46 protein-coding genes, 5 tRNA genes and 1 pseudogene (1 of these 52 running past the window's edge) are annotated in these 51798 nt (G+C 39.0%); 25 read left to right on the top strand and 27 right to left on the bottom strand.

Features of this window, described 5'->3' with window-relative positions:
* Positions 1-431 precede the first annotated feature (431 nt).
* Together sodB and AC07WY_RS16725 are read right to left on the bottom strand one after the other, a co-directional pair.
* Entirely contained in the window at positions 432-1058 is a 627-nt protein-coding gene (gene sodB / locus AC07WY_RS16730; RefSeq protein ID WP_494736773.1) for a superoxide dismutase SodB, read from the bottom strand.
* Positions 1059-1278: 220 nt separating this feature from the next.
* The gene (locus AC07WY_RS16725; RefSeq protein ID WP_494736772.1) at positions 1279-2037 is read right to left on the bottom strand and encodes a Nif3-like dinuclear metal center hexameric protein; all 759 of its coding nucleotides are present in this window, start codon (positions 2035-2037) and stop codon (positions 1279-1281) included.
* Between the two features lie 171 nt (positions 2038-2208).
* Between AC07WY_RS16725 and AC07WY_RS16720 the strand changes: the two genes are divergently transcribed.
* Complete coding sequence (locus AC07WY_RS16720) at positions 2209-3384, top strand: S1C family serine protease (RefSeq protein ID WP_004722420.1); 1176 nt, start codon at positions 2209-2211, stop codon at positions 3382-3384.
* Between the two features lie 194 nt (positions 3385-3578).
* Here AC07WY_RS16720 and AC07WY_RS16715 read toward each other — a convergent pair whose 3' ends face one another.
* The 3 genes from AC07WY_RS16715 to radA form a co-directional block, all read right to left on the bottom strand.
* The gene (locus AC07WY_RS16715) at positions 3579-3926 is read right to left on the bottom strand and encodes an EF-hand domain-containing protein (protein ID WP_494736771.1); all 348 of its coding nucleotides are present in this window, start codon (positions 3924-3926) and stop codon (positions 3579-3581) included.
* Positions 3927-4109: 183 nt separating this feature from the next.
* Positions 4110-5111, bottom strand: coding sequence for a Tim44 domain-containing protein (locus tag AC07WY_RS16710; RefSeq protein ID WP_494736770.1), 1002 nt, complete (start codon positions 5109-5111; stop codon positions 4110-4112).
* A gap of 553 nt (positions 5112-5664) precedes the next feature.
* Positions 5665-7050, bottom strand: a complete 1386-nt coding sequence (gene radA / locus AC07WY_RS16705) for a DNA repair protein RadA (protein WP_004722416.1) — start codon at positions 7048-7050, stop codon at positions 5665-5667.
* A 279-nt stretch (positions 7051-7329) separates the two neighbouring features.
* Here radA and AC07WY_RS16700 point away from each other — a divergent pair, with 279 nt between their 5' ends.
* The 5 genes from AC07WY_RS16700 to AC07WY_RS16680 all read left to right on the top strand — a co-directional run bounded on the left by AC07WY_RS16700 (position 7330) and on the right by AC07WY_RS16680 (position 11831).
* Entirely contained in the window at positions 7330-8730 is a 1401-nt protein-coding gene (locus AC07WY_RS16700) for an amino acid permease (RefSeq protein ID WP_004819689.1), read from the top strand.
* A gap of 155 nt (positions 8731-8885) precedes the next feature.
* On the top strand, positions 8886-9116 hold the full coding sequence (locus AC07WY_RS16695; RefSeq protein ID WP_262085301.1) for a hypothetical protein: 231 nt from the start codon (positions 8886-8888) through the stop codon (positions 9114-9116).
* Positions 9117-9149: 33 nt separating this feature from the next.
* A complete protein-coding gene (gene lysA, locus AC07WY_RS16690; RefSeq protein WP_419334777.1) occupies positions 9150-10394 on the top strand; it encodes a diaminopimelate decarboxylase in 1245 nt (414 codons plus the stop codon).
* 13 nt (positions 10395-10407) lie between these two features.
* Positions 10408-11253, top strand: coding sequence for a diaminopimelate epimerase (gene dapF / locus AC07WY_RS16685; RefSeq protein WP_004722412.1), 846 nt, complete (start codon positions 10408-10410; stop codon positions 11251-11253).
* Positions 11254-11402: 149 nt separating this feature from the next.
* Positions 11403-11831: a DUF7832 domain-containing protein gene (locus AC07WY_RS16680; protein ID WP_419334776.1), complete on the top strand. Its 429-nt coding sequence runs from the start codon at positions 11403-11405 to the stop codon at positions 11829-11831.
* Between the two features lie 259 nt (positions 11832-12090).
* On the opposite strand, the gene AC07WY_RS16675 is transcribed toward AC07WY_RS16680, so the two are convergent.
* From AC07WY_RS16675 to AC07WY_RS16665, 3 genes are all read right to left on the bottom strand, one after another.
* Positions 12091-12468, bottom strand: a complete 378-nt coding sequence (locus tag AC07WY_RS16675) for a VOC family protein (protein WP_419334775.1) — start codon at positions 12466-12468, stop codon at positions 12091-12093.
* Positions 12469-13050: 582 nt separating this feature from the next.
* A complete protein-coding gene (gene lon, locus AC07WY_RS16670) occupies positions 13051-15480 on the bottom strand; it encodes an endopeptidase La (protein ID WP_004722406.1) in 2430 nt (809 codons plus the stop codon).
* A 147-nt stretch (positions 15481-15627) separates the two neighbouring features.
* The gene (locus AC07WY_RS16665) at positions 15628-16212 is read right to left on the bottom strand and encodes a 5-formyltetrahydrofolate cyclo-ligase (RefSeq protein WP_096733461.1); all 585 of its coding nucleotides are present in this window, start codon (positions 16210-16212) and stop codon (positions 15628-15630) included.
* A gap of 378 nt (positions 16213-16590) precedes the next feature.
* Between AC07WY_RS16665 and AC07WY_RS16660 the strand changes: the two genes are divergently transcribed.
* Both AC07WY_RS16660 and AC07WY_RS16655 read left to right on the top strand, forming a co-directional pair.
* On the top strand, positions 16591-17781 hold the full coding sequence (locus AC07WY_RS16660; protein ID WP_224965497.1) for a putative solute-binding protein: 1191 nt from the start codon (positions 16591-16593) through the stop codon (positions 17779-17781).
* Between the two features lie 201 nt (positions 17782-17982).
* Positions 17983-18597: a YiiX family permuted papain-like enzyme gene (locus tag AC07WY_RS16655; protein WP_419280126.1), complete on the top strand. Its 615-nt coding sequence runs from the start codon at positions 17983-17985 to the stop codon at positions 18595-18597.
* Positions 18598-18682: 85 nt separating this feature from the next.
* Here the strand turns inward: AC07WY_RS16655 and AC07WY_RS16650 are convergent.
* The 9 genes from AC07WY_RS16650 to pyrC all read right to left on the bottom strand — a co-directional run bounded on the left by AC07WY_RS16650 (position 18683) and on the right by pyrC (position 25513).
* Positions 18683-18758: transfer RNA gene (locus AC07WY_RS16650), tRNA-Glu, on the bottom strand.
* Positions 18759-18800: 42 nt separating this feature from the next.
* A tRNA-Glu gene (locus tag AC07WY_RS16645) sits at positions 18801-18876 on the bottom strand.
* 133 nt (positions 18877-19009) lie between these two features.
* Entirely contained in the window at positions 19010-19909 is a 900-nt protein-coding gene (locus tag AC07WY_RS16640) for a lipase family protein (RefSeq protein WP_494736769.1), read from the bottom strand.
* 131 nt (positions 19910-20040) lie between these two features.
* Entirely contained in the window at positions 20041-21465 is a 1425-nt protein-coding gene (locus tag AC07WY_RS16635) for an amino acid permease (protein WP_034618380.1), read from the bottom strand.
* 335 nt (positions 21466-21800) lie between these two features.
* Positions 21801-21876: transfer RNA gene (locus AC07WY_RS16630), tRNA-Glu, on the bottom strand.
* 271 nt (positions 21877-22147) lie between these two features.
* Entirely contained in the window at positions 22148-23575 is a 1428-nt protein-coding gene (locus AC07WY_RS16625) for an amino acid permease (protein WP_105713078.1), read from the bottom strand.
* A 163-nt stretch (positions 23576-23738) separates the two neighbouring features.
* Positions 23739-23814: transfer RNA gene (locus AC07WY_RS16620), tRNA-Glu, on the bottom strand.
* Between the two features lie 20 nt (positions 23815-23834).
* Positions 23835-24494, bottom strand: coding sequence for a ribonuclease T (gene rnt, locus AC07WY_RS16615; protein WP_004722393.1), 660 nt, complete (start codon positions 24492-24494; stop codon positions 23835-23837).
* A complete protein-coding gene (gene pyrC / locus AC07WY_RS16610) occupies positions 24479-25513 on the bottom strand; it encodes a dihydroorotase (protein ID WP_096733465.1) in 1035 nt (344 codons plus the stop codon). Before pyrC ends, rnt begins: the two co-directional genes overlap by 16 nt.
* A gap of 524 nt (positions 25514-26037) precedes the next feature.
* Here pyrC and AC07WY_RS16605 point away from each other — a divergent pair.
* The 3 genes from AC07WY_RS16605 to AC07WY_RS16595 all read left to right on the top strand — a co-directional run bounded on the left by AC07WY_RS16605 (position 26038) and on the right by AC07WY_RS16595 (position 28222).
* A complete protein-coding gene (locus AC07WY_RS16605) occupies positions 26038-27069 on the top strand; it encodes a L,D-transpeptidase family protein (RefSeq protein ID WP_494736768.1) in 1032 nt (343 codons plus the stop codon).
* Between the two features lie 164 nt (positions 27070-27233).
* On the top strand, positions 27234-27815 hold the full coding sequence (locus AC07WY_RS16600) for a DUF4112 domain-containing protein (RefSeq protein WP_494736767.1): 582 nt from the start codon (positions 27234-27236) through the stop codon (positions 27813-27815).
* 53 nt (positions 27816-27868) lie between these two features.
* A complete protein-coding gene (locus AC07WY_RS16595; RefSeq protein ID WP_004819718.1) occupies positions 27869-28222 on the top strand; it encodes a bleomycin resistance protein in 354 nt (117 codons plus the stop codon).
* A 183-nt stretch (positions 28223-28405) separates the two neighbouring features.
* Here AC07WY_RS16595 and htpX read toward each other — a convergent pair whose 3' ends face one another.
* Together htpX and AC07WY_RS16585 are read right to left on the bottom strand one after the other, a co-directional pair.
* Entirely contained in the window at positions 28406-29311 is a 906-nt protein-coding gene (gene htpX / locus AC07WY_RS16590; RefSeq protein WP_004819720.1) for a protease HtpX, read from the bottom strand.
* A 312-nt stretch (positions 29312-29623) separates the two neighbouring features.
* Positions 29624-30475 carry a lytic transglycosylase domain-containing protein gene (locus AC07WY_RS16585; protein ID WP_494736778.1) on the bottom strand — a complete coding sequence of 284 codons (852 nt, stop codon included), beginning with the start codon at positions 30473-30475 and terminating at the stop codon, positions 29624-29626.
* A 538-nt stretch (positions 30476-31013) separates the two neighbouring features.
* Here AC07WY_RS16585 and ttcA point away from each other — a divergent pair.
* Positions 31014-31922, top strand: a complete 909-nt coding sequence (ttcA, locus tag AC07WY_RS16580) for a tRNA 2-thiocytidine(32) synthetase TtcA (RefSeq protein ID WP_004722379.1) — start codon at positions 31014-31016, stop codon at positions 31920-31922.
* A 225-nt stretch (positions 31923-32147) separates the two neighbouring features.
* Entirely contained in the window at positions 32148-32531 is a 384-nt protein-coding gene (locus AC07WY_RS16575; protein ID WP_004722377.1) for an SCP2 sterol-binding domain-containing protein, read from the top strand.
* A gap of 83 nt (positions 32532-32614) precedes the next feature.
* Here the strand turns inward: AC07WY_RS16575 and AC07WY_RS16570 are convergent, their stop codons facing one another.
* Positions 32615-33724, bottom strand: coding sequence for an MltF family protein (locus tag AC07WY_RS16570; protein ID WP_004722376.1), 1110 nt, complete (start codon positions 33722-33724; stop codon positions 32615-32617).
* Positions 33725-34278: 554 nt separating this feature from the next.
* Between AC07WY_RS16570 and greB the strand changes: the two genes are divergently transcribed.
* Entirely contained in the window at positions 34279-34752 is a 474-nt protein-coding gene (gene greB, locus AC07WY_RS16565; RefSeq protein WP_004722375.1) for a transcription elongation factor GreB, read from the top strand.
* Between the two features lie 111 nt (positions 34753-34863).
* A tRNA-Ser gene (locus AC07WY_RS16560) sits at positions 34864-34953 on the top strand.
* Between the two features lie 16 nt (positions 34954-34969).
* On the opposite strand, the pseudogene AC07WY_RS16555 reads toward AC07WY_RS16560, so the two are convergent.
* The 4 genes and pseudogenes from AC07WY_RS16555 to AC07WY_RS16540 all read right to left on the bottom strand — a co-directional run.
* A pseudogene (locus AC07WY_RS16555) lies at positions 34970-35189 on the bottom strand (hypothetical protein); the annotation flags it as partial.
* A gap of 67 nt (positions 35190-35256) precedes the next feature.
* On the bottom strand, positions 35257-35694 hold the full coding sequence (locus tag AC07WY_RS16550; RefSeq protein ID WP_494736766.1) for a DUF2147 domain-containing protein: 438 nt from the start codon (positions 35692-35694) through the stop codon (positions 35257-35259).
* A 17-nt stretch (positions 35695-35711) separates the two neighbouring features.
* Positions 35712-36665 (bottom strand): fumarylacetoacetate hydrolase family protein, encoded by a 954-nt coding sequence (locus AC07WY_RS16545; protein WP_494736765.1) that lies wholly within the window; start codon positions 36663-36665, stop codon positions 35712-35714.
* A gap of 19 nt (positions 36666-36684) precedes the next feature.
* On the bottom strand, positions 36685-37764 hold the full coding sequence (locus AC07WY_RS16540) for an amidohydrolase family protein (protein WP_494736764.1): 1080 nt from the start codon (positions 37762-37764) through the stop codon (positions 36685-36687).
* A gap of 188 nt (positions 37765-37952) precedes the next feature.
* Between AC07WY_RS16540 and AC07WY_RS16535 the strand changes: the two genes are divergently transcribed.
* Positions 37953-38417, top strand: a complete 465-nt coding sequence (locus AC07WY_RS16535; protein WP_494736763.1) for a DUF2147 domain-containing protein — start codon at positions 37953-37955, stop codon at positions 38415-38417.
* A gap of 53 nt (positions 38418-38470) precedes the next feature.
* On the opposite strand, the gene AC07WY_RS16530 is transcribed toward AC07WY_RS16535, so the two are convergent.
* Positions 38471-39757, bottom strand: coding sequence for an OmpP1/FadL family transporter (locus AC07WY_RS16530; protein WP_494736762.1), 1287 nt, complete (start codon positions 39755-39757; stop codon positions 38471-38473).
* A gap of 220 nt (positions 39758-39977) precedes the next feature.
* Here AC07WY_RS16530 and AC07WY_RS16525 point away from each other — a divergent pair, with 220 nt between their 5' ends.
* From AC07WY_RS16525 to AC07WY_RS16490, 8 genes are all read left to right on the top strand, one after another.
* Entirely contained in the window at positions 39978-40838 is an 861-nt protein-coding gene (locus AC07WY_RS16525; protein ID WP_494736761.1) for an alpha/beta fold hydrolase, read from the top strand.
* 12 nt (positions 40839-40850) lie between these two features.
* Positions 40851-41855, top strand: a complete 1005-nt coding sequence (locus AC07WY_RS16520; RefSeq protein ID WP_494736760.1) for a VOC family protein — start codon at positions 40851-40853, stop codon at positions 41853-41855.
* A gap of 17 nt (positions 41856-41872) precedes the next feature.
* Positions 41873-43609: a bifunctional 3-(3-hydroxy-phenyl)propionate/3-hydroxycinnamic acid hydroxylase MhpA gene (gene mhpA, locus AC07WY_RS16515; RefSeq protein WP_494736759.1), complete on the top strand. Its 1737-nt coding sequence runs from the start codon at positions 41873-41875 to the stop codon at positions 43607-43609.
* Positions 43606-44385: a 2-keto-4-pentenoate hydratase gene (locus AC07WY_RS16510; RefSeq protein WP_494736758.1), complete on the top strand. Its 780-nt coding sequence runs from the start codon at positions 43606-43608 to the stop codon at positions 44383-44385. The genes mhpA and AC07WY_RS16510 overlap by 4 nt, the downstream gene beginning before the upstream one ends.
* Before the next feature lie 9 nt (positions 44386-44394).
* On the top strand, positions 44395-45363 hold the full coding sequence (locus tag AC07WY_RS16505; RefSeq protein WP_494736757.1) for an acetaldehyde dehydrogenase (acetylating): 969 nt from the start codon (positions 44395-44397) through the stop codon (positions 45361-45363).
* Between the two features lie 3 nt (positions 45364-45366).
* Entirely contained in the window at positions 45367-46395 is a 1029-nt protein-coding gene (dmpG, locus tag AC07WY_RS16500; protein WP_494736756.1) for a 4-hydroxy-2-oxovalerate aldolase, read from the top strand.
* Positions 46396-46399: 4 nt separating this feature from the next.
* The gene (locus AC07WY_RS16495; RefSeq protein ID WP_494736755.1) at positions 46400-47248 is read left to right on the top strand and encodes an SDR family oxidoreductase; all 849 of its coding nucleotides are present in this window, start codon (positions 46400-46402) and stop codon (positions 47246-47248) included.
* A gap of 407 nt (positions 47249-47655) precedes the next feature.
* A complete protein-coding gene (locus AC07WY_RS16490) occupies positions 47656-48270 on the top strand; it encodes a TetR/AcrR family transcriptional regulator (protein WP_494736754.1) in 615 nt (204 codons plus the stop codon).
* Between the two features lie 565 nt (positions 48271-48835).
* Here AC07WY_RS16490 and AC07WY_RS16485 read toward each other — a convergent pair.
* Positions 48836-50080 (bottom strand): transposase, encoded by a 1245-nt coding sequence (locus AC07WY_RS16485; RefSeq protein WP_494736753.1) that lies wholly within the window; start codon positions 50078-50080, stop codon positions 48836-48838.
* 295 nt (positions 50081-50375) lie between these two features.
* On the bottom strand, positions 50376-51278 hold the full coding sequence (locus AC07WY_RS16480; protein ID WP_494736752.1) for a LysR substrate-binding domain-containing protein: 903 nt from the start codon (positions 51276-51278) through the stop codon (positions 50376-50378).
* Between the two features lie 156 nt (positions 51279-51434).
* Between AC07WY_RS16480 and AC07WY_RS16475 the strand changes: the two genes are divergently transcribed.
* Positions 51435-51798 carry the 5' end (the start) of an aldo/keto reductase gene (locus tag AC07WY_RS16475; protein ID WP_494736751.1) on the top strand. Its footprint extends 647 nt past the window's final position, so only the first 364 of its 1011 coding nucleotides appear in the window; its start codon is at positions 51435-51437; its stop codon lies beyond the right edge, outside the window.

Here is a 51798-nt window from a genome sequence, read left to right as displayed (position 1 = left end):
CTCCAACCTGGGCTCGAACCAGGGACCTGCGGATTAACAGTCCGTCGCTCTACCGACTGAGCTATTGGAGAATCTGATGCGCATTTTATGGATGAAAGCCAAAGTGGTCAAGTGAAATGATAAGAAAAAAGTCTTAAATGTTTTTTTATTGTCCGAATTTAAAGAGTTTGTATATATATTGATTATTTTTAAAGTTTTCCAGCTCTTTAATCGAGATCAAATGATTATAAGTGGTTAAATTTTATTGCAGTTGCAGAAGAGTGCATAGGATCTGAATGGCGCTAAGCATCGCATAACTATAAAAGATTTTTATTGGATCTGCTTTTACTGTGTAATTAGGATTGATCATATTTGAATTGAAAAAATTGAATCGCATAAAAAAGCCATTCTAATCAGAATGGCCTTTTATACAAAAATAAAATGCTTAGATCTTATTTTTCAACACCAGCTTCTTGACCGGCATATTTCGCGTTTGCATAGTCCCAGTTTACAAGGCTTTCTAAGAAAGTCGAAATGTATTTAGGACGAGCATTACGGAAGTCGATGTAATAAGCATGTTCCCAAACGTCAATTGTAAGTACCGCTACTTTGCCATGTGCAAGTGGAGTATCTGCATTTGAAGTTTTAAGAATAGAAAGCTCGCCATCTACTTTATCAGCAACTAACCAAGCCCAACCTGAACCGAATTGAGTTGTTGCAGCAGCAGCGAATTCTTCAGCGAATTTTTCGTAAGAACCAAAAGCTTCATCAATTTTAGCAGCTAAAGCGCCAGTTGCTTTACCGCCGCCGTTTTTAGCCATACAGTTCCAGTAGAATGTGTGGTTCCAAACTTGTGCAGCGTTGTTGAATACACCTGCTTTAGAAGCATCGCCAGCAACAGCAACAATGATCTCTTCTAAAGTTTTACCTTCAAGATCAGTACCCTTGATTAAGTTGTTTAAGTTTACAACATAAGTATTGTGGTGCTTGTCATGATGGAATTCTAAAGTTTCTTTGCTGATGTGCGGCGCAAGATCTTCATAGCCGTATGGTAAAGCAGGTAAAGTAATGGTTGTCATGTTTTAAATTCCTTGCATTTAGCTGGGTTTTAACATTAAGTGGCTTTATTGTAATGGATTCTTTCAACAATTGTGCAAGATGTTAAATAACAATACACAATTTATTTCGATTTAATACGTATATAGAAAATCTAAAAAGTACATCGCATTTTTATGGAAAAGTGTCTAATCGGCAGAGCAATATTTGCCAAAAAATACGCTACTTTTTTTAAGATAGCGCTTAAATCGGGTTGTTGAGTTCGAAATAAATAGCATCAATATTGAACTGTTCAGCGATCGCTTGAGCAAGTTGTTGAACACCATAGCGCTCTGTTGCATGGTGACCACATGCATAGTAATGCACATCTAACTCTTTGGCTTCATAAAAAGTACGCTCGCTGACTTCACCTGAAATATAGGCATCACAATTCATCGCTGCCGCTTTGCCAATAAAATCCTGTGCTCCACCTGTACAGAAGCCGACTTTTTGAATCAATGATTTTTCTGCATTGAGATGAATAGTATCAAAGCCTAATTTTTCAGTAAGAATGTGTTTAAAATCTTCTGGTGAGATCGGGTTTTTTAAATAACCAATATTACCAATCGGATTGCGTTCGCTTGGGTCTAAAGCTTCAGTGTTTTCCAGCCCAAGGATTTTGGCAATCATTGCATTATTCCCCAGTGTTGGATGCGAATCCAAGGGGAGGTGGTATCCAACAAGTGAAATATCATTTTGGATTAATGCTTTGATTCGTTTGCCACGCATGCCTGTGATTGGATAGGGTTCACCTTTCCAGAAATAGCCATGATGAACCAAGAGCAGATCTGCTTGTTGTGCAATCGCTGCATCAATCGCATCCTGTGATGCGGTGACTGCACACAGGATTTTTTTTACTTCAGATCGTCCTTCGATTTGTAATCCATTGGGTGCGTAATCTTTAAATTCATGTGATTTTAAGGTTTGATCACACCACTGGATGATATCTTTGAGTAAAGCCATGAATAACCTTTATTTAAATGAAGTGTGTTAAGAACATCAAAACATATTTTAAATTGTAACTAAAGCTGAACAAAACTCTTTGTGTTTTTTATGTTTCTTGATTGATTTGCTTTACAATATACAAATTGCTTTTGCATCAACGAATTAAAAAATTCTTAGAGGAATAAAAACGTGCGGCGTTCATTTACTTGGCTCCCTTGGGTTTTACTGATACTGGTTATTATTTGTTTTGTGGTTTGGCAAAAACTTCAACAGCCCAAAGCACCGATTGCTGCTGATGGTGTGAAGATGCCTGCTGAGAAAGTTGAGCCTTTGGTCAATACATCTCGAACGGGTGGTGTAGTGTCCTATAGTGCTGCTGTTAAGGTTGCAGCACCAGCAGTGGTCAATATTTTTACCACTCAAAAAGTAAAACAAAATCATCCATTGCTCAATGATCCTGCGTTTAGAGAGTTCTTTGGAAATCAGATCCCTGAACAAAATCAAAACCAGAATGAAAACAGTTTAGGTTCTGGAGTGATTGTGCGTCCAGATGGTTATATTTTGACAAATAACCATGTGATTGCTCAAGCAGATCAAATCGTTGTTGCCTTGCAAGATGGTCGCCGTGCAGAAGCCACTGTAATCGGAACGGATCCTGATACAGATTTGGCTGTGATCAAAATTGAATTGAAAGAATTACCTGTCTTGCCATTTAAATTGAGTGGCAATGAAGTCGGTGATGTTGTGTTGGCAATAGGAAACCCCTTTGGTGTCGGGCAAACGGTAACGCAGGGGATTATCTCTGCGACAGGTCGTTCTGATCTCGGTATCAATACTTACGAAGACTTTATTCAGACCGATGCAGCCATTAACCCAGGTAATTCGGGTGGTGCATTGATTGATGTGGCTGGGAATTTGATTGGTGTTAATACTGCGATCTTCTCACAGTCAGGTGGTTCGTTGGGGATTGGCTTTGCCATTCCTGCCAAAATCTGTCAGCAAATTTTAAATTCGATTTTAAAAGATGGTCGTGTGATTCGTGGATGGATGGGCATTAGCTTAGTTCCCCCAACGCAAGCGGATGTATTACAACCGCGTCAACCAGGTGTTGTGGTTGCTGATGTATTGAAAAAAGGTCCTGCGGCGGAAGCGGGGATTAAAGTGGGCGATCGTATTGTTAAAGTGAATAATGAAGATATTACTTCAACCTCACATTTAATTAATTATGTTGCGCTCCAAGCACCAAATACCGATATTCAAGTTGAAGTCATCCGTGGCGAACAAACCGTCAATCTCACGGTTAAAGTGGGTGAGCGTAAAGTTCAAAGTGCTGACTCACAATTTATCCCTTTACCACGACGTTAAGTCTTACCAAAATTTTAGCCCTGATGAATCAGGGCTTTTTTATTTGAGATTACGTATTTGAATGACTTTATCAATGTTGGCGAATAGAGCGTTCGTAGTTGTTGATTCATATCGGCATGCGATAACGACTGCATGTATGATTAAATGAATTAAAAAAGCAAAAACAGTTTAGGGTATATATGTTGAATGTTCACTTACCAAAATTTCCACCAAGCTTTATCAGGCCAATTGGCACAGGGATTAGGTAATAGACTATGGATTGCACCAACTTCTTCATCTGAGAGCTTTGCATCTTTATTTTTATCTAAGAATTTAAATAATTTAATGTTTTTATCTTTGCCTTGAAACTGTCTGTCATCTGGCCATGGGAGTGGATCAAAGTCTTTGACTTTTAAGAACTCATTGAGTTCAAAGGTATCATTCTTATTTAAATCATAGGTCTTATGAAAATTTTCCCAGTCTAAAGAAGCTGGCTCACAGGCAAAGCTAAAGCTTGAAAGTGCACTGCAACTGAGAATTAGACTATAGATTATTTTATTCATTTGTTTTATTCCATTTTTTTAATTAGCTTTGATTATAAAGACAAAGTAATTTTAAACGAATGGCTGCATCTCAACAAAACTATTTCCGTCTCGATTTAATTTATTCGATAGAAAATACTATATTTTTAAAACAAAAAACAGTGCCGAAGCACTGTTTCTTAATTGCAATAAAACGCTATTCAATTAACTTTCTTGTTGAATTCCAGCAACTAACCAATCTTGAGTAGACCCTGCTGGTTTAACAAAGTGCCATACTTCTGAGAACGGTACAGGTTGACTATTTAAGTCTTCGCTGACAGTTCCTGTAAAACGAACACTCACCACGTATTGTCCATTTTCTGTTGCACTATCCAATACCAATGCATTTAAGTTTGAAAACTCAGCCACATCTTGATCTTGGTTTGCCATGATATCGCTGTACATTGACTGATAAAGATCAGCTGTTAAATAGCGTTGAATTTCAGCAATATTGCTCACTGAGTTCATTGACTGAATATGGTTAAAGCGTTGACGAGCAATACGTAAGAAAGCAGCAGGTTCAGTTCCATCTGGAAGTTGATTGCCGCTTTGCATTGACGCTGCGCCAAACGGTGCTTGTGTTGCAGTACCACCATTGACAGACTGACCAAAAATATTGGTCGCGTCGTTTGAACTACGTGCCGTATTGTTTTGCCCAAATGGCGCAGATGTTGGACCTGTGCTATTTGGTGCATATGGATTATTGCTGGCTAATTTTTTTTTTGCGCCGAATTTACGGAACAAGAAGAATGCAGCACCTGCGATCAGGATTAACCAGATCCAGCTTGGAATTCCACCTTTTTTCTCTTCTTGTTGAGCAGCTGCTTGTTGTTTCGCTAATTCAGCATCATTGGTTTGTGCTTGGGCATTACCATTATGATCATCAGCCATTGCATTTGCCGCAATCGCACCTACTGCTGCACCTGCAACACCAGCAGCAACCATTTTACCTACACCAGAACCTGATTTTTGTTGACCAGGTTGAGCAGGCGTTGGTTGTTGAGCAGGCGTAACTTGTCGAGGTTGAGAATAAGACTGACTTGAACTCGAAGAACGGCTCATGCCATGGCTTTTACCACCACCTGCACGTTTTGCTTCAGCCAAAGGTGCTACAGCCAAAGTTGCCATTAAAATACCTGCGACCAAGCCGCGCTGTCGAACTTCCATTGAATCTACCTATATTAAAAAATATGTTGATGAATATGAGTGCAAGCACATTACTGTAATTGCTTTTCATAGTTCTCTTTATGCAGTCTTTTTAAGAGAATTTCAATGTTTTTAAGATTTATTTGCACATATATTCACATAAACATAACGAATATATTGCTGGGTTTTTAAAGTCCAATACGGATTTTCTAATCTATTGAAATAATTAAAACTATCAATTTAAAAAGGCTTTTATCATATCGGTGGAATTGTGCTGTGATATATAAATTTAGTGTGGCAATTTATATTAAAAATTCTCATGATTTAATGGATAATTTATAGCGTGTAGTACCCAGCCTTTACCTTTAAATTATTTGAATAAATATTGATCGATCAATCCGTTATAAAAATGATTAAAGCAAAACTGTTGTTTCAACTTTAGTCAGACATTTAATTTTTATTGAATCTGTGAGGGTTCATTTAATGAGGGAGGAGAGGCAAATTTTATTTAAGCCATCTATCAAAGCAAGCTTACTTCCTTGTAAAGCTTGGTCCTATTTTATAAATGGGATGCTTAGACTTCATCACTCAATTGCATGGCTTCTGTTAATGCTTCATGCAGTCGAGCCACTGCAATAATTTGTACACCTGCAATAGGCTTTTGTGGTGCATTGCCTCTAGGTACGATGATGTATTTAAAACCATGTTTTATGGCTTCTTTTAAGCGTTCTTGTCCATTGGGAACAGGGCGTATTTCACCCGATAATCCCACTTCACCAAACACAGCCAATTGTTGTGGTAAAGCTTTAGAGCGTAAACTTGAAGCACAGGCCAAAAGTACCGCAAGATCAGAGCCTGTTTCGGTAATTTTTAAGCCACCCACGACATTGACATAAACGTCCTGTCCAGAGGTCTGTACACCACCATGACGATGCATGACCGCAAGCAACATATTTAAGCGGTTTTGTTCTAAACCCAGTGCGACCCGTCGCGGTTGTCCATGTGCGTCATCAACCAGTGCTTGAACTTCAACCAATAATGGACGTGTACCTTCACGACTGATCATCACCACTGAACCGGGAATCGCTTCATCATAACGACTTAAAAAGATGGCAGACGGATTGGCGACTTCTTTTAAGCCCTTATCTGTCATGCCAAATACACCAAGTTCATTGACCGCACCAAAACGGTTTTTGACAGCACGAATCATACGGTAACGGGAGTCAGATTGCCCTTCAAAATACAGTACGCAATCGACCATATGTTCAAGTACACGTGGACCTGCCAAGGCACCTTCTTTGGTGACATGACCAACAAGAAATAACGCTGTACCACTATTTTTTGCAAATCGAGTCAATAGTGCTGCTGACTCACGAATTTGCGAAACACCGCCGGGAGCAGATTGTAAGGTTTCGGTATATAAGGTTTGGATTGAATCTAGGATGGCAACAGCAGGGCGCAATTGTGCGAGGGTATCACAAATTCGTTCTACACACGTCTCTGCCATGACTTGTAATTTATCGGTAGCTAAGTCAAGGCGATTGGCACGTAAAGCCACTTGTGAAAGTGATTCTTCCCCTGTGACATAGAGCGCTGAATTCTTCGCAGCAGCCATATGTGTTGCGGTTTGCAACAGAATCGTTGATTTACCAATACCGGGGTCACCCCCGATCAAGACAACAGAACCTGTGACTAAACCACCACCAAGTACTCGGTCAAACTCGCCTATACCCGTAGCTAAACGTGTTTCATTGGACACGGTAATCTGGTTAAGCAAGGTGACATTGGCTGCTTGTCCAGCATACCCACCGCCCATAGGTTTGGCACGATGTGATACGACAGGTTCAATTCGCACTTCAGTCAGAGAATTCCATTCACCACAGTCTGAACATTGACCTGCCCATTTTGGATGGTCTGTACCACATTGTTCACAACGATAAACAGTTTTGACTTTGCCCATTTTGAGTGCGTTCACCTTTTGAATGATGTGCTGAATGTACCAATAGCGCCATTGAAATACAATTTTTTGCTTAACATCTCGCCAAAAACTATTTTGGCACGTAAACTGCAAATCGAAGGAACGGTAAAAATAAGAAAGGTAAGGGATAGTCGTTTGACTATTAAATAAGCTAAAAGATGAAAAAACTTAGATATTTTAAGTATTCATTGAAAAAGGCTTTTTTATTTTTTTTGTTTTAAGCTACTTTTGTACAACGAAATCTGAGAGAAGAATATAACAATGTCAAATGAAAACCTCAGTTCTTCTGCGGAAACAGGTGAACTAGCTAGAAGTTTATCGAATCGTCATCTACAATTAATTGCAATTGGTGGTGCGATTGGTACAGGCTTATTTATGGGTTCAGGGAAGACGATCAGTCTTGCGGGACCATCCATATTATTTATTTACATGATCATTGGTTTGATGGTTTTTTTCGTCATGCGTGCGCTTGGTGAACTGCTACTTTCAAACTTGCAATACAAGTCATTTATTGATTTTTCAACAGATTTGATCGGACCATGGGCCGGCTATTTTGTCGGATGGACTTATTGGCTGTGCTGGATCACTATTGGTATCGCAGATCTATCTGCAATTATCTATTACTTACAGTTCTTCAATAATGGGGTGCCCTTTACCCCAACTGAAGGGGCAATGATCAGTGTTGCCGCAATCTTCTTTATTTTAGGGTTGAACTTAGTCACAGTAAAACTGTTTGGTGAATTGGAATTCTGGTTTGCACTGATCAAAATTATTGCCATTGTGGTGTTAATTTTGGTGGGTTTCTGGATGATTTTTACTGGCTTTACTTCGGCGGCAACAGGTCAAGTGGCGTCATTTACTCATCTTTGGGATCATGGGGGAATGTTCCCGAAAGGCTTTGAGGGATTCTTAGCAGGCTTCCAAATTGCCATATTTGCTTTTGTCGGTGTTGAACTTGTTGGTACCACCGCAGCAGAAACCAAAGATCCAGAGAAGAACTTACCTAAAGCAGTTAACTCAATTCCAATCCGTATTATTTTCTTCTATGTATTGGCGTTAGTGATTGTTATGTCAGTTACACCATGGAATATGATTGATCCTAAAGTTAGCCCATTTGTGAACTTGTTTAGTCAAGCGGGAATTGCTGCGGCTGCAATCATTATGAACTTGGTGGTCCTTTCTTCTGTAATGTCTTCAATGAACAGTGGTGTATTCTCAACAAGTCGTATGCTGTTTGGTCTTTCTCGCGAAGACCAAGGTCCTAAAGCATTTGGTCTGTTAAATAAACGTGCAGTTCCAGCGAATGCTTTGTATTTCTCTGGTGTATGTCTATTGGGTGGTGCGGCATTACAATATTTCGTTCCAAACACAGTCGAAGCATTTACTTTAGCAACTACGCTGTCCACGATCTTGTTTATCTTGGTATGGATCATTATTTTGTGGAGTTACTTGGTGTACTACAAAACACGCCCAGAACTTCATGCAAAATCAGTGTTTAAATTACCTGGTGGACCGATTACTTGTTATATCGTGATCATTTTCTTTGTTGGTACGATTGGTATTCTTGCATTAGAACCAGATACAATGAAATCATTGATGGTCAGTCCGATCTGGCTCATTATCCTTGCGATTGGTTATTTCTGTTTTTATAAGAAAAAATAGTCATTAACGATTTCAATGATATTGATAAGAAAACGTCAGTAATTTACTGGCGTTTTTTTTATTCTCATTTTAAGCTTTAAGGCTTCCGCTTTGGTCTATATTTTAGATTCAAGGTATAAGGTATACTGACGAAAATTTTGGAAATAGGTGAACAAATGCGTTTTGCAATTTGTGGCATCGGTTTAGTTTTAGCAAGTGTGGTGTTGGTGGGTTGTGGTCAATCAGGCAATTTGCAGTTGGCAAACAGTCAAGACTATGACAAACGTGCCAAATATTTGCTCTATTCAAAAGATGCCAATAAAGCTGCCCAAAGCAAGGCAAAAGTGCAAGATCAGACAGCCATTGCAGATCAATCTGTGCCAGCGTCTCAAGCCACTTCAAACTAAACCTAATTACACTTTCATTGAAAGGATAGATTCATGAGTTTCTCCCGCATTCATGGGGTATTGCATGCAGAGCAATGTTCTTTAGATCAACTCGCGCAGCAATATGGCACACCGCTTTATGTTTATTCAAAGGCAACTTTTGAAAAGCATTATTTGGATATGGATCAGGCATTTAGCTTTATCGATCATCAAATTTGTTTTGCGGTGAAGTCAAACTCAAATCTTGCGGTATTGAATGTATTGGCAAAATTAGGCTCAGGCTTTGATATTGTCACAGGTGGTGAGCTTGCGCGAGTCCTTGCCGCAGGTGGAGATGCTACAAAAATCGTATTCTCAGGTTTAGGCAAACAAGAAGCAGATATTCAAAAAGCACTAGAAGTGGGGATTGCATGCTTCAATGTGGAATCTCATGCTGAGCTTGATCGTATCCAGAAAGTTGCGGCAGGTTTAGGTAAAAAAGCTCCGATTTCGTTACGGGTAAACCCAGATGTAGATGCGAAAACCCATCCTTATATTTCGACAGGTCTAAAAGAAAATAAATTTGGTATTCCATCAGATTCAGTTTTTGAAACCTATCAATATGCGGCGTCTTTACCCAACCTTGATGTGATTGGGATCGATTGTCACATTGGTTCGCAATTAACAGAAACACAACCTTTCGTAGATGCGCTTGACCGCGTCATTATGATGATTGCAAAATTAAAAGAATTGGGCATCCAGCTGAAACACATCGATATTGGTGGCGGTTTAGGGGTGACCTATAAAGATGAAACACCGCCAAGTGTTGCAGAATATGCCAACGCAATGCGTCCAGCTTTAGAGAAATTAGGCTTAAAAGTCTATATGGAACCGGGGCGGAGTATTTCAGCAAATGCTGGAGTATTGGTGACGAAAGTTGATTTGTTAAAACCAACCAATCATCGTAATTTCGCAATTATTGATGCTGCAATGAATGACTTGATTCGTCCATCACTTTACCAAGCGTGGATGGACATTCAAGCTGTGGTATCGCGTACAGATATTGAAGCGAAAACTTGGGATATCGTGGGTGCCATTTGTGAAACAGGAGATTTTCTCGGTAAAGAACGTGAACTTGCCATTCAGGAAAATGACAATCTTGCTGTTTTAGGCGCAGGTGCGTATGGTTTTGTTATGAGTTCAAATTATAACAGCCGTGGTCGTGCTGCTGAAGTCATGGTCGATGCTGACCAATCGTATGTGATTCGTAAGCGAGAAACCATTGAATCACTTTGGGAAAATGAAAGCTTATTGCCTTAAGGAGCCATTTTAAATGTTATTAGAATTTACCAAAATGCATGGTCTGGGCAATGACTTTATGGTGGTTGATTTAATCAGCCAGCGTGCATTTTTCGATGCAATGACCATTCGCCGTTTGGCTGATCGTCATTTCGGGATTGGTTTTGATCAACTGTTAATTGTTGAACCACCAGATTTTCCCAATGTTGATTTTAAATACCGTATTTTCAATGCTGATGGTTCAGAAGTAGAGCAATGCGGCAATGGCGTACGTTGTTTTGCACGGTTTGTTTATGAACGTCAGTTGACCAATAAAAAACGTTTTAAAGTTCAAACCAGCGCTGGTATTGTTGAACCTGAGTTGGGTGAAAATGGTTGGGTGCGTGTCAACATGGGCTATCCAAAATTTTTACCCAATGAGATTCCATTTCTTGCAGAAGAACCAGATGCATTGTATGACATTGCATTGCAAGATAATGAATTGCTGACCATTGATGTGGTCAATATGGGCAATCCACATGCAGTGACAATCGTTCCCGATGTTTTAACTGCAGATGTTGCCAAAATTGGTCCTCAAGTGGAAGCACATGCACGTTTTCCGCAACGAGTAAATGCAGGCTTTATGCAAATTGTTGATGAAAAGCATGCGCGCTTACGTGTATTCGAACGTGGTGTGGGCGAAACGATGGCATGTGGTACAGGCGCTTGTGCAGCCGCAGTCTCTGGAATGCGTCGTGGCTTACTTGCCAATAATGTAGAAATTGAGTTGGCTGGTGGTAAATTACAAATTGAATGGAAAGAAGGCGATGTGGTTTGGATGACAGGGCCGACTGCAACCGTTTATGAAGGTCGTTTAGATTTACGTTATTTCCAAGGTTGATCTGCTTTATTTTACAGTTTAGCGCAAAGCCCTGAATTAATTTCAGGGCTTTTTTATCTCTAACGGCTTAGTTTTTGGATTAAAAAATATAAAATAAGTGTTTATACTGTTTAAAGATCTCAATAAATAATCACAAGGAAAAATAAATAATGGCAATAGATCGTATTGATTGGCATGGCGAATCCGCAGAGCAAGCAGGCTTTCCATATGAAAATGGTGGGACACATATTGGAATTTATTTAGCTTGGATTATCAATAACCAATTGGAAGGTGAGTTTCACCAAGAAGAAAGTGCCGATGAATTAGAACAAGTACGTACACGTCAAATGACTGGACGACAGTTTTTGATCAATATGTGTGATGAAAAATTTTGGGAAGAAGATTTAAATGAACAAGGCTTTGAATTTACCCAAGCCTATTATGAGAGCCATCAATATTTTAAAGATTATGATGAAATCTTAGTTGATGCTAAAGGTTTGACAGATACCTATGCTGTGGATGATACATGGGAGAATTATGATTTGATGGCAGTCGTGATTAGTCAAAAATATGCACAATGGCAGCAGAACCGATCATAAGTCTAGGCGCTTTAAGTCAATAAATCGTTTTTCTGGGATAAGCTTTTGTAATCAGCTCTAAGTTACCCATAAAAAAACACAGTCCAAAATGGGTAGGACTGTGTTTTAACGTTGATCTGTCTGGAGACCAAATCGACGTTAAGTAACCACACTTACAGCGCGTATACTTGTATAATTTATATATGAGGATGTTCGTATATTTTTCAACCAGCTTAGTTGCCAATTTTAAATTACCAGCAGTCGTTGAGTTCACTTACTACTAATTCATTGAATGAATACCAAAGATATTGCCTTCAGTATCAATGGCTAAAACAATATGCCCATGAGGCCCAATCGACATTTTTGTTTGATGAACTTGACCACCAGCGGCTGCAACTCGGGCTTCTTCAATGGCACAATTCTCACTACTAAAATAGACAATTGTACTGTTTCCACCAGCAGAAATGCCTTCCATTTTAACCAATGAGCCTGTTGCGCCGTATTGGTTCATATCCGATGGAAATGTCCACATTTCCACCGATGAATCGTTTGGATCACTAAGTAAACTCAGCTCAACACCAATCACCGTTTGATAAAATAATTTTGCCCGTGCCATATCATTGACATAGATTTCGAACCAACATACTGGATTTGACATAAACGTGTCCTTTTATTTTGCTGTTATCAGTTTTATAACCATACATGGCTGTATTTATAAGCTTAAGGGCAGTTGAGCCTTTAAACTCTATTTTTAGACTTTATTGTGATTAGCTTATGACAAACTTAACTCAAGAGCAGCTGTATTTTGTAAATAAGTTTATTTTTTAATCAATATTCCAAGAAAAACTTAAAGAAATAATAGGGTCTGTTGACAATTCGTCTATGTTTGCGACGACGTGTGTTTTTTAGGCGATACTAGGCGCGAAATACGAAATTTAGTCATTCTAAATGAGTAATTCGTAACGACGTAGCGGCAAAAAACACTCTAGTCCCCCGCTGCGCCTTGCGCTGCAAACAAAGCAGTGCTTTGTTCTTGCTCAGGGTTGTGGCTAAAATTATCTCAGCCTACGTTATGAAACTCGAAAATAGTCTCGCTATTCTCTTCGTTTCCTGCTTTACGACGTATACGTCTCATGCTCAATTTTAACCTACAACGCAAGCCATTTATGAAATGTCAACAGACCCTTGATTATAAACATAAAAAAAGAACGCCGAAGCGTTCTCTTTTTCGATCATTGGATCAATGACGTGCAGCTTTTTTGCCTTCATCAACCGCTTTAACGATTGGTGCTTTGACCAATGGCGTAGGTTGTTCAACCAAAGCAAGTGGAAGAATCTCATCGATGCTTTTCACTGCTTTAATTTCCAAACCATCTTTCACGTTCTGAGGAATTTCAGCTAAGTCACGAACGTTTTCTTGTGGGATAAACACCAGTTTAACGCCACCACGATGTGCTGCTAAAAGTTTCTCTTTTAAGCCACCAATACGCATTGCTCGGCCACCTAAGCTGGTTTCACCTGTCATTGCAATATCAGGACGAATTGCAATCCCTGTGAATGCTGAAACCAGAGCAGTGGTTAATGCTAAACCTGCAGATGGTCCATCTTTCGGTGTCGCACCTTCAGGTAAGTGAACGTGTACGTCAGTTTCTTCAAAACGAGAAGCTTCAATACCCAATTCATCAGCACGTGTACGAACTACAGTCATTGCCGCAGTAATCGATTCTTTCATTACATCACCGAGTGAACCCGTGGTAATAAATTTACCTTTACCTTTTACAGCTGCAACTTCGATGGTCAGTAACTCACCACCGACAGAAGTCCATGCCAAGCCATTTACACGACCCACTTGAGCTTCTTCTTCCGCCATACCATAATCAAATTTATGCACACCTAAATATTCAGGTAAGTTTTCAGCAGTGACATCAATATGTAAGTTTTTCGCTTTCTTACTGACTGATTCTTTCACCACTTTACGTGCAATCTTCGATACTTCACGTTCAAGGCTACGTACACCAGCTTCACGGGTATAACGACGGACAATGTCACGAATCGCTTCTTCATGAACAGTCAGTTCTTTGCCACGTAAACCATTGTTCTTGATTGCTTTTGGAACAAGATAACGATCGGCAATATTGACTTTTTCGTCTTCGGTATAACCCGGCAAACGAATTACTTCCATACGGTCTAATAAAGCCTCAGGAATATTCATGCTGTTTGCAGTACAGATAAACATCACTTCAGACAAATCAAGATCAAGATCTAAGTAGTGATCGTTAAACTTGTTGTTCTGTGATGGATCAAGTACTTCAAGCAGGGCAGAAGCTGGATCACCACGATAATCCTGTGCCATTTTGTCCACTTCGTCGAGCAAGAACAGTGGGTTCTTAACGCCAACTTTGGTCAATGACTGCACAATTTTACCCGGCATCGCACCAATATAGGTACGACGATGACCACGAATTTCTGCTTCGTCACGGACACCACCGAGTGCCATACGAACGAATTCACGACCAGTTGCTTTGGCAATTGATTCCCCGAGTGAGGTTTTACCGACACCAGGAGGACCAACTAAACAAAGGATTGGACCTCGAAGTTTTTTCACGCGTGATTGAACTGCTAAGTATTCAACAATACGTTCTTTGACTTCATCCAAACCATAGTGGTCTGTATCTAAAATTTCCTGAGCTTTTGCTAAGTTAATGCTGACTTTGCTGGCTTTATTCCAAGGCGTATCTAAAATAGCCTCAATATAGTTGCGCACAACAGCAGCTTCACTTGACGCAGGTTGCATTGCTTTGAGTTTACGGAATTCATTTTCAGCTTTTTTACGCACATGTTCAGGTAAATCAGCTTCCGCTAAACGTTTTTCAATTTCAGCAACATCATCTTCCGCACCACCATTCATATCGGAAAGTTCACGCTGAATGACTTTCATCTTCTCATTGAGGAAGTATTCGCGTTGGTTCTTTTCCATTTGGCGTTTTACAGAGTCATGCAATGTTTGCTCAATCTGTTGTTCTTCAGATTGTTGCAATAAATAAGTCATCAGCTCTTGTAAGTGTGCTTCAAACTCATCGTGCTCTAGGAATTTTTGTTTTACATCGATATTTAAAGGTACACGGGTTGCAACAAAGAACAACAATTGTAATAAATCGTCGATTTTATTTGCTGCTGCAATCAATTCACGTGCATTACGTAATTTGGCTTCTGCATACTGTGAAAACAGTGCACGTAATTCTTCTACACGTGTTGCTTGAGTATCTTTATCTACAGATATTGTCATTGGGCTTAATGCATGTTCAGCCGATAAGTATTCATCATTGTCGATGATTTCAACCAACTTAGAACGATGTAAGCCTTCAATCAGTACCTTGATACAGTTTTCATCATTTTCATGATTCACAACTTGTACAATCTTTGCGACGGTACCATATTGATATAAGTTGTCGTGATCAATTTCTTCTGTAAGCGAATCTTTTTGCGCAACTACAAATACTAAATTGTCACTGTTACGAGCCACATCAACTGCATTGATCGATTTTTCACGACCCACAAATAGCGCAATTTGCATATGTGGGTACACAACCACGTCACGCAACGCTAAAAGCGGTAATACACTTGGAACCTGTGGCTCTAAGTTTTCTTGATTCATAATAATCTCAGACATGGGCACTCCTAATGAGTGACAACGGTGTTGCCATGTTTTTTATAGTGATGTGTATTTCAAAAATTACAAGGGCTTTGCCAAATAAAAAGTTTAAAAAATCGCAACTATTTGATTAACAAATAAACCAATTTGCATTTATTGGTCAATTTAGCGGCGAAAATAATAGGTTTTTGCTGGGGTAATTAAACTATCTAAGGGCTGATCCCACGGATTTCTTTTAAGCTCGTGGGTGAGCAACTGGAAATCATGGGCTAAACCAAGCCGATGTGGGCGGTGTGTAGCTGATGCAAGCGTTCGATCATAGAAACCGCCTCCCATACCCATACGACTACCTTTTAAATCACAAGCCAATAAAGGCATGATCACCAGATCGAGTATTGAAATATGTTTAGCACGACTTGCCATAGGTTCTAACATCCCAAGACGATGTAAAGAAAAGCGTCGATTGCGAAACTGCCGATTTGATATTTTGACCCAAACCAGTTTTTTGTTCATATTGCAGATCATGGGCAAATACACGGTTTTTCCAATCGCACAGCAATATTCGATAAGCAATTTGGTTTGAATTTCACCAAAAGCATCTAAATATAATCCGATTTTCTGCGCATTGAAAAAATGGCGATGGCGTAGCATCTGTTTAAAGCATTGCAATTCAATGACCATTTGTTGATTGCGGGTCAGCTTTTGTCGTTGTTGTCTTAAAGATCTACGCAGTTGTGAATTTTGATCCATGTTCTGAATGCTAAAACTAAACTGTTGCCAGTATACAATGAATTGATAAACAGCATTTATAAGGAAATGATTAAGATGTTATTTTGATTATCTTTTATTCAACAGAGTTTGCGATAAATGGGCAGTTTTAAGCTATTATTCTAATCGTTTGATAAAACAAGATTAAATATTGATGTTCTACATTTTAATTCCAGAGTATCTATTCTGACAAATGTAGGATTTTGCTCAGTCAATTGCAAATGGAAGCACTTCAATTAGGCTGAGAAGAAATTCACGTGAGTGATGATTATGGATAAGCACGAAAATAAACAGGAAAACACCATGCAAAGTCAGCTAAAACAACAATCTCATACCTTGTCACGACGGTTTGTTATCTCAATGCTTGCATTGGCAAGCAGTTTACCGCTAATGAGCTATGCCGCTCCAGCAGCGCCAAAACTGGATCTTGAGTTATCTGCACATTCAAAGAATAAAATTAAAACCTTAATGAATGATCCAAAAGTTTGGCAACAGATTCCCAAAACAGTCACGCTGTGTGTGTATTCTCCTGATGGCGCCAATAGTGAAGCTTTTGAACAAGCGACCAGTTATATCAGTGAATTGCCACGAATTACACAGATTGCTAAGGAATTTGGGGTGGATATGAAAATTACCCGTCCAACCAAATTGTCGATGCATATTGATTTAAATTATCCAAAATTAAAGAAAACCGCATCTACGGATATTAATTTAAGAGTTTATACCGATGAGCGTGTATTGACTGAGGATTTCCGCAGTAAACGCTGTGATGGTGCTGGAATCAGTAACATTCGTGCACGTCAGTTTAATCCGTTTGTTGGCAGTATTGATGCCATTGGGGCAGTACAAAACTATAAGCAATTAACCACTGTGATCCAGTTACTTGCACGGCCTGAGTACGATGCAAAAATGGTCAATCGTGATTATGAAGTGGTGGGGATTGTTCCTTTAGGTGCTGCGTATATTATGGTCAATGATCGCCGTATTGATACCTTATCAAAAGCAGCAGGGAAAAAAGTGGCGGTCATGAACTTTGACGGTACTCAAAAGAAGTTGGTGCAAAATGTTGGTGCACAACCTGTTTCTGTTGATCTATTAACTGTGGGGGGAAAGTTTAATAACAAAGAAGTCGATATTATGGCGGGGCCTGCTTTGTTATTTAAGCCTTTAGAATTGAAAAAGGGTATGACTGATAAAAATGGCAATGTGGTCGGTGGTATTATTCGCTTTCCTTTGATACAGGTCACAGGCACATTAATCATGCATCGGAATAAGTTCCCTGCAGGTATGGGACCAATCGCACGGGAAATGATTTCTAAACAACTCAGCCCAGCATTTCAGTTTGTCGATAAACTAGAGCGAGAAGTTCCAGATAAATATTGGTTTGATATTCGTGAAGCAGATAAACCGGGCTATATCAAGATTATGCGTGAAGCACGTATTCAGATGACCAAAGAAGGCTTCTATGACCCAACAATGATGAAAATTTTGAAAAAGGTTCGATGTGGTCAAACCCCAAGTAGTTTTGAATGTGCTTTAAATGATGAATGATTGGGTTTTGCTCTTGTCTTGATGAGGTATATAAGTCAAAAGCAAAATCACAAACAGCTGATGTTTTTGATTTGAATTAAAAGCTAAAGGAGCAAAATGAAAGTTTATTTTGCTCCTTTTTTATTGCAAAGTTTAGGCAATGCTTTACTACTCTGTTAGATTAAATCCAAGATAAAGAAGATCAAAATTAAGATTTAAATGATGTTAAGAAAACCGTTCAAACTCTTGTTGCTGACAGTGTTGTTTTACGTTAACTCGATATATGCCGCACAGTATCAGACAGGGGATATTATTTTTCATACTTCTAAATCTGCACAAAGTCTTGTGATTCAAAAAGCCACCCATTCGCCATATAGCCACATGGGAATGATCGTGATGAAACAAGGTCAAGCTTTGGTTTTGGAGGCGATTCAGCCTGTGAAATATACACCGCTTCAACAATGGATCAATCGCGGTGTAAATAAAGCCTATGTCGTAAAGCGTTATCAACCTCAATTGACTGCAGAGCAACAACACAAGTTAGTCAAACAGGCCGAGACTTATTTAAATAAACCCTATGATGTTTATTTTGAATGGAATGATGACGCAATTTATTGCTCTGAAATTGTATGGAAAGCTTATCAATACGCTTTAGGAATAGAATTGGCGCCCTTGGAAAAATTACAAAGTTTTGATCTCACAGATCGAAGTGTTAAAGCACTTATGCAACAACGCTATGGACAGCATATTCCATTGCAAGAAACTGTGATTGCGCCAAGTGCAATTTTTAATTCAAAGAAATTGAAAATGGTTGACTCGGTTGCTGGTTTGAATTGATTGGAAATATAGTGGGCATAAAAAAACCTGAGTCATGATGCTCAGGCTTTTTATAAGAAGCGGTATATACATACATTCTTGAATGTGGCGACCCTACGGGGATTCGAACCCCGGTTACCGCCGTGAAAGGGCGATGTCCTAGGCCTCTAGACGATAGGGTCAATAAATTGAGGCAGACACTTGAAACTAAACCATTAAATTAATGGCGACCCTACGGGGATTCGAACCCCGGTTACCGCCGTGAAAGGGCGATGTCCTAGGCCTCTAGACGATAGGGTCGTTTCAGAGGTGGGCGTATATTAGGGCGAATACAGGCAGGTGTCAAACTTTTTTCCACAATAAAAACTGAAATTGCGTTTATGTGGATAAAAACAAAGCAATATGAGCAAAGTGGTTAAAATTAAGACCATTATTACGGCTTGGGGTACACAATGGGATCTAAAATATTTTGAATCACCGCAGGATGTTGTAAATAGCCCGCGATTTGATGAGGAGTATGAATAAATGTTGAAATCGCGGTATTTAAAATTGCGGGTTGAAAGTCAAAGGGTGCATTGATCAAAGGGAAAGCGGTTAAAAAATCATCTGGAGAATAGAAATTATGCCAATCACCATTTAGACAATTTGGTCTTTTGATTGGTGGCGTTAGTTTAGACTGAATCACTTTAAAGGCGAGTGGTGAGCCTAAGGTAATAAAGCGTTGTATCTGATAGTTTGCTTGTAGTTGTTGTAACAGATTATAGGCAATCACGGTTCCTAAAGAATGCGCAACAATAATATGCGGTTGATCGGGTTCTAAGCTGGCCAATATCCGTTGATGGACTTCATCCATAAACTGAGGATTGGCGAGGTATAAATAAGTTTCGATCAGAAATTTATGAATCAAACTTTCATGAAGTTTTGGAAAATTATTTAAAATTAAAGAGAACTCTTTAAGCGCCTTATCTTTTAACAATTGCGAAGCCAAATACAAGCGTTTAGACAGTTTTAAGTCATGCTCAGGCATGAAGTAGGGCAGTATTGGAATTGCGGGAGCGACATTTAAAGTTGTCGTGGCTGGCGTTGTTGTATGTTTATGAAAGTGAAAGTTTACCCATGATTTAGGCAGAAAGCTTTCTAAGTCAAAGCGATTGCTTAATTGGTGTTTACTGATTAAATCGCCATAAAAAGCCAAGCGAATATCTAATTGTGCTGTTGAAATAGGCAGTTTAAGTTCATCGATTCCCTGCTGAAGAATATCAATCCAATGCTGTTTTAAACTCTCAGCATTATAATTCTGTTGGTTCATACCATGAATAAAAATAATCTTCATTGGGGTTTTTATAGATTGTTATGTTTAGCTATTAAATTACGAGTTTAAACTGATTTTGACTATCTATGAATGTACAAAAAGTGTAGCCAATGGCTACACTTTTTGTTTAGGCATGATCAGTTAGATGTTGTTTAGGGTTGTGATTGATCTTTATATAAAAATGCGTAGCTGATATAGCAAATGGCAATAAAGATTAAACAACAAATAAAGCCCACCACCATCTCAGGGTCAAATACCATACTGATACAGGTAATTAAACAGAAGATAAAACCTAAGATCGGCACAATTGGAAACAATGGTGCAGCAAAGCCTAATTCAGCTTTGGTATGACCTTGTTTGTACCATTGACGTCTAAAATTAAACTGGCTCAGACAAATACTCATCCACACTACAACCATGGTAAACGCAGCCACACCTAACAAGTTTTTAAAAATAGTCTCAGGTGCAAATTGCTCTGAAAGCAGACCAGGTAACGCACCGAACATGGTGACAATCACCGCAATATATGGAATACCACGTGCATTGACCCTAGAAAACAATGCTGGAAGCTGTTTCTTGGCTGAGAGCGACCACATCATACGTGATGCAGCAAATAGCCCTGAGTTGGCAGCAGACAACAACGCAGTGATGATCACAAAACGGATAATGTCTTCTGCGTATGGAATACCAATATGATCAAATACGGTGACAAATGGGCTGCTACTGACCCCTTCAGCATGTAATCCTGCCATTTGGTGAGGGAGTAGTGCACTAATGACAATGATCGTACCGACAAAGAAAATCAATAAACGCCAAATAGCAGTATTGATGGCTTTAGGCACATTTTTCGCAGGATCTTCAGTTTCACCCGCAGCAACGCCAATCAACTCAGTACCAGAGAAGGCAAAGTTCACGATTAACATGGTGGTGAAGATTGGGAATAGACCTTGTGGGAACCAGCCTTCATCGGTCAAATTACTAAATAACGGTGCTGAAGTATGCCCCTGATAATTTAAAATCCCAAAAATTGCCAAGAGACCAAAAAGAATAAAGGCAATTACCGTGATGACTTTAACCAAAGAGAGCCAGAACTCAGATTCGGCAAACCATTTGGTTGAGCTCATATTTAAGCCAAACACGATTGCTGCAAAAATCAGCGTCCATAACCACATCGAGATATGCGGAAACCATTCTTGCATTAACAAAGCCGCAGCAGTAAATTCAGTGCCTAGTGTTGCTGACCATGTTAGCCAATACAGCCAAGTAACGGTGTATCCTGTACCTGGACCAATGTATCGTTGTGCATAAGTACCAAACGAACCAGACTCAGGCATATGAACCGCAAGTTCACCTAAGCACAGCATCACCATATAGGCAATTACACCGCCGAGGATGTAAGAGATAATGGCACCAATCGGACCGGTTTGTGAGATTACTTCACCAGAACCTAAAAAAAGCCCTGTACCGATTGCACCACCAAGCGAAATCATCACCAAGTGACGAGTACTCATTGCTCGTTTGAGTGGTGAAGAATTAGATGATACCTGAGCATCATTTTGATTTGGTGATGACTGCATAAGCTTCAGATGGAAATAAAACAAGAAGCGCGCTATTTTAGCCCAATTCATAAATAGTGCAATGATTGAGTGTTGCTAATGCTCAATAAGCAATACTATAAATCACCGTGATTTTATGGTTTTTATAAATAAATATTTAAATCAATTGTTTATATTTAACTCTGCACTGATTATTTTAAATTAAAAATTCAGATTATTGATGAAAAAACAATCTTTTAAATATGAGCGGATGGTGGTTTTTAACTGCTTTAAAATACGATAGATATAAAAAAGCCTGAGTCGTATTGCTCAGGCTTTTTTACGAGAAAGTTTTATGTTAGAAACAATCTCAAATATGGCGACCCTACGGGGATTCGAACCCCGGTTACCGCCGTGAAAGGGCGATGTCCTAGGCCTCTAGACGATAGGGTCGTAATGAGGTGATGCGTATATTAAGGATAAAAGATATTTTTGTCAAAATGGATTTATCGAAAAAGCGTCTAACTGATGAATCTATAAGCGAATCATCATGTATTTGTTTTTAATTTAGCCATAAAGCTATTTTTTGTTTTTTAGAAGAATCCAAATCAAATAAAAACGGCTTGATTCATATATGGATCACTGAAAAATGATGCTATTGGTTAAAAGTCCAAAATAGAAAAGCCCGTATGAATACGGGCTGATCAGTGATTTACAATGCGACTTAATTTTTCTGATGATAAAGCCAGTAATAAGTTGCATAACATGCTGCCATAAACACTAAACAACCAATAAAGCCAGAAAGCATTTCCGGATCTGCTGCCATACTTAAACCGGTTGCGGTACAGGTAATAAAGCCAAGAATTGGTACAACGGGATACCATGGCGTTTTAAATTTTAAATCAGCTAGTGTTTTACCGCTGGCCAGCCATTTACGACGGAAATTAAACTGACTCCAGCAAATACTCATCCACACGATAACCATGGTAAATGCTGCTACACCGAGTAAGTTTTTAAAGATCACATCTGCGCCAAATTGCTCCGACAGTAAACCGGGTAAACCCCCAATCATGGTCACAAAAATTGCAACAACAGGGGTACCTGATTTGGTCAGTTTGGAAAAAACTCGAGGTAATTGTTTTTGAATTGAAAGCGCCCACATCATACGAGATGCCGCATATAGGCCTGAATTTGCAGTGGACAAAAGCGCTGTAATGATCACAAAACGCATGATGTCTTCTGCGTAAGGAATTCCAATCAAGTTAAAAACAGAAACAAAGGGACTATTACTGATCCCTTCACCATGCGCGGCTAGGCCAGCATCTTGATAGGGCAATAATGAACTGATGACAATAATGGTGCCGACAAAGAAAATCATTAACCGCCAAACCGCAGCATGAATTGCTTTTGGGACATTTTTTTCAGGATTTTCAGTTTCACCAGCCGCAATCCCAATCATCTCAGTACCATTAAAGGCAAAATTTACAATCAGCATGGTGGCAAAAATAGGAAATAAACCATTGGGTAACCAACCATGTGCGGTTAAATTACTGAATAAGGGTGCAGTTTCATGACCATGAAAGGGGATTAACCCAAATATTGCGGTTAGGCCGAGTAAGATAAATACCAATACCGTTGCAACTTTAACAAAAGACAACCAAAACTCTGACTCTGCAAAAAAGCGTGTTGAGGTTAGATTGGAAATCAAGACGGCAACAATAAAGACCAAGGTCCATAACCAGATGGAGGTTGTTGGAAACCATTCCTGCATCAGCATGGCTGCCGCTGTAAATTCAGTCCCCAAGGTGGCAGACCAGCCAAGCCAGTACATCCACGACACCATGTAACCTGTACCCGGTCCAATATTTTTAGCTGCAAAAGCACCAAAAGATCCAGTCACAGGTTGATTGACCGCAAGTTCGCCTAAGCACAGCATTACCATATAGGCAATTAAACCACCGATAATATAGGCAATCACTGCACCAATCGGCCCAGCTTGTGCAATCACTTCACCTGAACTTAAAAATAAGCCAGTACCAATCGCACCGCCTAATGACAACATGATCAGGTGGCGTTTGGTCATGGATCTTTTTAAGACAATAGTTTGCCCATCAGCGACAGTGTGCTGATTCGATTGATCAGGTGATTGCATATTTGATGTCATTGAACTTTAAAGAGATATTTTAGATTAAAATGCCAAAATTGACAAAATAAAATAAGCCATCAGCTTCTAAAGTCTAAAGAAAAGGGATGGAATAAAATAATTGAATCAAGAAGATCAAAAAAGAGAGAAAGAAATTATAAAAATAATTAGATGGCGACCCTACGGGGATTCGAACCCCGGTTACCGCCGTGAAAGGGCGATGTCCTAGGCCTCTAGACGATAGGGTCGTTTAGAAGATGGCGATATCTTATTGATCCGCCACCAAATTGTCAAGTAAGTGAGGTGCGAGTTTGTTCAAAATATAGCAAAACAGTTCAGCCGTCTTTTGAGTATCGTACAAGGCCGAGTGAGCCTCTTTACCATCGAACTCGATTCCAGCTTGAATACATGATTTAGCCAAAACAGTTTGACCAAACATGACCGCACTTAAAGTCACAGTATCAAATACAGAAAAACTATGAAAAGGGTTTTGATTTTTACTGCCAGTTCGCGCAATTGCAGCTCTTAGGAAGCCTAAATCAAAATGGGCATTGTGTCCGACCAAGACCGCATGGGTACAATGTTGCTGACGACGCACTTCATTAACCGCCTTAAAAATACGCTTTAATGCTGTTTTCTCATCTTCAGCCATTGCCATACGCATTGGATTAAATGGATCTACACCAATAAAATCCAAAGAACGACGATCTAAATTTGCACCTTCAAAAGGATTGATGTGTGCATGATGTGCTTCACCTGGAACAAATTTTCCTTCAGCATCATACACAATGGGGATGCATGCGATTTCAAGCAATGCATCGGTATCTGCATTAAAACCTGCTGTTTCAACGTCAACCACAACGGGTAAAAAACCACGAAAGCGTTGTCCAATCACAGGTAATGTTTCAGTTGTCACACCTTTCTCCATTGGATGGTTTTTCCAGCATAAAGTGGAATAATGTGTTCACCATCCAAATAATCTAAACTTTCAGGGATTACCTGATCTTCTTTCACAAGGGTAATCTTATTTGTGTTGCGAGGCAAACCATAGAAGTCTGCACCAAACATACTAGCAAAACCTTCTAGGCGTTCGATTTTGTTGACTTGATCAAAAGCCTGAGCATAAAGCTCAATTGCTGTAGGTGCACTATAGCAACCTGCACAACCACATGCATTTTCTTTGGCATTTTTAGAATGTGGCGCACTGTCAGTACCCAAGAAAAACTTAGGGCTACCGCTTGTGGCAACTTCAAGTAGAGTTTGTTGATGAGTTTGACGCTTTAAAATCGGTAAACAATAAAAGTGCGGTTTTATACCACCGACCAACATATCATTACGGTTAAACAGTAAATGTTGTGGTGTGATCGTCGCAGCAACATTGCGATCTTGTTCAAGCACAAAATGCGCGGCTTCACTGGTGGTAATATGTTCTAACACCAATTTTAATTGCGGAAATTGTTTAAGTAACGGTGAAAGTACTTCGTCTAAAAAGCGTTTTTCACGGTCAAAAATATCCACATGTTGATGGGTAACTTCACCATGTAATAGTAATGGCACTTGATGTTCTTCAAGCTGTTCAATCACTGCATAAACTTTACGAATGTCACTGACACCATTATCCGAGTTGGTTGTTGCACCAGCAGGATAGAGTTTAATTGCATTGACGAATTGAGACTCTTTGATTTTGCGAACTTCATCTGGAGAAGTATGGTCGGTAAAATACAGTACCATACGTGGGTCAAAATCAACCCCTTCAGGGACATGTGCCATAATACGGTCACGATAAGCATTCGCTTCATCTACAGTTTTCACAGGTGGAACGAGGTTCGGCATACAAATCGCACGGGCAAATTGTTTGGCTAGATCTGGAACTGTACGTTTTAAGGCAAGACCATCACGCAGGTGGGCATGCCAGTCATCTGGCTGAAGCAAAGTGATCGTATTCAAGGCAATTCTTACTGACAAAATAAATGAGATGATAATCTATAACACTTTAAAATGATAACAGCTATTTCTAATCAATAATTCAAATTAAATGATTAAAAACAAATCTAAAGCTTATATTTTGTTCGGATTGGTCATGTGTGTGTCATGATTGAGTGCTAATGCTGAATAGAAAATCTACAACTGTATAACATAGCAATGATTTTCAATTGCTTAATTTGAATTTATTTTAAAATTACCGTTTTTAAATGATTAAATAGTCAAAATGTACTATTGCATATTTTTCTTAAAAAATGATAATAAAGTCATACAAAGATAAACTTCCAGCATACATAATTTTCATTTTATGAATAAACACGCTATTGATCTTATACAATTGTGTTTAAAGCCTTGAGAATATAAATGATCGTTCAAGGTGTGTGTGACGTCGCTTTTATTGTTTGAGATCAGTATACTATGTGTCTGTAATACAATAGTTTATTAGATAAGTACATCAATTATAATATTGAGTTAATAGAGAGCTTTATATGGGCAAGTTTCTGCCAAACCTGATTTGCATCATGTGTCTTGTGGGTTTAAATATTCAAAGTCAAATTTTTGCCAAACAAAATGTAAAAGCTGATAAAAGTCAAGAAGCGATAAAAGCGGACTTAAAACAAGATTGGTCAGTGAACAGCATCAATACCGCCAATTGGACAGAAAATATTGGCAGAGGGCAATTCCCCGTTTATGCCCGTGCACAAGTGATGCTCAATAATTTACATGCTTCGCCTGGGCCAATCGACGGTAAAAGTGGCAAGAACTTTTTAAAAGCACTTGCTGCGTATCAACAGATTAAAAGTTTACCGATTAGTGGTGAACTGGATAAACCGACTTGGGACAGTTTGTTAAAAAATCAAAAATCTGCAGCGTTTGGAACTTATCAAATTACTGCAGCGGATATTAAAGGGCCTTATGCCAAATCAATTCCGCGAAATTATGCCCAACAAGCAAAAATGCCAGGTCTGTATTACACCCGTGTGACTGAAATGTTAGGTGAAAAGTTTCATATTGATGAAGACTTTCTTAAACAACTCAATCCAAAAGCTAACTTTAAAAAAGTAGGCGAAACCATCAATGTACCGATTGTACGCAATGATTTGCCTGAAGGTGTGGCCTTAATTATTGCGCATAAGCCTGCGCGACAACTTTATTTATACAATAGTGCAAATCAAATGATTGCATCTTTTCCTGCCACAATTGGGGGTTCTGGTACACCATCCCCGAAAGGGACGCATAAGGTCATTAAAGTTGCCGCAAACCCTGTCTATGGTTATAACCCGAAAAACTTTGTTCAAGGGAGCAACCGTCAAAAGCTGGCATTACCGCCTGGTCCAAATGGTCCTGTTGGCAATATGTGGATTGCTTTAAGTAAACCGACATTTGGTATTCATGGTACGCCGAATCCTTCATTAATTTCAAAGACCGCTTCTCATGGTTGTATTCGTTTGACCAATTGGGATGCCAATGATTTAGGTCGTAAGGTTCAACCGGGGACTGTGGTTAAGTTCTTAGATTAATCCCGTTGTATATCCGAAAAGGCTGAGTAGTTTAAAAGAGCGCTCAGCCTTTTTTATGGTATTGATAAGATTTTGCTACTGTAAATATTAAACTTATACACAACATACTGAATTTATTGGGTATGATCAATTTAACTTCACCATGTCAAAAAATTGAAATCTTTATGGGTACAGAAAAAAAATTATCTACTCAAGAAGTCATTAAACTTGAACGAGATTTGGCTAAATTTGCCAATATGATGGATTCAGTGGTACGTATTCCATTTACCAAACAAGGGGTAGGGGCAGATGCAGCACTCAGTACCATACCGATTGCTGGTGATGTCGCGGGTTTTGTATTGACTTGTTATGCGGTTTATAAAGCTAAACAGATTGGCGTGCCTCAAGCAAAGCTCAACGGGGTATTAAAATTGGCTGTGATTGACGGCGTTGTGGGGTGTATACCGATTGCTGGAACTTTATTTGATATTTTTATTCGGCCCAGTCGTAGAGCTTTAGACGTTGTACATGACCATATTCAAGAAGAATATCAGATTTATAGTGATGATCATGTGGTTCATCCATTTTTACATGAGAAGCTAGAACAAAAGCAACAGCAATCTGCATTTTGGCGTAATCCTGTTATTGCTTGGATTTGGATTCATATTCCCGATATTTTAGGCTTGATTGTTTTGATCCTGATTGGACTTGCAATGTGGTTTGGCGTAAATATGTTATGGGATTGGTATCAAAGCTATCGTACATAGATTCCAACATTGAATTGATTTGAAAATGTAGATATTAAAATACAGAGGTGATCATGCAAGATTATATTTCGGCAAACCTTCCTGCTATTGATTTTGATCATACTCGTAAATTTTACGCATTCTTAGGTTTTCAGTGTGATTATCAGTCCGCAGAATGGATGATCTTAAGTAAGGACAGTTTGCTGGTTGAGTTTTTCCATCACCCCAATTTAAATCCAAAAGAATCATGGTTTAGTGCCTGCTTAAGAACACATGTCTTGCAAGATCTTTTTCATTTTTGGCAAGGCTTAGATTGGGCACAATTCCCAGAAGCACGAATAACAGAAATCCAGTATCTCGAAGAAATTGATATGTTTTGTGTGATTGATCCGAATGGAAGTTTAATCCGTTGTATCCAATTAGATTAATTCCTCAAATTGGTATTGGTATTGGTATTGGTATTGGTATTGAAAGTAAGAAAGTAAGATAGCAATTGCACGTTAAATATCGAACAAGCAAAAATTAAAAATATGATGTACCCATAAACAAAGCCCCCATATTGGAGGCTTTGTTTTTCTAATGATCACTGCGATTGAGCGAGCGTGTATAGATTAAGGTAAATTAAGTTGACGTAAAGCGGCAACACGTTGCTCGATGCTCGGGTGAGTTTGGAATAAAGCAGCCAAACTAAAACCTTGCTCTTTACCTTCTGCGATCGCAAAAGCTTTCATTTCTTTCGGCATTTGATCTGGCATTTCAGATTCAGCCTGTAGACGCAATAATGCGGAAATCATGGCTTCTTTACCTGCAAGTTGAGCACCAGCTTCATCTGCACGGTATTCACGATAGCGAGAGAACCACATTACGATTGCCGAAGCCAATATACCGAAGACGATATCAAGCACGATGGTAATTGCAAAATAAGCCAATCCAGGCGCTTCACCATCTTGACGACCAAAGACATTACGGTCAATAAAATCACCAACCACACGGGCAAAGAACATTACAAAGGCGTTCACTACACCTTGAATAAGGGATAATGTGACCATATCACCATTGGCAACGTGACCAATCTCATGCGCAAGCACGGCACGCAATTCATCTTTGTTCATGCGTTCGAGCAAACCTGTTGAAACCGATACCAGCGCATCGTTTTTGTTCCAACCTGTAGCAAATGCATTGGATTGATAAGATGGGAAAATACCAACATCTGGCATTTGAATACCAGCACGTTGTGAAAGTTGAGCAACCTCTTGTAATAACCAAACTTCGGCTTGGTTACGAGGAGCATTCGGGTCGATTAATTCAGTACCTGTGGTTTTTAGCGCCATCCATTTGGACATAAATAGGGAGATTAAAGAACCTACCATACCAAACACTAAACAGATGACCATCAGGTTGCCTAATTTAAGACCGCCAGCGCCGTAGTAACTACCAACACCTAATAATGATAGGATAATGCCAGCTACAACCAGTACCGCGAGGTTGGTTAGCAAAAACAAACCAATCCGCATCATGGAGAGAATCCTCTTATAAATAATAAATAATATGACGTATTAAATAAATCATGAAATTCAATATGAGGTTTAGATGATTAAAATTCAAGAATAATGGGAAAAATCTAGCGGGCAAAAAATAACAAATTCAAATGAAATGGATAGTGGATAAGCAATTTATTTAAAAAAATAGACAAGTTAAAAAAAGATTCTCTGTATTAGAGAAAACATTATTTTTTTCAGCAATTTGTTGAAAATATGTAATTGCACAAATTAAGTGCATTATTTACTATTTTAGCAACATAATTTTGGGGATATTAAGCGCTTAAGTAATTAGTTGCCAATGGTGATTTGTGCTGTCGCACTGGCATGTGCTGTTGAATAAGAACCCGCAGGTGCATCTGTGTAAGTCCCATCAGAAGCAATAATAATTGGTCGAGAACTATATTTTACGGGTTGAATATTTGAACTGTTGCTGATTTGTGGTGTCGGCTCGACTTGATTGGAGAAATCATTTTGATTTGATTGGGCAATGATTTGTCCAGTACTGGTTGAAGTGCCAATATTATTTGCAGATAAATTTAAACCACCAGCATAGAGGTTGTTTAAACGACTGGTTACACGTTTGACATAGTCTTGGGTTTCACGGAAGGGAGGAATACCGCCGTATTTGTCCACATTCCCTTCACCAGCATTATAAGCCGCTAAAGCTAAACTGGTATTGCCATTAAAGCGTTTCATTAACCAACTGAGATATTTGGCACCACCAAAAATATTCTGCTGTGGATCATAAGAGTTAGACACATTGAAGCGACGAGCCGTTGCAGGCATCAGTTGCATTAAGCCTTGTGCACCGACAGGAGAACGGGCATTGCTATTAAAGCCAGACTCGGTATGCATCACTGCTTTGATTAAGCCTTCAGACACACCATGGGTCTGCGCAGCTTGGCGGATAATACTGTCAAAAGAGTTTTTACTTTTACTATAACTTGGCAGTACTGCGGATTCTGAGCTGCCCCAGTTGCTATAACTGTGAATATTACTGTCTTTATAATAAGTTACTTTGACTTTTTGCAGTGAACGATCCGAATTTTTGCGATTGGTCAGCAAGGTTGTCCCATTTTGGTCTTTGTAGAAATAAATTTGACCTGCAAATGTTTGCGATGTAAATGAAGCAAAGCTCATACACCCTAAAATAGACACTAGCGAACCCGTAATTAATTTTTTCATTTTGTAGTAATTAAAATATTTCCCCAATTTTTGGGAGTTTAACAAAGTTATTGAACAAGAAAAACTATGAATTGAGTTTTAACAATACAATCGCGAAAAAGCAAGTGCTATTTGTTGGCATATTAATCAAAAAAAATTTTATATTTTTTTTAAAATATATTTATTGACTATGCTAAACAATTGAAAAATATATATAAAATATAATGGTTAAAAAATGATCAATCTAAAGAGAATGCCCATCATTGCGTGAGAAAACTTTGTCAAGCCCCAAACAATCCACAATTTTATCCACAGGTTTTGTGGAAAACTGTGGAAAAGTCCAAAAGATAAGCACTTCGGCTAAAAAATGAACTGAGCCGTCTATTTTAAATGTGGAAATACGACAGGAAGATGACCAGATAAAAATTGATGCAAAATAAAAAAATCTTTAGATGCGGTTAACGTTCAAATCAGATAAAATTGCCCAGTATTTTTTTATGGGTTTATCTCGTCTATGTACTCGCCAGTTGAGTCCGAACAAGGATTTAATTTTAAACCAGAGCTTCCAACAAGTTCAGCTTATTATCGTCTTTTGAAAAAACTTCGTCGTCAAGTCGGCCATGCAATTCGTGACTTTAAAATGATTGAGGAAGGCGATAAGGTAATGGTCTGTGTTTCTGGTGGGAAAGACAGTTACACCTTGCTTGATATTTTGTTGCAATTTAAACGTATTGCACCGATCAACTTTGATGTTGTCGCAGTGAACTTGGATCAAAAGCAACCTGGTTTTCCTGAAGATGTGTTACCGAAATATTTGGAAGAAAATAATATTCCTTATTATATTTTGGAAAAAGACACCTATAGCATCACCAAGCGTTTGACACCTGAAGGGAAAACTTACTGTGCAGTGTGTTCACGTTTACGCCGTGGTTCACTCTACGGTTTTGCGCAAGAGATTGGTGCGACCAAAGTGGCATTGGGTCATCATCGCGATGATATCATTGCAACGTTCTTCTTAAATCTATTCCATGGTGGTAGCTTAAAAGCGATGCCGCCAAAATTATTGTCTTCGGATAAAAAGAACATTTTGATTCGCCCTTTGGCTTATGTCGAAGAAAAAGACATCATCAAATATGCTGAAATTCGTAAATTCCCGATTATTCCATGTAACTTATGTGGTTCTCAGGAAAACTTACAACGCGCCATGTTAAACGACATGCTACGTGGTTGGGATAAACAATATCCAAAACGTTTGCACAGTATTTTTGGTGCATTACAGAATGTTTCACCATCACAATTGGCTGATCGTGATTTATTTGATTTTGAAAAATTGGATGAAGAACGTGAATTCGATATGAAATGTGATACGGAAGAAATGAAAAAACGTTTAGATGTTGTAAATCTTAGTTTTGCAGCAGATTGATCTTTTTTGCCAATTAAATGAACGAATCGGGCATTCATATTGAGATGAGTGCCTGATTTAAAAAAATAAAACGATAAAACCGATAAAACATGAACAGTCCGTACAAAAAACTTTAGCCCAAATTGAAATTATCATGCTATAACATTGGGCAAGCAAAACTGCTTCAACCTGATGTTGTCTGGATAGATAACACAATAAATTGAATAAATAATTTGAGGAATGAACATGCCTGCATTTTTAACTGATGATTGGTTTGCAAATGTTGAAAAATTAACTGCTGAAGCAGGTGATTTAAACTTACCACCAGCACTTTCAGGTTTAGCAATTAATTTGGTTGTTGCAGATGCAGATGGCAACACAGAGCTTGCTTTAGACGGCGGAAAAATCGTCAAAGGTAGTTCTGCAAATGCGAAAACAACATTGAACATGGATGCTGAAACACTTCGTAAAGTATTCTTAGAATTTGATATGGCTGCTGCAATGCAAGCATTTATGACAGGCAAAATCAAAGTTCAAGGTGATATGTCTCAATTGATGGCTTTACAAACAGCGAAGCCAAGCCAAGAGCAAAAAGATTTATTTAAGAAAGTATTAGAGCAAACTGCTTAATCCTTTTAAAATAAAAAAGCTTACCCGAGAGTAAGCTTTTTTATTGCCTGATTTTTACAAATCCAAGCGATTTAAAATACAGATTAAATTTCTAGTAATCGAGGTGTGGTCTTAATGTGTTCTAAATAAGCCCGAATACGTGTGACATACTGTACCGCTTGTTTATAACGACCATTACTTGCTTGATTACGTGTCAAATAATTATAAAGATTCATCCAGTCATTGGGATCTTTACCTTGTGCTTTGATGCGCTTTTGAATACCTTCAACTGCACCAGGGCCCATATTGTATGCAACCAAAGCATACCAGTGACGATCTGGATTACGAATATAAGAATAACGACTCAACATCATATCAAAATATTTTGCGCCGCCTTGAATACTCTGAGCGGGGTCACTACGATTACTAACACCCATTTCTTTGGCTGTGGTATTGGTCAACATCATCAAACCACGGACACCTGTGGGAGAAACAGAGTCTGGTTTTAAATATGATTCTTGATAACCAATTGCAGCAAGCAGGTGCCAATCTAAGCCATATTGCTGTGCAGAGCGCTTAAAGCTGGCTTTATAAATCGGTAGACGAGAACTTAAGTCACGTTGAATCACGTTCCAATCGTCTTTCTTGACGACATTACGATTATAAAATGAGGCAAGTTGCTGGGTTGAACCATTTTGTTTGCTTTGGCAAATGAAACCACTTGCTGTTGCTGTTAATGGATCTTCAGCTTGTTTAAATACCCAATTTAATTCTGGGTTTAAACCATTACTTTTTAAACTGTTAAAATCACCACAGCTTGCTGAAAATGAGGTTAAACGTTCTGCTTCGATGCTTTGCATATTTGCGGTGGTAATCGCAAAATTCGCCTTACCTTGAGCAACCATTTTCAATGCTGTTGCATTGTCAGAAACAGTTTTAAGCTCAAGTTTAACGTTTAAACTTTCAGCATAGTTATGGGCTAAGTCATAGCCGAAGCCATGCTTATAGTCTCCATCCTTAAACACGATGCTTGGATTGGAAACCGCAACTACAGTCAATTTACTCGAATTAACTACAGCATTGTATTGATTGTTCTTACTCGCATTAATACTAAAAGGAATTAATGCAGTGGATAAAACTAAAGTTTTGATTGGCAGCGCACGAAAAAATGAGTTAAGGCTAAGCCTCGACCCAGAGGTTGAACTACTGTGCATGTTGTCTCCGCTACAAGTAATTTATTGCCCTAAAAAGTAATAAGCACAAAAACGCTTAAAAACTTCTTATAGTTGGTAAATTCAATAAGGGTGGGCAGTCATGAACGTCATTCAAAAAATGACATGTGGGATAGAAAGATTTTGCAGAAAAACTACAAAATTAAAAAAATAAACTCATAAAACATGTGCGCATAATATAGGCGGTTTTTGGATCTGTCAAACTTTGTATGAAAAATGATCAATTTAAAATATTTAAGATAATGATTTTTAAAGGAATATTTTTTTAAAAATTGTAGGAATTTTAAAACTGAAATACGCTGCCAAAAACTGTAAGCAAATGTTCCAAATGTAAGTTAAGAATTACCACTTTTAAAAGGTTTTCTGATTGAATTTTATGTCTGAATTTAAATAGGAAAAAAACGATTTTATTGCTTTTTAAAACTTAAAATGCGCTATTTTTGAGCTGACATCTTTACGCTATTGGCTGTAGACTGTAGCAACATTTTTTAAAAAATAAGTATCAAGTGCATATGTATTTTAAATGGTTTTAAATCATGAAATCTAATTTAATTACCCGTTCAGGGCATGATCTGTTGGTCGCTGAGTTACAACATCTCTGGCGCGAAGAGCGACCTGAAATTACCAAGAAAGTGACATGGGCTGCCAGTCTGGGTGACCGTTCTGAAAATGCTGATTATCAGTATAATAAGCAGCTACTTCGAAAAATCGATCGTCGTGTACGTTATTTGGGGAAGCGTTTAGAAGAATTACGAATTATTGATTTTTCTCCAGAGCAAGCAGGCAAGGTGTATTTTGGTGCTTGGGTTGAAATAGAAAATGACGAAGGCGAACAAAAAACCATACGTCTGGTCGGAGTAGATGAAATTTATGATCATCATCCGCAACATGTCTCAATTGATTCACCGATGGCAAGAGCTTTACTGTCTAAACAAGTTGATGATGAGGCAGAAGTGGATACACCATCAGGGAAAAAACGTTGGTATATCAATTCAATTCGTTATGAATAGCTTGAATATTCATCAAATTAGCGAGATTTGACTTTATTTTGTACATTTGATTGAAGAAATACTGAAAAAGATTTGCCAAGTCGCAATTTTATTTATATGATAGCCGCCATTGGAAGCGTGGCAGAGCGGTTTAATGCACCGGTCTTGAAAACCGACGAGGGTGTGAGTCCTCCGTGAGTTCGAATCTCACCGCTTCCGCCAAATATTTTAAAGGGAATCAAATGAATAGTTTGATTCCCTTTTTCTTTGGCACAATTTTGGCACTATTTGAAATTATAGCGAAATCTTCTTTATTCTTATCTGAGCTAATTTACTTCCTATAACGTTTTATTAGCATCAGCTTACTATGACGAAACTGTGAAGCCACATAGTGGATTGAGTCCATTCATTAAGCACACGGTCGCATAAGTGTGACAAGTGTTATAGGCAGGGCGGAATGGGGTAGCCTTTTGGGATTGAACCTACTACTCAATCCCAAAATAAGAAAACTCTAATTCTTTCAAATCATTTAACTTTATACCAGGTTTGACTTCTACCCAGTGCAGAAATACCGATATAACCTCGGCCACTGAGCTTCTTGCCATCAGGAGATAGGGTTGCATTAAAGCTATAGGTTTTACCTGTCTTAGGATCTAAGATTGATCCATTCGTATATTTGTTTTCACCTGAACTTTTTAAATTTTTGACGATAGTCAGACCAACCAATGATTTGTTTTGGTAGGCTCCTTCGCACTTGCTACATTTATTCGCTTCACTAGGAACCAGAACTTTTTCAATGGTCGCTGATAAGGCACCATTTTTATCTTCATTAAATCTTACAAGAGCCCTTGGTTGATTGGTTTGATCATCAATCGTTTTCCATACCGTACCATTGAGCTGGTCTGATGCGAATGAATGAACTGGATGAGCAGCAAGTAAACATAAAAACAAATATTTTTTCATAACAATGGATTCTCTAATTAACAAACAGTATGTTTTTGATAGCCTAAATTGATTTTGCCATCACTACTAAAAATATGAGATTCAATCTGATCACCAATTTTTAGATATTGGGAGCGTCGGGACTGGCTTTTGTTAAACAATTGCCATTTGAGCTTCTCAGGTAAAAGTCCCATCATTTTTATCAGTGTTGTCGATGGCAATCCAAGTGCACATCCAGATGGCGTACCTGTCATGAGTACATCACCCACTTCAAAATTAGTTATCTGGGAGAACTCAGTCAGTGTCTCAGCGTGTTTAAAGACTAGATTCTCGGTAGAGTCTTGTTGACGGACTACACCATTTACTTTTAGCTTAAGTTGTAATTTGTTGAGATAATGCATTTCTGCCTTACTCAATAAACAAAGCACAGGGCCAAGCGGACAGAACGTACGATAACTTTTTCCCTTATAAAATTGGATTTGTGGAATCTGTATATCACGCGCTGAAATATCATTGCCGATACATATGCCTGCAATATATTCATGTAAATTTTCGGTGGTGACGGTGACACAGCCTTGCGTTTTTTTCCCCAACACCAGTGTTAATTCAATTTCATAATCTAGTAAATCAACATGGTTTGGCTTTTCAATCCATCCTGTTGGTCCATGCATTGATGCCAAGGATTTGGTAAAAAACATATTAAATGATTGAGTATCAGGATTGATGCCTGAATCAAGCATATGCTGGCGGTAATTTGCACCCTGACATAATATTTGTGATGGATTCGTAATTGGACTGAGTAGCTCTATCTCATCGAGTAAGTATTTTTCTTTACTCTCCATCGCTAATTTTGCTAGTTTTAGAATGCCATATTGAATAATTTCTTGGGTGCTTTCAAAGTCATGCAGAAAGGAAGTAATTTGATCTTCCTGAATGAGTCCCCAACATTTTTTATGTTGGGTATCAATAAAATGAACTATATGTAAAGCCATAACAAATGTCTCAATAATCTTATTTCGCACGCTTTTTTTCTGCAATTGCAATAATCGGCTGGGTCATCCAACGTTTAAATTTATTACCCAAAGATTCCTGTTGGTAAATTGGACGTGGACTGGCTTCTTCATTTGCTTTTTTGTATTGAGGGAACAAACTAAGTGCATTTCCTCTTTGAGTTTTATAATGATCTGACTCATTAAAAATGCTTAACTCATCAAGGGTCTGTACTTGCATATGTGACACTGGCGCAGGTGCAAATGGAAAATCACTACCAAATAAAATTCGTTCAGTACCTACAAGTTCTTTTAATGCTGACATGGCGTAAGGAGATGGTGATAAAGCAGTATCAAAATAAAAACGCTTGATATAGGTCATGATCCCTTGTGGTGCATTTTTATTCATTTCAGTCATTAAGTTACCTAGCGAGACTCGCCATGCAATATAAGGTAGGAACCCCCCTGCATGCGCGAGAATAAACTGGATATCTGGATAGCGCTCCATCACCCCTGAAGTGATTAAATTAACTGTTGCACGTGTGGTATCAGGTAAAAATTCTAGAATAAATCCAGGCGTGGTCAATCCTAGATTTTCACTGGTCTCATGCAGATTTGGATGAATAAACACAATCGCTTTACGTTTGTTGAGTTCAAACATGAGTTCTTCAAAGCGGCTGTCACCAAGAAAAATACCATTGGTACTTCCCAATAAGACAATGCCATCCGCTTTCAGGACTTCTAATGCATATATCGCTTCAGCACAAGCTTCTTGAGTCAAGGGCATCGGAAGAACGGCAAAGAATCCAAACCGATTTGGAAAGTTTTGACGCATTTCAGCTGTGTATTCATTGCATTGACGAGCCAAGCGACATGCTTGTTGTACATCTCCAAAATAGACACCGGGAGCGGACAGAGAGACGAGTGCAGTCTCAGTGCCAATCTGATCCATAATGTCAATCGATTGTGTTGGTGTCCATATAGGTAACGGGGCACCAGCGACTTTATCGATGCCTTTATTCAGCATCGCTTCTCTAAAAACTGGAGGAACAATGTGATGATGCACATCAATTCTTCCTTGCTGAAATATTGTGTTTGTCATATCTGTTCCTCAGCAGAGTTGTAATTTTTTAGTCGCTAGTATTTCTAGACAACAAAATATCAATAGGCTTATATTAGATCAATAGTGATTAAAATTGAACAATAGTGTTTAATATTTTTGTATTATTTTAATTGGAATACGTTTAGTTTTTTTGAAAAGATAATTTTAACGAGCGGGGGGAAATGTTTATGAAATCAGTAGGGATGATTTTTATCCAGATTTTTCTATTCAATATTTTTATATCAAATACATGGGCTCAAGATATTACGGGGATGTGGAAGGCAATAGATGATAAAAATGGTTATGTAAGAGCAAAGATCAATATTTACAAAAGCTATGATGGTCAATACGAAGGTAGAATTGAGGAAATATACCCTTTGCCTGGTCACAGCTCGGCTTTAATGGATAAATGTTTTAAATGTAAGGGGGAGTTAAAAGATATCCCATTGAAAGAAATGAGGATTCTTTATGGGTTTAAGAAAAATGTGAATCGACCTAATGAGTATAATGATGGTCATGTGATTGATCCGATGAATGGTAATATTTATAAAGGAAAAATTAAAATGAATGGGAATGGTACAAGAATAATTTTACGAGGATATATTGGTACTTCAGCCTTAGGTCGAAGTCAGGTTTGGATAAAAATAGACTAAGTGTTAATAACCCAAGTCCACCTTATTTGATAATGTGAACTTGGGCTATACCATTAAAATTTATAATTTAACTGAAGTGAAAAAATATCTGCGTCAGTGTCAAAAGAACCATTGAGTGTCTGCATCGTTGGTTTACCTGCAACAACAGTTGGACTTTCAATTGTTGCCTCATTTGCAAAAATATGTGAATACCCAACATCTATACCGAGGTTTTGTGTCACTTGAAAACCTGCCCCTAAAGAAACCCAGATTCTATCGGTATCTGGAAATCGAACCGTTCGATCAGAGGATGACTCAACCACAGATTGATCATAGGCCATACCGAATCGAAGTTGTGTCATCGGTGTAATTTGATAGAGTGCGCCGATACTTGATCTTAAACCGTCTTTAAAGTTGAGTTGTTCCTCGTATACAACGGCATTACTGTTAGGATTTACTGCACTAAAAGCAGGAAGAATAGACCAATCATACCAAGTAAGTTCTGCAAGCGCTGTCCATTGAGGCGTAAAACGATAGGCGCCTGCCAAACTCGCACTTTGTGGCATTTTAACCTCGACCGTAGCTGGATTAACCAATTTTGCAGCAGGTGTTGTGACGGTTAGAGAACCATCCAGTTTTAAACTTGTTTCAGAACGATAAGTTAAACCCAGATCTAACTTATCCGTTGGTCGTAAGAATATCCCTATATTTCCGGCCCAGCCATCTCCATCCCCTTTTAATTCACCCTGAGCATCCCCCAAGTAAAGAGATGGATTAGTATTGATCAGCGGTGCCGCTTTTCTGGTAAGCGTGGCATCAAAATCAAGATAATTTAATCCTAATCCAACCATGAGTTGCGGATTGATTTCAAATGCCAATGAAGCATTTACGTTCACACCTGTGACTTCAGTTTTAAGCCCTTGATATCGCCCAACAAAATCTTTATCCCACTCACCTTTATTGCCATAAAGTGGAGATACACTCATCCCTACAGCAAATGGTTGTTCACTGCGATATACATATTGGGCACTTGGCACGATAAATTTTCGTTCAATGTTAGCTTCCTCACTCCCTGTTGGAACGATGGGGGAAATTGATGAGTTTTTTTCCCCTTTGAAATTGGTTTGTGCATCAACATAGGATGCTGAACCTGACAAATAATGGCCTGAACTTAAACCCATCATTGCTGCAGGATTATAGGCGACCACACTTGCATTCTGTGCAAGTGCTGATGACCCCGCAAAAGCATAACCTACACCAGATGCAGTCTGTGTATCGACAAAAACACCAGATGCATAAGTTAAAGAGGCTGGGCTTAAAATAATAAAAAACATAAATTTTGATTTGAGTGATCCAATCACAGTGGCATCCTTGAAATAAACATGAATATAAAATATTAAACAAAAATGTTCAAAATACAATCCATGTGTAAAATTATATTTTTTTAGGGTTTTTAACGAATAAATTTTTATAAAAATTATATCTAACTGAAATATATGGATTTTAATTAAATGAACAAATATTGATTAATTTGAACACCTGTGTTCAAATTAGTTGTGTGAAGTATATGAGAAAGAAAAAATGACGAACACGAATACGTTGACATCCCAAATGGTGAAATTTGGTCAGAGACAGATTTTCTTAAGTGAACAGGGTGAAGGTTTCCCGATTCTTATGTTGCATGGCGGTGGTCCAGGTGCTTCTGGATTATCGAATTATTCTAAAAATATAGACGCTTTAGCGACTAAACATCGTGTCCTTATCCCAGATATGCAGGGTTATGGACAATCTTCAAAAGGTGTAAATCGAGATGATCCATTTGGAGATTTAGCTGAAATAATGTTGGATTTGTTGGATGCATTGAAAATTAAGCAAGTTCACATCATTGGCAATTCACTTGGTGGTGCATGCGGTTTACGCATGGCGCTAGAACAACCAGAACGAGTAGCAAGCTTAATTCTTATGGGACCTGGTGGAATTAATACGACCAAAGGTCTACCGACGAAAGGTCTGAACTGCCTATTAAATTATTACGCTGGTAAAGGACCAAGTATGGATAAGCTTAGAACCTTTATCCGTGAATATCTGGTTTTTGATGGCAGTCAAGTTCCAGAAAGTGTCATACGAGAACGTTTCCAAGCCAGTATTGATCCAGACGTGGTTGCAGCACCGCCATTAAGACGACCTACAGGATTGAAAAGCGCCATTCGAATGGACTTCAGCCGTGATTCACGACTTAAAAAAAGCAAAGTTCCAACCTTGGTAGTTTGGGGTGCGAATGATTTAGTGAACCGTCCAAGTGGAGCATTAACCTTACAAAAGATCATGCCAAATTGCGATGTGTATTTATTTGCGAACACTGGTCATTGGGTGCAGTGGGAAAGAGCTGATGAATTTAATCAACTCAGTCTAGATTTCTTTGCTAGGCAAGCTATCAATTGAAAAGGTGAATATATGAATAGCACCACAATAGATCAGGATATTTTTGGTTCAGTCCGTATGGGTTATGCAGTGATTGAATCAAACAAATTAAAACAGTGGAATGTGTTTCTGCAACAAGGTTTAGGACTGCACTTTAACAATGAAGAACAGTCAATGAATGAACTTAGCTTTCGTATGGATCATCATGCTAAACGTCTAATTGTTCAAAAAGGCAGTGCAGAAGACTTTATTGCATTGGGCTGGCAGGTTACAGACCAAAAATCACTAGACATTATTCTCAAACGATTGGTTGAACGTGAAATTATCGTTGAAAAAAGTACACTGGCCGAGGCTGAGCAAAGAGGCGTAAAGCAATTCTGGCGCATCTTGGGACCTAAAAAACAGAATATCGAGCTGTTTGTTGAAGCCAACTTGAGTGATGAACCCTTAAATATGCTGACCTCAAGCTTTGTGACGGGTGATGCAGGAATGGGACATGTGGCGATTACCTCGCGGAAGCCTTTAAAGATGCAACGGTTTTGGCAGGAAATCTTTGATGCAAGATTGAGTGACCAGATTGAGCAAGTCATTAGTGGTGTAACACTGGATGTAACTTTCTTACGTCTAAATGAACGTCATCATTCAGTTGCGATCGCTACGACCAGAGAAGTCGCTCTAGATCCGATTCGGACTAAAGTGCAACACATGAATCTACAAGGTGCCTCTTTAGATGACTTATCCAATGCCTTTCAAAGATGTAAGCAGCTTGGTTATGAAATGGCGCATGAAATTGGGCAGCATCCAAACGACAAGGAATTGTCGTTTTATGTGATTAGTCCATCAGGTTTTGAAATTGAGTTTGGCTGGGCTGCATTGGTGGTTGATGAAAGCACATGGAAGCCGACTAAGTATTTTGCAATCAGTTCTTGGGGACACAAGCCCGAGAATCCAAGCAAGCTGTATATGCTTTCCACCAATTTAAATAATTTGAAGCAGGGAATCTCAACTGTGATTCATCCTGAATATTCACCCATCTAGTTTTAGAGGTTCTAAACATGACAGGTCAGAAAATTAAAAAAACGACATCACAAAATGTAGATGTGGTGATTGCAGGTCTAGGACCAACTGGATTGGTATTGGCTCATATTTTAGGCAAACGTGGACACCAAGTATTGGTGTTGGAACGTGAACCTGTATTTTATGGCAATGCCCGTGCGGTGTATACCGATGATGAATGTATGCGTATTTTCCAGTCGATTGATATGGCGGAAGAACTACAAAAAGATATGCTCTTGGATACGCCTGTACAACTGGTTCGTCCAGATGGAACCGTGATTGCACAATACAAACCTTTAAAACGTCCATTCGGTTGGTCGGTGGTGAATTTCTATTATCAACCTTATTTAGAAAAATCGTTAACCAATGCTTTAGCCAAATATCCAAATGTTCAAATTTTGCGTGGACGAGAGCTGATTAATTTTAGTCAAGATGCAGACAGTGTGACTGTGATTCATCAGGCAACACAAGTCTATCGTTTTAGTGATGAGACTGATGTTAAAACAGAAGTACAGGGGGATAATGACGTCCAACAAGTTACCGCACGTTATTTGGTCGGCGCTGATGGTGGTCGTAGTACGGTTCGTGCCAAGCTTGGTATTGAAATGTCAGGGAAAAACTTCCCAGAGCCATGGCTGGTTGTGGATCTAAAACAGAAAGACCGAAATAAGGGCTTACGTCATCTACCGTATTTTAATTTTGTAGTTGATCCAGATCTACCGGTAGTGAGCTGTGTACAGCCAGATGGATTCCATCGCTTTGAGTTTATGCTGAAAAAAGGTCAACCCAAAGAATATATGGAACAACCTGAAACAGTACGTATGTTGTTATCCAAATTCGTAAATCCTGATGACTTTGAAGTAAAACGTAAACTGGTCTATACCTTCAATGCCTTGGTTGCCAATCAGTGGCGAGATAAACGTGTGTTTCTGGCAGGTGATGCTGCCCACATGACTCCACAATTTATGGGGCAAGGCGCAAGTTCAGGTATCCGTGATGCAGCCAATCTAGGTTGGAAACTCAGTGCGGTCCTCAATGGTCAAGCGGGTGAAAAACTATTATATAGCTATGAAAGTGAGCGTCATGATCATGCTAAAGCAATGATACAAGGTTCAGTATTACTCAAAGACCTTGTTTCAATGACCAACCCATTGATTGGAAAAATCCGTGATGGCGTGATTAAAGGAGTGCTTGCTACTCCTAAACTCAAAGAGTGGGGGCAGGAAGGTGGCTTTAAACCAAAACCTGTCTATACCAAAGGTCAGTATTTTGGCTTAGCGCGTCAGCATCGTTTGAGCCCAGAAGGTAGTCTTTCACCACAGCCAATCGTTAGAGGTTTTGATGGTAAACAAACTTTACTGGATTCCTTGCTGGGTGAGGGCTATGCCTTAATTGGCTTAAGCGTAGACCCAACACAAGGCATGTCTGAAACATTTAAGCAGTTTCTAAAACAGTTGGGGTGTCAGTTTATTACGCTTTATCCCTATGCTGAACGCCCACAAGCACATACTGCACGGAACCTGAACCCTGATGTATTGGAAGTAGAAGATATCGAGGGCAATATGGTGAACTGGTTAAGAAAGAGTGGGCAAGATAAACCTGTTGCTTTATTACGACCAGATCGATTTACCTTTGCTGTTTCCAGACAAGCGGAAATCAATGCAGTTATTCAACAGTTACAACAGCAATTAGAACTGGAGCAGAGATCTAAGCAATACAATGAGGTGACTGTATGAGTATACATTTACATGCAGCAGCAGAAGCCCTTAGACAAGCGCGTGAATCTGGTGAAACAATTGCCCCAATTACTCAGCGTTATCAAGTTTCTGGATTGGATGACGCTTATACAGTGGCACAAATTAATACAGAATATAAGCTGAACCAAGGTTCAAGAATTATCGGGAAAAAAGTAGGTTTAACCTCCAAAGCGGTTCAACAGCAGCTAGGTGTAGATCAACCTGATTTTGGAATTTTATTTGATGATATGGAATATCTAGATGGTGACAGTATTCCCGTCAGACAATTATTGCAACCTAAAATTGAAGCGGAAATCGCATTTATTTTGGCAAAAGATTTAAGCGGGTATGCTCCGTCTTGGGGAGAGTTCCTTGCTTCTCTAGCCTATGCTGTACCTGCATTAGAAATTGTTGATAGCGCGATTCATAACTGGAAAATCACACTGGAAGATACGGTGGCAGACAATGCCTCTTGTGGTTTGTTTGTTCTTGGAAGCCAACCTATATCCATTGGTCATTTAAATTTCGCGAAACTGAAAATGGAGCTAGAACACAATAAAGTCGTGGCATCAAAAGGCAGTGGAGCGGCTTGTCTTGGTCATCCGTTGAAAGCGGCTTGGTGGTTGGCTCGTACCATGTGTGAAAAGGGTATGGGATTAAAAGCCGGTGAAGTCATTTTATCTGGTGCGTTAGGTCCGATGGTCAATGTCCAAGCTAATGATAGTGTGACTGCCTATATTGGCCGTTTAGGTTCTGTCAGTTGCCATTTGGTATAGGTGGAGAATATGAATAATCAATCAAAAAATAAAATCAAGGCTGCAATTATTGGTAGTGGCAATATTGGCAGTGATCTCATGATTAAGATGCTACGTTACGGTGAGCATCTTGAAATCGCTGTCATGGTTGGTATTGATCCAGAATCGGATGGTTTGGCTCGTGCCCAAAGAATGGGGGTTGCAACCACGTCTGAAGGTGTTCAAGGGCTTATTCACTTACCTGAATTTAAAGACATTGATATTGTTTTTGATGCCACTTCTGCCAATGCACATATTAAAAACCATGCCTTATTAAGACAACATAAGCCAAATATCCGTATGGTGGATTTAACCCCTGCGGCAATTGGTCCTTATTGCGTTCCTGTGGTGAATCTGGAACAACACATTGACCAGCTCAATGTCAATATGGTGACTTGTGGTGGACAAGCAACGATTCCGATTGTTGCAGCGGTCTCAAAAGTTGCCAAAGTCCATTATGCTGAAATTGTGGCCTCTATTTCCAGTAAGTCAGCTGGTCCAGGAACACGGGCAAATATTGATGAGTTTACTGAAACAACATCGAAAGCTTTGGAAACGGTCGGTGGTGCAGTAAAAGGCAAAGCTATTATTGTCCTCAATCCTGCTGAACCTCCTTTATTGATGCGTGATACGGTGTATGTGTTGTCTGAAGCTGCGGATCAGGCTGCGGTTGAAGCCTCGATTGAGCAGATGGTGGCTGAGGTTCAAAAATATGTTGCTGGCTATCGCTTAAAACAAAAAGTCCAGTTTGAGGTGATTCCTGAATCTGCCCCACTCAATATTGCAGGATTAGGGAAATTTTCTGGGCTAAAAACCAGTATGTTTTTAGAAGTTGAGGGTGCAGCGCATTATTTACCTGCCTATGCCGGAAATCTGGATATTATGACTTCGGCAGCGTTGGCAACAGGCGAGAAAATGGCGGCATCAATCCAATCACAACGTGCATCGGATGGGGGCTAAGCAATGGATAAGATCAAAAAATTATATATTTCCGATGTGACTTTGCGTGATGGCAGTCATGCAGTCCGCCATCAATACACCATCCAAAATGTACAGGAAATTGCCAAAGCGTTAGATGAAGCAAAAGTAGACAGTATCGAAATTGCGCATGGTGATGGATTACAGGGTTCAAGCTTTAACTATGGTTTTGGTGCACATACAGATCTGGAATGGATTGAGGCAGCCGCGAATGTACTCAAGCATGCAAAAATTGCAACCTTGTTATTACCCGGTATAGGTACGATTCACGATCTCAAAGCGGCTTATAACGCTGGTGCCAGAGTTGTTCGTGTAGCAACACATTGTACAGAAGCTGACATCTCCAAACAGCATATTGAGTACGCTCGAGAATTGGGTATGGATACCGTGGGCTTCCTGATGATGAGCCATATGACCACGCCTGAAGCATTGGCACAACAAGGTAAACTGATGGAGTCCTATGGTGCACAGTGTATCTATGTGGTGGATTCAGGCGGTACTATGTCAATGAAAGATATTCGCGCACGCTTCCGAGCGATGAAAGATGTTCTAAAGTCTGAAACACAAACAGGTATACATGCGCACCATAATTTAAGTTTAGGTGTTGCGAACTCTATAGTTGCTGTGGAAGAAGGCTGTGACCGTATTGATGCCAGCCTTGCGGGTATGGGGGCTGGTGCTGGCAATGCACCGTTGGAAGTGTTTATTGCCGCTGCTGAACGTTTAGGTTGGCATCATGGTACTGATTTATTTACGTTGATGAATGCTGCTGATGAACTAGTGAGACCATTGCAAGATCGCCCAGTACGTCTAGATCGTGAAACACTTGCATTAGGGTATGCTGGGGTATATTCAAGCTTCTTGCGTCATGCCGAGATAGCTTCTAAACGTTATGGCCTAAATACCGTTGATATTTTAGTGGAATTGGGTCTTCGTCGTATGGTGGGAGGGCAGGAAGATATGATTGTCGATGTCGCTTTAGACCTTCTAAAAAAACAGCAACAGGCAGGATAACAGCATGTCTCAATTCAAATTAAATGGCAAAGTCGCTTTAATTACCGGTGCAAACTCAGGTATAGGCGCAGTCACTGCAAGAGAATTAGCACTACAAGGCTATCATGTCTTTTTAGCGTGTCGCTCTCAAAAGAAAGCACAAGCTGTACTTCAAGAAATCCAAAGTCTTAGTTTTGGGCGAGCAAAGGCGGAATTTATAGAGTTAGATCTCGCTGATTTAGACTCTGTACGTCAGTGTGCGGCACAATTTCTTTCCAGAAACTTAGCCTTGCATTTACTCATTGCCAATGCTGGCTTGGCAGGCCAGAAGGGGATGACTCAATCAGGCTTTGAACTTACATTCGGTATTTGCCATGTTGGGCATTTTCTACTCACCCAATTGCTCACTGAAAAATTGATTGAATCAAAACCCGCACGTGTGATCGTGGTTGCAAGTAAGGCACACCGACATGCACAGGGTATTGATTTCAGTGCTGTATTGAAATCAACCAAAAGTCTGGGTGGCTTAAAAGAATATGCAACAGCCAAACTTGCCAATATATTGTTTGCAAAAGAATTGGGTCGTCGTCTGTATGGTAGAGGTGTCACGACCTATGCCATTCATCCAGGCGTGGTTTCCACCAATGTATGGCGAGGTTTGCCACAACCCTTAGTTAAGCTTATTCGTCGCTTTATGATTAGCCCTGAAGAAGGCGCTAAAACAACACTTTATTGTGCTACCCAGCCACAGCTTGCTGGCGATACAGGTTTCTATTATGAAGATTGTAAAGTTAAAGCTTCTTCTCAAGCTGCTCAGAATATAAATTTAGCCAATGAGTTATGGGAAAAGAGCCTACATTGGGCAAAACAATAAACCAAGTTTTAAGAATACAGGGATGTATTCTTAAAATGCCAATGATATTCAGCAAAATACTACTGTGCAGAAATTTCTTAAAACATTTAAACTGAATAAGTAAGTTAAGAAGTGGAGATATTTTTCCACCTATTCCTACTGGACTAGGATATTTACTGATTTCCAAGCCTTAACGTTTTACTTTAGCTTTGGGGAGCGAATATCTACTTTAGATATTACGCAACAAGGTATATAGCATATTCGTGAGCAAGTTACTCAGTCTATTGAAAAAATGCAGATCAACGGATAAAAGCAAAATTGGGCTGGTTACGTAAGAAACTCATAAAAAGTTTTGATGAATAGTATAATTTGTATAATAATAGTCAAAATTGTTCAAATACTGCATTCCTGTTCAAAAGGCTTAAATTGTGCGTTTATCTTCATCTCAGCAAAGAATCCATAAGACAGCATTAAAACTTTTTGCTGAAAAAGGCTCTACTAATATTAGCATAAGTGAGCTCGCTTCAGCTTCTGGGGTGGCTCGTGGCACTATTTATAATAATCAGTTAGATCCTGATACATTGTTTGAAGACATCGCATCTCAACTTGCGGAAGAAATGAATGCACGTGTTATTAAAACACTAGGGAATGAACCAGATTCGGCAATTCGTCTTGCAACTGGCATTCGTATGTATATTCGTAGAGCACATGAAGAGTCTGATTGGGGACGATTTATATGCCGTTTTGCTTTCAGTTCAAAATCATTAATGGCTTTATGGTCAAGTAGTGATTCACCCCTGCCAGATGTAATGGCTGGTTTAGACAATAAGCGATATACATTCCGTGAGGATCAACTGCTTTCTATCATGTCTTTGATCGCAGGATCTGTTTTGACATCTATTTTTCTCGTATTAGAAGGGCATAAAACCTGGAGAGATGCAGGTACTGAAATCGCTGAGTTATTGCTATACGCAATGGGCGTAGATCGTGATGAAGCCTATGAGATTGCAAGAAGGGAATTAACACCTTTATTAGAGTTATAAAGAATAGCTTTCAAAGCTTGAATCAAAATTTCAGGCTTTTTTATTTAAACTTACTTTTTTTATATAATGAGAATAGCGAGACTATTTTCGAGTTTCATAACGAAGGCTGAGATAATTTTAGCCACAACCCTGAGCAAGAACAAAGCACTGCTTTGTTTGCAGTGCAAGGCGCAGCGGGGGACTAGCGTATTTTTTGCCGCTACGTGTTGCCTTGCGAAACGATGTTTCTCATTATTTAGAATGACTAAATTTTGTATTTCGTACCTAGTATCGCCTAAAAAACACACGTAGTCGCAAACGTGGACGAATTGTCAACAGACCCAAATCAATGGATTAAAGCAAAGTTAGCTAGTCGTGAAGAAGGGAGCTTCTGCTTGCTATTTTTTCAATTGAATTATTTTTTGATAAAAATCTGTTCTATATTTAAAAAACTCAAAATTTTATAGTCGTTAGTACAGGTATTGAATTTAGAAAGCCATTAAAGATCTTTCATAAATCAAAAAATGATCATGTGAAGTGAATTATATTGGTATTGAAAGTTCCTTCTCCCTCTGGGCATAGGTATCTACACATCTTTTTGTAGAGACTCTAATGCAATTTCAGCAATCAGCTTAAGGTCATCAACCGAATGTTCAGATAATAATTGTAGTGTATTCAGTAATATTGACAGACCAGCCAAAATTGCAGGAGCACTTTCCCTTGTTCCTCTTTTTTGTTGCCTTCCTGATAGACGTGTTAGAAAGACTCTAACTCTTGAATTTTTCTCATCATTTTCTCGCTGTATTCGCCAAGTTAATACACATGCCATACTTGCAATTAAGAGTCGTCTTAATATCGCTTGCGGAGTTGTTTGTAGCCATGACTCAATGTCATGGCCCGCCTGTTTTAACAACTTCAAATAGTTTTCTATTTTCCAACGCCAGTAATACCAAGTTGCCAATTCTATACTTGGAATTTCTGATGATACATTACTTAATAAGCTCCAACGAGAAAGTGATTTTCCTTGCTTATTTTTAACTTCAACTACAATCAGTCGAACGGTTAATGACTTTCCCTTTTGTGGTGGAACTCTTTTTCCCGTTTCATCTTTTTGCATTGGTCTTGCATTACGCGTAATACTGATTTGAGTTTCACCAACATAAAGTTGTTCGCAATTCCCTTTATATTGAATTGTATGGGTTTGTGAGGTTGGTATTTGGTCTGATACGTCTCTTAACTTAACATCTTCTCCTTGATATTCAACACGATTTCCTTCTTTACCTCGAATAAGAAATAAATGTTCTTGTTGATTCAATAATCTAAGATGAGCAATTGAATCTCCTTCACGATCAATAATATGTACGAGTTTCTTTTCTATTGGTAAAGACTCAATATGTTCGATTTGTTCACATAGTGTATTTAAATGGGTTTCTTTTATTTTATGCCCATCAGTAAATGTTGAATAACGTCCAGTAGCATCACATAAAGTTTGATCTAATGGTGCAATGGGTAAACCCGTTTCCGCATCAATTAATAAACTGCTTTGTAATTCATAGCCTTTGTCACTTGCATGTGTTCTTTTGAATCTATTTAACTTGTTGTTATGTTTGAAATATTGTAGTTGAGACCAATCATGAGCAACTAAGGCATAGTGGTGATTCGATAGAGCGATTTGTTCAAGCGCAAGTTTTTGAAGAGGCTGATTGAGTTGTTGAAATGAAACGTTTTCGTTATTTAAGAAACGCCAAACTGCTTGGGTTGTAGCAAAGCTAGTCTTTTGGGTAGAGGCAATATCTTTAAGCGCTGGGGCTAATGAAGCAAGTGGATTCATATTAAGTTTTACAAGACGTCCGTGGCGTTTAACTAATCGGTTATCTAAGTGTGGAATGTTAAATTGGAGAGCATGCTCTCCAATTTAACTTAAATAGATTTAATTGTGTAGATACCTATGCCCTCTGGGAGAAGGTTAGGATGAGGGTGCTTTTATGTTGATTTATGGTTTTAAAAAGCACTTATGAAAGAAGTCTATTGATTATTGTTGCTCTAGGATATTAGTGAATGTGTATCGGTAGACAATAAACTAAAGCAAACAAATGCTTTAGTTTATCTATTTTTCACAATAAAAATTAGTTCTCAATCGTTAATTTATCAGTCAGCATCTGACGGAAATACACTACCAATGGACGTAGATTAGCTTTATGCCAAACTGCCCAAAGTTGAGTGTTATAAGATAACCAAGGTAATTCTCGAAGGACTACGCCATCAGGTACATGTTGTCTCAAACTATGTTGAATTAGAGTCAGCCCTAAACCTGCTGCAACCAGACCTAAAGCAGTTAGAGGGGCACCAGCTTCAAGTTTAATGTTTGGGGTAAAACCAGCTTTGGCACAGGCACTAATAAAGTCATCACGTGAATGGATATCCTCCTCATGAATAACGGAAATCCATTCAATACCTTCAAGATCAGTTGCTAGCAGCTCAACCTTATTCAATAAAGGATGTTGCTCAGGTAAAGCAAGCAACATTCGATCATCTAAAACTTGTATATAGCCTAAGTCAGGGTCTTCAACTTCAGGGGGACTATTGACCATTGCAATATCAAGGCTGCGCTGTTTTAAACCTTCCAGTTGGACAGGACTAGTTTGGTTATAAAGTGCGATATGTACATCTGGACGGGAATCCCGTAATAAACGTAAGGCATTTGAAAGTACACCTGAATGCATGGCATTTTCAATATAACCAATACACAGACCGCCTTCTTCTCCACGTCCTAAACGTTTACCTAAAGATTCTAAACGATTGGCATGGGTTAACAGGGCACGGGCTTCAGCAAGAAAAGTCTGGCCATCGGCAGTAAGACGAATACGCTGTTGATTACGTTCAAATAGCATCAGGCCCAGTTTTTCTTCTAACTGAGAAATCTGACGGCTTAGTGGAGACTGGGAAATAAATAGACGTTCTGCGGCACGGCCGACATGCTCTTCTTCGGCGACCACCACAAAATACTTCAATTGGCGTAAATCAATCATGTAAGACCTTAAGGGACTCAAGTTAGTCGAATTATGTCCTATCATGTCATAAGTGATCAAGCTATATTTTCCTCATCGCAAAGGCAGTCCGAAAAACTGCCACAGTTATTCGCTTGAGACACTGTTCGAGAGCATACATAAATTGAGGAAAATATCATGGCAATTAAGCATTTATTATCAGGAAAAGTCGGATTCGGTGGTGCGCCACTGGGTAACATGTTCCGTAATATTCCTGAAGAAGAAGCACAAGCAACAGTTCATGCTGCTTGGGACTTGGGGGTTCGTTATTTTGATACAGCACCACTTTATGGTTCAGGTCTTTCTGAAATCCGTATGGGTGAAGCCTTATCTCAATACTCACGTGATGACTATGTACTCAGTACTAAAGTCGGCCGCATTATGTTGGATGAAGAAGAAGATACTGCATCGCGTGACTTAGGCGATAAAGGTGGCTTATTTGAACATGGTCTGAAAAATAAAATCCTGAATGATTATTCAGCTGATGCAACTTACCGTTCAA

This window comes from Acinetobacter sp. GW821-FHT01C12 (genome assembly GCF_059422625.1).
This window is presented reverse-complemented; position numbering and strand designations above follow the sequence as displayed.

Bases quoted from the DNA above. Each gene is read 5' to 3' on its own strand.
- sodB (WP_494736773.1), bottom strand. From the start codon at position 1,058: ATGACAACCATTACTTTACCTGCTTTACCATACGGCTATGAAGATCTT.
- AC07WY_RS16725 (WP_494736772.1), bottom strand. From the start codon at position 2,037: ATGGCTTTACTCAAAGATATCATCCAGTGGTGTGATCAAACCTTAAAA.
- AC07WY_RS16715 (WP_494736771.1), bottom strand. From the start codon at position 3,926: ATGAATAAAATAATCTATAGTCTAATTCTCAGTTGCAGTGCACTTTCA.
- AC07WY_RS16710 (WP_494736770.1), bottom strand. From the start codon at position 5,111: ATGGAAGTTCGACAGCGCGGCTTGGTCGCAGGTATTTTAATGGCAACT.
- radA (WP_004722416.1), bottom strand. From the start codon at position 7,050: ATGGGCAAAGTCAAAACTGTTTATCGTTGTGAACAATGTGGTACAGAC.
- AC07WY_RS16700 (WP_004819689.1), top strand. From the start codon at position 7,330: ATGTCAAATGAAAACCTCAGTTCTTCTGCGGAAACAGGTGAACTAGCT.
- AC07WY_RS16695 (WP_262085301.1), top strand. From the start codon at position 8,886: ATGCGTTTTGCAATTTGTGGCATCGGTTTAGTTTTAGCAAGTGTGGTG.
- lysA (WP_419334777.1), top strand. From the start codon at position 9,150: ATGAGTTTCTCCCGCATTCATGGGGTATTGCATGCAGAGCAATGTTCT.
- dapF (WP_004722412.1), top strand. From the start codon at position 10,408: ATGTTATTAGAATTTACCAAAATGCATGGTCTGGGCAATGACTTTATG.
- AC07WY_RS16680 (WP_419334776.1), top strand. From the start codon at position 11,403: ATGGCAATAGATCGTATTGATTGGCATGGCGAATCCGCAGAGCAAGCA.
- AC07WY_RS16675 (WP_419334775.1), bottom strand. From the start codon at position 12,468: ATGTCAAATCCAGTATGTTGGTTCGAAATCTATGTCAATGATATGGCA.
- lon (WP_004722406.1), bottom strand. From the start codon at position 15,480: ATGTCTGAGATTATTATGAATCAAGAAAACTTAGAGCCACAGGTTCCA.
- AC07WY_RS16665 (WP_096733461.1), bottom strand. From the start codon at position 16,212: ATGGATCAAAATTCACAACTGCGTAGATCTTTAAGACAACAACGACAA.
- AC07WY_RS16660 (WP_224965497.1), top strand. From the start codon at position 16,591: ATGCTTGCATTGGCAAGCAGTTTACCGCTAATGAGCTATGCCGCTCCA.
- AC07WY_RS16655 (WP_419280126.1), top strand. From the start codon at position 17,983: ATGTTAAGAAAACCGTTCAAACTCTTGTTGCTGACAGTGTTGTTTTAC.
- AC07WY_RS16640 (WP_494736769.1), bottom strand. From the start codon at position 19,909: ATGAAGATTATTTTTATTCATGGTATGAACCAACAGAATTATAATGCT.
- AC07WY_RS16635 (WP_034618380.1), bottom strand. From the start codon at position 21,465: ATGCAGTCATCACCAAATCAAAATGATGCTCAGGTATCATCTAATTCT.
- AC07WY_RS16625 (WP_105713078.1), bottom strand. From the start codon at position 23,575: ATGCAATCACCTGATCAATCGAATCAGCACACTGTCGCTGATGGGCAA.
- rnt (WP_004722393.1), bottom strand. From the start codon at position 24,494: ATGGAGAAAGGTGTGACAACTGAAACATTACCTGTGATTGGACAACGC.
- AC07WY_RS16605 (WP_494736768.1), top strand. From the start codon at position 26,038: ATGGGCAAGTTTCTGCCAAACCTGATTTGCATCATGTGTCTTGTGGGT.
- AC07WY_RS16600 (WP_494736767.1), top strand. From the start codon at position 27,234: ATGGGTACAGAAAAAAAATTATCTACTCAAGAAGTCATTAAACTTGAA.
- AC07WY_RS16595 (WP_004819718.1), top strand. From the start codon at position 27,869: ATGCAAGATTATATTTCGGCAAACCTTCCTGCTATTGATTTTGATCAT.
- htpX (WP_004819720.1), bottom strand. From the start codon at position 29,311: ATGATGCGGATTGGTTTGTTTTTGCTAACCAACCTCGCGGTACTGGTT.
- AC07WY_RS16585 (WP_494736778.1), bottom strand. From the start codon at position 30,475: ATGAGCTTTGCTTCATTTACATCGCAAACATTTGCAGGTCAAATTTAT.
- ttcA (WP_004722379.1), top strand. From the start codon at position 31,014: ATGTACTCGCCAGTTGAGTCCGAACAAGGATTTAATTTTAAACCAGAG.
- AC07WY_RS16575 (WP_004722377.1), top strand. From the start codon at position 32,148: ATGCCTGCATTTTTAACTGATGATTGGTTTGCAAATGTTGAAAAATTA.
- AC07WY_RS16570 (WP_004722376.1), bottom strand. From the start codon at position 33,724: ATGCACAGTAGTTCAACCTCTGGGTCGAGGCTTAGCCTTAACTCATTT.
- greB (WP_004722375.1), top strand. From the start codon at position 34,279: ATGAAATCTAATTTAATTACCCGTTCAGGGCATGATCTGTTGGTCGCT.
- AC07WY_RS16550 (WP_494736766.1), bottom strand. From the start codon at position 35,694: ATGAAAAAATATTTGTTTTTATGTTTACTTGCTGCTCATCCAGTTCAT.
- AC07WY_RS16545 (WP_494736765.1), bottom strand. From the start codon at position 36,665: ATGGCTTTACATATAGTTCATTTTATTGATACCCAACATAAAAAATGT.
- AC07WY_RS16540 (WP_494736764.1), bottom strand. From the start codon at position 37,764: ATGACAAACACAATATTTCAGCAAGGAAGAATTGATGTGCATCATCAC.
- AC07WY_RS16535 (WP_494736763.1), top strand. From the start codon at position 37,953: ATGAAATCAGTAGGGATGATTTTTATCCAGATTTTTCTATTCAATATT.
- AC07WY_RS16525 (WP_494736761.1), top strand. From the start codon at position 39,978: ATGACGAACACGAATACGTTGACATCCCAAATGGTGAAATTTGGTCAG.
- AC07WY_RS16520 (WP_494736760.1), top strand. From the start codon at position 40,851: ATGAATAGCACCACAATAGATCAGGATATTTTTGGTTCAGTCCGTATG.
- mhpA (WP_494736759.1), top strand. From the start codon at position 41,873: ATGACAGGTCAGAAAATTAAAAAAACGACATCACAAAATGTAGATGTG.
- AC07WY_RS16510 (WP_494736758.1), top strand. From the start codon at position 43,606: ATGAGTATACATTTACATGCAGCAGCAGAAGCCCTTAGACAAGCGCGT.
- AC07WY_RS16505 (WP_494736757.1), top strand. From the start codon at position 44,395: ATGAATAATCAATCAAAAAATAAAATCAAGGCTGCAATTATTGGTAGT.
- dmpG (WP_494736756.1), top strand. From the start codon at position 45,367: ATGGATAAGATCAAAAAATTATATATTTCCGATGTGACTTTGCGTGAT.
- AC07WY_RS16495 (WP_494736755.1), top strand. From the start codon at position 46,400: ATGTCTCAATTCAAATTAAATGGCAAAGTCGCTTTAATTACCGGTGCA.
- AC07WY_RS16485 (WP_494736753.1), bottom strand. From the start codon at position 50,080: ATGAATCCACTTGCTTCATTAGCCCCAGCGCTTAAAGATATTGCCTCT.
- AC07WY_RS16480 (WP_494736752.1), bottom strand. From the start codon at position 51,278: ATGATTGATTTACGCCAATTGAAGTATTTTGTGGTGGTCGCCGAAGAA.